This is a genomic window from Ruegeria halocynthiae (assembly GCF_000743705.1).
Lineage (GTDB): Bacteria > Pseudomonadota > Alphaproteobacteria > Rhodobacterales > Rhodobacteraceae > Ruegeria > Ruegeria halocynthiae_B.
Genome location: NZ_JQEZ01000001.1, coordinates 1 through 57,671, shown reverse-complemented (window position 1 = coordinate 57,671; position 57,671 = coordinate 1). Strand labels below are relative to the sequence as shown.

At 56.4% G+C, this 57,671-nt stretch carries 48 protein-coding genes and 1 tRNA gene (1 of these 49 running past the window's edge); 22 read left to right on the top strand and 27 right to left on the bottom strand.

What is annotated here, in order from left to right; translation table 11 throughout:
• The 4 genes from JT51_RS00255 to JT51_RS00240 form a co-directional block, all read right to left on the bottom strand.
• A protein-coding gene (locus tag JT51_RS00255) for an alpha-glucosidase/alpha-galactosidase (RefSeq protein WP_037306657.1) crosses the window boundary here: on the bottom strand, window positions 1-10 show its start. The gene continues 1,331 nt to the left of window position 1, outside the view; only the first 10 of its 1,341 coding nucleotides appear in the window; the start codon lies at window positions 8-10; its stop codon lies off the left edge, out of view.
• 22 nt (window positions 11-32) lie between these two features.
• Window positions 33-881 (bottom strand): carbohydrate ABC transporter permease, encoded by an 849-nt coding sequence (locus JT51_RS00250; RefSeq protein WP_037306655.1) that lies wholly within the window; start codon window positions 879-881, stop codon window positions 33-35.
• 1 nt (window position 882) lies between these two features.
• Window positions 883-1,806: a carbohydrate ABC transporter permease gene (locus JT51_RS00245; RefSeq protein ID WP_037306654.1), complete on the bottom strand. Its 924-nt coding sequence runs from the start codon at window positions 1,804-1,806 to the stop codon at window positions 883-885.
• A gap of 96 nt (window positions 1,807-1,902) precedes the next feature.
• Complete coding sequence (locus JT51_RS00240; protein ID WP_037306652.1) at window positions 1,903-3,162, bottom strand: ABC transporter substrate-binding protein; 1,260 nt, start codon at window positions 3,160-3,162, stop codon at window positions 1,903-1,905.
• A gap of 139 nt (window positions 3,163-3,301) precedes the next feature.
• Between JT51_RS00240 and JT51_RS00235 the strand changes: the two genes are divergently transcribed.
• From JT51_RS00235 to JT51_RS00200, 8 genes are all read left to right on the top strand, one after another.
• Window positions 3,302-4,108, top strand: coding sequence for an IclR family transcriptional regulator (locus JT51_RS00235; RefSeq protein WP_037309131.1), 807 nt, complete (start codon window positions 3,302-3,304; stop codon window positions 4,106-4,108).
• Complete coding sequence (locus tag JT51_RS00230) at window positions 4,105-5,163, top strand: ABC transporter ATP-binding protein (RefSeq protein ID WP_037306650.1); 1,059 nt, start codon at window positions 4,105-4,107, stop codon at window positions 5,161-5,163. Before JT51_RS00235 ends, JT51_RS00230 begins: the two co-directional genes overlap by 4 nt.
• A 159-nt stretch (window positions 5,164-5,322) precedes the next feature.
• A complete protein-coding gene (locus JT51_RS00225; RefSeq protein ID WP_037306647.1) occupies window positions 5,323-6,282 on the top strand; it encodes a dihydrodipicolinate synthase family protein in 960 nt (319 codons plus the stop codon).
• A complete protein-coding gene (locus tag JT51_RS00220; protein WP_037306645.1) occupies window positions 6,273-7,205 on the top strand; it encodes a proline racemase family protein in 933 nt (310 codons plus the stop codon). Before JT51_RS00225 ends, JT51_RS00220 begins: the two co-directional genes overlap by 10 nt.
• Window positions 7,202-8,440, top strand: a complete 1,239-nt coding sequence (locus JT51_RS00215; protein WP_037306643.1) for an NAD(P)/FAD-dependent oxidoreductase — start codon at window positions 7,202-7,204, stop codon at window positions 8,438-8,440. The genes JT51_RS00220 and JT51_RS00215 overlap by 4 nt, the downstream gene beginning before the upstream one ends.
• 9 nt (window positions 8,441-8,449) lie before the next feature.
• Complete coding sequence (locus tag JT51_RS00210) at window positions 8,450-9,475, top strand: trans-3-hydroxy-L-proline dehydratase (RefSeq protein WP_037306641.1); 1,026 nt, start codon at window positions 8,450-8,452, stop codon at window positions 9,473-9,475.
• A 124-nt stretch (window positions 9,476-9,599) separates the two neighbouring features.
• On the top strand, window positions 9,600-10,742 hold the full coding sequence (locus JT51_RS00205; protein WP_037306638.1) for a tetratricopeptide repeat protein: 1,143 nt from the start codon (window positions 9,600-9,602) through the stop codon (window positions 10,740-10,742).
• Between the two features lie 240 nt (window positions 10,743-10,982).
• Window positions 10,983-13,196, top strand: coding sequence for an NADP-dependent isocitrate dehydrogenase (locus JT51_RS00200; RefSeq protein WP_037306636.1), 2,214 nt, complete (start codon window positions 10,983-10,985; stop codon window positions 13,194-13,196).
• 287 nt (window positions 13,197-13,483) lie between these two features.
• Here JT51_RS00200 and JT51_RS00195 read toward each other — a convergent pair whose 3' ends face one another.
• The 12 genes from JT51_RS00195 to JT51_RS00140 all read right to left on the bottom strand — a co-directional run bounded on the left by JT51_RS00195 (window position 13,484) and on the right by JT51_RS00140 (window position 29,227).
• Entirely contained in the window at window positions 13,484-14,590 is a 1,107-nt protein-coding gene (locus JT51_RS00195) for a transporter substrate-binding domain-containing protein (RefSeq protein WP_037306634.1), read from the bottom strand.
• A gap of 44 nt (window positions 14,591-14,634) precedes the next feature.
• Window positions 14,635-15,897: a transporter substrate-binding domain-containing protein gene (locus JT51_RS00190; RefSeq protein WP_037306632.1), complete on the bottom strand. Its 1,263-nt coding sequence runs from the start codon at window positions 15,895-15,897 to the stop codon at window positions 14,635-14,637.
• A 22-nt stretch (window positions 15,898-15,919) separates the two neighbouring features.
• Window positions 15,920-16,705 (bottom strand): PP2C family protein-serine/threonine phosphatase, encoded by a 786-nt coding sequence (locus JT51_RS00185; protein WP_037306630.1) that lies wholly within the window; start codon window positions 16,703-16,705, stop codon window positions 15,920-15,922.
• Window positions 16,706-16,708: 3 nt separating this feature from the next.
• Window positions 16,709-17,683 carry an FHA domain-containing protein gene (locus JT51_RS00180; RefSeq protein WP_037306628.1) on the bottom strand — a complete coding sequence of 325 codons (975 nt, stop codon included), beginning with the start codon at window positions 17,681-17,683 and terminating at the stop codon, window positions 16,709-16,711.
• A 207-nt stretch (window positions 17,684-17,890) separates the two neighbouring features.
• Window positions 17,891-20,017 carry a serine/threonine protein kinase gene (locus tag JT51_RS00175; RefSeq protein WP_037306626.1) on the bottom strand — a complete coding sequence of 709 codons (2,127 nt, stop codon included), beginning with the start codon at window positions 20,015-20,017 and terminating at the stop codon, window positions 17,891-17,893.
• Between the two features lie 338 nt (window positions 20,018-20,355).
• Window positions 20,356-21,642 (bottom strand): dynamin family protein, encoded by a 1,287-nt coding sequence (locus tag JT51_RS00170; protein WP_037306623.1) that lies wholly within the window; start codon window positions 21,640-21,642, stop codon window positions 20,356-20,358.
• Entirely contained in the window at window positions 21,639-23,681 is a 2,043-nt protein-coding gene (locus JT51_RS00165; protein ID WP_037306621.1) for a dynamin family protein, read from the bottom strand. The genes JT51_RS00170 and JT51_RS00165 overlap by 4 nt, the downstream gene beginning before the upstream one ends.
• A 67-nt stretch (window positions 23,682-23,748) precedes the next feature.
• Entirely contained in the window at window positions 23,749-24,600 is an 852-nt protein-coding gene (locus JT51_RS00160) for a hypothetical protein (RefSeq protein WP_037306618.1), read from the bottom strand.
• 26 nt (window positions 24,601-24,626) lie between these two features.
• Entirely contained in the window at window positions 24,627-25,028 is a 402-nt protein-coding gene (locus JT51_RS00155) for a hypothetical protein (RefSeq protein WP_037306617.1), read from the bottom strand.
• Between the two features lie 19 nt (window positions 25,029-25,047).
• A complete protein-coding gene (locus JT51_RS00150) occupies window positions 25,048-26,799 on the bottom strand; it encodes a dynamin family protein (protein WP_037306615.1) in 1,752 nt (583 codons plus the stop codon).
• 8 nt (window positions 26,800-26,807) lie between these two features.
• Window positions 26,808-28,820: a dynamin family protein gene (locus JT51_RS00145; protein ID WP_037306613.1), complete on the bottom strand. Its 2,013-nt coding sequence runs from the start codon at window positions 28,818-28,820 to the stop codon at window positions 26,808-26,810.
• Between the two features lie 2 nt (window positions 28,821-28,822).
• Window positions 28,823-29,227, bottom strand: coding sequence for a hypothetical protein (locus tag JT51_RS00140; RefSeq protein ID WP_235216091.1), 405 nt, complete (start codon window positions 29,225-29,227; stop codon window positions 28,823-28,825).
• Window positions 29,228-30,014: 787 nt separating this feature from the next.
• Here JT51_RS00140 and JT51_RS00135 point away from each other — a divergent pair.
• From JT51_RS00135 to JT51_RS00110, 6 genes are all read left to right on the top strand, one after another.
• Window positions 30,015-30,101: transfer RNA gene (locus JT51_RS00135), tRNA-Leu, on the top strand.
• Window positions 30,102-30,161: 60 nt separating this feature from the next.
• Window positions 30,162-30,692, top strand: coding sequence for an IS5/IS1182 family transposase (locus tag JT51_RS00130; RefSeq protein WP_051927367.1), 531 nt, complete (start codon window positions 30,162-30,164; stop codon window positions 30,690-30,692).
• A gap of 335 nt (window positions 30,693-31,027) precedes the next feature.
• Entirely contained in the window at window positions 31,028-32,533 is a 1,506-nt protein-coding gene (locus tag JT51_RS00125; protein ID WP_037306608.1) for a trimethylamine methyltransferase family protein, read from the top strand.
• Between the two features lie 11 nt (window positions 32,534-32,544).
• Window positions 32,545-32,988 (top strand): SRPBCC family protein, encoded by a 444-nt coding sequence (locus tag JT51_RS00120; protein ID WP_081894565.1) that lies wholly within the window; start codon window positions 32,545-32,547, stop codon window positions 32,986-32,988.
• Entirely contained in the window at window positions 32,981-33,685 is a 705-nt protein-coding gene (locus JT51_RS00115; protein WP_037306606.1) for a hypothetical protein, read from the top strand. The genes JT51_RS00120 and JT51_RS00115 overlap by 8 nt, the downstream gene beginning before the upstream one ends.
• Window positions 33,686-36,103, top strand: a complete 2,418-nt coding sequence (locus JT51_RS00110; RefSeq protein WP_037306604.1) for a GcvT family protein — start codon at window positions 33,686-33,688, stop codon at window positions 36,101-36,103.
• On the opposite strand, the gene JT51_RS00105 is transcribed toward JT51_RS00110, so the two are convergent.
• The gene (locus tag JT51_RS00105) at window positions 36,100-37,020 is read right to left on the bottom strand and encodes a LysR family transcriptional regulator (RefSeq protein ID WP_160175149.1); all 921 of its coding nucleotides are present in this window, start codon (window positions 37,018-37,020) and stop codon (window positions 36,100-36,102) included. The genes JT51_RS00110 and JT51_RS00105 overlap by 4 nt on opposite strands.
• Window positions 37,021-37,169: 149 nt before the next feature.
• Between JT51_RS00105 and JT51_RS00100 the strand changes: the two genes are divergently transcribed.
• Window positions 37,170-37,877 carry an aminotransferase class III-fold pyridoxal phosphate-dependent enzyme gene (locus JT51_RS00100; protein WP_327284086.1) on the top strand — a complete coding sequence of 236 codons (708 nt, stop codon included), beginning with the start codon at window positions 37,170-37,172 and terminating at the stop codon, window positions 37,875-37,877.
• 153 nt (window positions 37,878-38,030) lie between these two features.
• On the opposite strand, the gene JT51_RS00095 is transcribed toward JT51_RS00100, so the two are convergent.
• The gene (locus JT51_RS00095; protein WP_037306603.1) at window positions 38,031-38,975 is read right to left on the bottom strand and encodes a toll/interleukin-1 receptor domain-containing protein; all 945 of its coding nucleotides are present in this window, start codon (window positions 38,973-38,975) and stop codon (window positions 38,031-38,033) included.
• A 200-nt stretch (window positions 38,976-39,175) separates the two neighbouring features.
• A complete protein-coding gene (locus JT51_RS00090; protein WP_037306600.1) occupies window positions 39,176-39,808 on the bottom strand; it encodes a tyrosine-type recombinase/integrase in 633 nt (210 codons plus the stop codon).
• Between the two features lie 177 nt (window positions 39,809-39,985).
• Between JT51_RS00090 and JT51_RS21690 the strand changes: the two genes are divergently transcribed.
• The 3 genes from JT51_RS21690 (at window position 39,986) to JT51_RS00075 (ending at window position 41,903) form a co-directional block, all read left to right on the top strand.
• Window positions 39,986-40,369, top strand: a complete 384-nt coding sequence (locus tag JT51_RS21690; RefSeq protein ID WP_152563269.1) for a hypothetical protein — start codon at window positions 39,986-39,988, stop codon at window positions 40,367-40,369.
• A 131-nt stretch (window positions 40,370-40,500) separates the two neighbouring features.
• Window positions 40,501-41,613, top strand: coding sequence for a hypothetical protein (locus tag JT51_RS00080; protein WP_037306595.1), 1,113 nt, complete (start codon window positions 40,501-40,503; stop codon window positions 41,611-41,613).
• Window positions 41,613-41,903, top strand: a complete 291-nt coding sequence (locus tag JT51_RS00075; RefSeq protein ID WP_037306593.1) for a hypothetical protein — start codon at window positions 41,613-41,615, stop codon at window positions 41,901-41,903. The genes JT51_RS00080 and JT51_RS00075 overlap by 1 nt, the downstream gene beginning before the upstream one ends.
• Before the next feature lie 128 nt (window positions 41,904-42,031).
• On the opposite strand, the gene JT51_RS00070 is transcribed toward JT51_RS00075, so the two are convergent.
• From JT51_RS00070 to JT51_RS00060, 3 genes are all read right to left on the bottom strand, one after another.
• Entirely contained in the window at window positions 42,032-42,664 is a 633-nt protein-coding gene (locus tag JT51_RS00070; RefSeq protein WP_037306591.1) for a tyrosine-type recombinase/integrase, read from the bottom strand.
• A 190-nt stretch (window positions 42,665-42,854) separates the two neighbouring features.
• Window positions 42,855-43,418, bottom strand: coding sequence for a hypothetical protein (locus JT51_RS00065; RefSeq protein ID WP_037306588.1), 564 nt, complete (start codon window positions 43,416-43,418; stop codon window positions 42,855-42,857).
• Window positions 43,419-43,752: 334 nt separating this feature from the next.
• Entirely contained in the window at window positions 43,753-44,787 is a 1,035-nt protein-coding gene (locus tag JT51_RS00060; protein WP_037309117.1) for an IS110 family transposase, read from the bottom strand.
• 147 nt (window positions 44,788-44,934) lie between these two features.
• Between JT51_RS00060 and JT51_RS22135 the strand changes: the two genes are divergently transcribed.
• Window positions 44,935-45,534 carry an ankyrin repeat domain-containing protein gene (locus JT51_RS22135; RefSeq protein ID WP_051927363.1) on the top strand — a complete coding sequence of 200 codons (600 nt, stop codon included), beginning with the start codon at window positions 44,935-44,937 and terminating at the stop codon, window positions 45,532-45,534.
• 457 nt (window positions 45,535-45,991) lie between these two features.
• Here the strand turns inward: JT51_RS22135 and JT51_RS00050 are convergent, their stop codons facing one another.
• The 3 genes from JT51_RS00050 to JT51_RS00035 form a co-directional block, all read right to left on the bottom strand.
• Complete coding sequence (locus JT51_RS00050) at window positions 45,992-47,008, bottom strand: GSU2403 family nucleotidyltransferase fold protein (protein ID WP_037306586.1); 1,017 nt, start codon at window positions 47,006-47,008, stop codon at window positions 45,992-45,994.
• 87 nt (window positions 47,009-47,095) lie between these two features.
• Entirely contained in the window at window positions 47,096-48,877 is a 1,782-nt protein-coding gene (locus JT51_RS21100; protein WP_051927362.1) for an ATP-binding protein, read from the bottom strand.
• Between the two features lie 3 nt (window positions 48,878-48,880).
• Window positions 48,881-49,429, bottom strand: a complete 549-nt coding sequence (locus tag JT51_RS00035) for a hypothetical protein (protein WP_051927361.1) — start codon at window positions 49,427-49,429, stop codon at window positions 48,881-48,883.
• A 116-nt stretch (window positions 49,430-49,545) separates the two neighbouring features.
• Between JT51_RS00035 and JT51_RS00025 the strand changes: the two genes are divergently transcribed.
• A protein-coding gene (locus JT51_RS00025) for an IS3 family transposase (RefSeq protein ID WP_419177295.1) occupies window positions 49,546-50,897 on the top strand; the annotation gives its coding sequence in 2 pieces (ribosomal slippage) (window positions 49,546-49,881 and window positions 49,884-50,897; 1,350 coding nt in all).
• 156 nt (window positions 50,898-51,053) lie between these two features.
• On the opposite strand, the gene JT51_RS00020 is transcribed toward JT51_RS00025, so the two are convergent.
• On the bottom strand, window positions 51,054-56,285 hold the full coding sequence (locus JT51_RS00020) for a calcium-binding protein (RefSeq protein WP_081894564.1): 5,232 nt from the start codon (window positions 56,283-56,285) through the stop codon (window positions 51,054-51,056).
• Window positions 56,286-56,624: a hypothetical protein gene (locus JT51_RS00015; RefSeq protein ID WP_152563267.1), complete on the bottom strand. Its 339-nt coding sequence runs from the start codon at window positions 56,622-56,624 to the stop codon at window positions 56,286-56,288.
• Window positions 56,625-56,762: 138 nt separating this feature from the next.
• Here JT51_RS00015 and JT51_RS00010 point away from each other — a divergent pair, with 138 nt between their 5' ends.
• Together JT51_RS00010 and JT51_RS00005 are read left to right on the top strand one after the other, a co-directional pair.
• Window positions 56,763-57,071, top strand: a complete 309-nt coding sequence (locus JT51_RS00010) for a hypothetical protein (protein WP_152563266.1) — start codon at window positions 56,763-56,765, stop codon at window positions 57,069-57,071.
• A gap of 250 nt (window positions 57,072-57,321) precedes the next feature.
• On the top strand, window positions 57,322-57,671 hold a 350-nt coding region (locus tag JT51_RS00005), incomplete at its 3' end, for a transposase (RefSeq protein WP_037306570.1).

The window sequence follows — 57,671 nt, the reverse complement described above, 5'->3', positions numbered from 1 at the left end:
TCTTGGTCATCAGGCAAACCTTTGGCTTGACGTTATTTTACAGCACCGAGGGTCAGGCCCGCGATGAAATGTTTCTGCATCAGAAAAAACATGGCCACCGGCGGCAGGGCCGCGACGATGGAACCGGCACTCATCAACTGATAGGCGGCCCGGAATTGGGCGTTGAAACTGGTGATACCTGCCGTGACAGGCTGGCTTTCCGCGCCTTGTGTCAGAACAACGGCCCAGAAATAGTCGTTCCAGATGAAGGTGAAGATCAGCACGCTGAGCGCCGCAATCGCAGGTTTCATCAGCGGCAGGACGACATACCAGAAGATGCGCCATTCGCTGATACCTTCGACCCGCGCGGCCTCGATCAGCTCAAAGGGCAGGGCGCGGATAAAGTTGCGCATAAACAGCGTGCAGAACCCGGTCTGAAAGGCGATATGGAACAGGACCAGCCCGGTTTTGGTGTTGTAAAGTCCCAGTTCCAGCGTCAGGTCGCGTACCGGCACCATTAGGATCTGGAAGGGTACGAAGTTGCCCGCAACGAACATGAAGAAGATCCAAATGTTTGAGCGGAACTTGTATATCCCCAGTGCAAACCCGGTCATGCTGCTAAGCGCAACACATCCGATCACTGTGGGAACCGTGATCAGGAACGAGTTTAGCAGATAGCGCGGCATGTCAGAGTTGAAGAAGACCTGTCCATAATTATGCGCGCCCTCAAAACTGGACGGTAGGCCCCAATAGTTGGCACTGGTGAAATCCGCCGCAGGTTTGACCGAGAACAACGCGACCGCCAGCAGAGGACCAAGCCACAGCAGCAAGGCTAAGGGCAACATGGCCTGATAGCTGATCTGCGCTGCGCGGGGTTGTTTTTCAATGGGTTTGGGAAACATCTCAGTATCCCCTTTCTTCGCGGTACATCGACCGCAGGAAATAGGCGATGAAACACAGCATGATCAGGAACAGGATCACCGCGATGGCGGCACCATATCCCATGCGGAAGCCGTATTCGGAGAGAGCAACCTCGAACATGTAATAGGCCAGCACGCGGGACGATCCGAACGGTCCGCCCTGCGTCATGATCGAGATCAGGTCAAAGGATCGCAGCGCGCCGATGATGGTGACGACAAATGCGATGAAGGTTGCGGGGCGCAACTGTGGCAGGATGATGTGCCATAGCATCCGCAGGCCCTTGGCACCGTCTAGACGCCCGGCTTCGATCTGTTCGGGGTCCACGGCGTTCAGGCCGGTCAGGTACAGGATCATACAGTAGGCCGTCTGGGGCCAGAGGCCAGCGAAGATGATGCCGTATGTGACAAAACGTTCGTCGCCCAGCACATTCAAGGGGCCAAGGCCAAAGATACCGAGGAATTCGTTCAGCAAGCCAAAGGTCGGGTCGTAGAACCAGGTGAAGACGAGGCCTACGACGACCTGAGAGATCACGAAAGGAAAGAAGAACAGAGATTTATACAGGCGAATGCCCCAGACCGTCTGATTCAGGAACAGCGCAATGAACAGACCCGCCGGAATGGCTGCTAGATACAGCAGCAGCCAGATCAGATTGTTCTTGAGCGAGATATAGAATGCATCCCGGTCATAGAACTCCCAATACAGGTCTTCATAATTGCGTAGCCCCACATATTCTGCGGCCCCCAGCCCATCCCATTCATACAGCGACAGGTTAAAGGATTGGAACACCGGGACGATCACATAGACCATAAAGAACAGCAGGCCGGGGGCCAGAAACAGCCACGGTGCGATACGCTGTTGGTTTCTGTGGAACCAGCTTTCCTGCTCTGGGACGTCGACGGCTGACATGTGGATACTCGGGGTTAGGTCAAAGGAGTAAGCCGGGTTGGCACCCGCCTTACGCAGGACAAGGTGCAGGCCGGGCGGAGGCCCGGCCCGACCGGTTTAGTTGTCGTAGATACGCTGACGGGCGCGTTCCAGCTTGGCCAGGATGCGGTCAGCGTTGTCTGGTTTGACCATGAATTCCTGAAAGCCCTCCATGGACGCCTTGGCCATTTCCGCAGGCGCGTCACGGTCCCAGAATTGGGCCACGCCGCCGGGGCTGTTCGATGACAGCATTTCAAAGCCCTGTTGCAGGAACTTGTCATCATCGACCGAGGATTGCGCGTTCACCGGCAATTGGCCAAGGTTCGAGCCGTTGTTGATCTGCGTCTGTTCGTCGGGCGACACCACAAAGCGCAGGAATTCACGCGCGGCTTCTTTGTTCGACGCGTTGGCGGGGATGTGGAATGTGTCGGTCGGCGCGTCCTCGGCCAGTTCGACATCAGGGTTGATGGCGACGAATTGATAGAAGTCCAGTTGATCATCAGTCAGACCCGCATCGCGCAGCGGCGCCACGGCGAAGTTCCCCATCAGATAGGCCGCAGCATCGCCTTTGACCATGAAGGGCAGTGCCTCTTGCCAGCTATAGGTTTGGTGGTTGTCGATAAACGCGCCCATGTCGATCAGCTGTTTCCAGTTGGCGAAGGTCTGTTTGACCCGGTCATCTTCCCAGCTGATTTCGCCATTGGCGAGCTGCTGGTGGAAATCGAACCCATTGGTGCGCATGTTCAGGTAGTCGAACCAGCCTCCGGCGGTCCACAGGAATTTGGTGCCGATGGTGTAACAGGCGCGGCCCGAGTCGATGATTTTCTGACAATTGGCCAGTTCTTCTTCCCATGTGGTCGGCTCGCTCAGGCCCAGCTCGTCGAAGATGTCTTTGCGATAATAAACACCCCACTGGTAGTAGGTGTAGGGCACGCCCCATTGCTTGCCGTCGATGGTCATCGCCCCTTTGGTTGAGGCCAGGTTGTCGGCAATCGCAGGTTCGGCCCACAGGTCAGAGACGTCTTCGAACAGACCGGCCTCGACATAGGGTTTCATCCGGTTGGCTGCGTACCAGTTGGCGACATCGGGCGTATCCGCCGTCAGAAAGTTGCGGATCTGGGTCTTGTAAGCCTCGCGGTCGATCACGGTGGTTTCGATTTCCAACCCCGGATGCTGTTCCGCGAACCGTCCGATCATCGCTTCCATCGTCGCGCGGGGCGCCGGGTTCGATGTGTCCAGGAATATTCTCAGCTCGCCGGTCAGCTCTGCCGCGACCGGCGCAGCAAGTGCCACACTGGCCGCTAACGCCGCCGCAGTGCGCTTGAACATGGAATGCATGGTTTCCTCCCTTAAGCTCCCATAAAGTTCCAAATAATGAAACATTGTTTTATATATTGAAAACTACACATCGACTCGGTTAGTCTTGTCAAGACCCTCGTGCCCCGGCCTTGGGTTAATGGAGGGAGAACAAACGCCCGTGGCTGGTGATGGAACGATAGGAAAAGCATGTGATGTGTTGGATCAGGTGGCAGCCTTTGCCCGCCCGGTCCGATTCGCGGAACTGCTGGAATGCAGCACCTTCCCCAAGGCGACGCTGTACCGGTTTCTGCAGACCCTGACCAATCAGGGGATGCTGTCTTATGATCCCGATCGGCAGACATATACACCGGGCCTGCGGCTGGTTCGGTTGGCGCACGCGGCCTGGACGCAAAGCTCGCTGGCCCCCATTGCGCGGCCGTTTCTGGATGCGTTGAGCCGTGAGACCGGCGAGACGGTGCATCTGGCGCAGCTCGATTCCAGCCAGGTTCTGTATGTCGACAAGCGCAACGCGGCCCAACCGGTCGAGATGTATTCGCAGGCGGGCAAGGTCGGCCCGGCCTATTGTACCGGCGTCGGCAAGGCGATGATGGCGTTTCTGGAGGGGGATGCGCTGAACCGCGCCGTGTCGCAGCAAAGCTATCACCGGTTCACGGATAAAACGCTGACCTCTGAAGCCGCCCTGCGTGCCGATCTGGATCTGATCCGCAGCCGGGGATACGCCATCGACGATGAGGAACACGAGCCCGGCATCATCTGCATCGCCTGCCCGATCCTGACCACGGGTGGGCGGCCGCTGGGGGCGATATCCGTGACCGGATCGACCGAGCGTATGAATTTCAATCAGTTGGAAACCTGGATTCCCCGTGTTCGCCGTGTGGCCGAACAGATTGGAACTGAAGCACAGGCCTGGCGGTTCCCCGAGACCCGCCCAAGCGCGGACACAGACAGGATGCAAGCAACATGACGGGTGTAACTCTGAATCAGGCGATCAAGCGATATGGCGAGACGCAGGTTATCCACGGTATTGATCTGGAAATTGAGGACGGTGAATTCTGTGTGTTCGTTGGCCCCTCGGGCTGCGGCAAATCTACCCTGTTGCGGATGATCGCAGGGCTGGAAGAAACCACCGAAGGTCAGGTGCATATTGGCGCACGCGAGGTGACACATCTGGACCCTGCCAAGCGTGGGGTGGCGATGGTGTTTCAGACCTATGCCCTGTATCCGCATATGACCGTGGCCGAGAATATGGGATTTGGCCTGCGCATGAACGGGGTGTCCAAATCCGAGATTGAACAAAAGGTGCAGCAGGCATCGAACATCCTGAAGCTGGACCAATATCTGAAACGCAAGCCCAAGGCCCTGTCGGGGGGGCAGCGTCAGCGGGTCGCCATCGGTCGCGCCATCGTGCGGGGCCCCGAGGTGTTTTTGTTCGATGAACCGTTGTCCAACCTTGATGCGGAACTGCGCGTCGAAATGCGGGTGGAAATCGCGCGGTTGCACAATGAGATCGGCGCCACAATGATCTATGTGACCCATGATCAGGTTGAGGCAATGACCATGGCCGACAAGATTGTGGTGCTGCGTGATGGGCGCATCGAACAGGTCGGTGCACCGATGGACTTGTATCGGGACCCGGACAACCGGTTTGTGGCCGGGTTCATTGGCTCTCCGGCGATGAACTTTCTGGAGTGTGAGATTGCGGACGGCAAGGTCTCGCACCCTGCGCTTGGCGCGCCCTTGGAGGTGGCGGCCAATGTGCCCGCAGGTTTGAGCAAGGTCACCCTGGGCATCCGCCCCGAACATATCGAGGTCGACCGCGCGGGCGACACTTGCACGGTTGACCTGACCGAAGCGCTGGGTGGTGTAAGCTACTCGTACCTGCTGACGCCGAACGGCGACAAACTGATTGTCGAGGAACGTGACGACCAGCGCAGCAGGCAGGGGGACAAGATCGGTATCACCGCCCGGCCTGACCGTGCCATGCTGTTCGATCCTGAGACCGGACAACGATTCCGGTAACCCCAAAGCTTTGACTGAAACGCGGCGCGCCGATCTTCCGATCCGGCGCGTTTTTTCGTTTGCGCCCGTTTTCTGGATTTTGTATCCAATATCCGATGCGACGAGTCGCAAGGGCGTGCTCTGCCCGCTTTCACGATGAATTTTGGAAGGATAGCTTTGATGTCGACCAGTGTTTTCACCGGCACCATGCCTGCGCTGATGACCCCCTGTAAGGTAGACCGGACGCCGGATTTCGACGCGCTGGTGCGCAAGGGTCAGCAGATGATCGACGCGGGTATGTCGGCGGTGGTCTATTGTGGGTCGATGGGTGACTGGCCTCTGTTGACTGATGAACAACGGATGGAAGGTGTCGAACGGTTGGTCGCAGCAGGGCTGCCGGTTGTGGTCGGCACCGGCGCCGTCAATACCAAATCCGCTGTGGCACACGCGGCCCATGCGCAGAAAATGGGGGCTGTGGGCCTGATGGTCATTCCGCGTGTTTTGTCGCGTGGCAGCTCTCCGACCGCGCAAAAGAACCATTTCAGGGCGATCCTGTTCGCCGCGTCGGAGGTGCCCGCGATCATCTACAACAGCCCGTATTACGGGTTTGCCACCCGTGCCGATCTGTTCTTTGCACTGCGGGCTGAACATTCCAATCTGATCGGTTTCAAGGAATTTGGCGGCAAGGATGATTTGCGCTATGCCGCCGAGAACATCACCAGCCAGGATGATCAGGTGACCCTGATGGTTGGGGTGGATACCGAGGTTTACCACGGTTTTGTCAACTGCGGCGCAACCGGGTCGATCACCGGGATCGGAACCGCCCTCCCGCATGAGGCGCTGTTGCTGGCAGCGCTGTCCAAACGGGCGGCGCGGGGCAATGCCGAGGCACGACAACGGGCGCAGGAACTGACCGAGGCTATTCAGGTCTTGTCCAGCTTTGACGAAGGCCCGGATTTGGTGCTGTATTACAAGCATCTTCTGGTGCTGAACGGCGAACATGAATACCGCCTGCACTTTAACGAAACCGATGAGTTGACCGATGCACAGCGCAATTACTGCGAACAGCAATATGAGCTGTTCCGCAACTGGTATGCCGATTGGTCCAAACAGGGCGGGGTGATCGCTGAATGCATGTGATCGACAGCCACACCGGGGGGGAGCCGACGCGAGTCATCCTTGACGGTGCACCTGATCTGGGATCGGGTCCTTTGGCTGATCGTGCCCTGCGTCTGGCGACCGAACATAAGAAATTCTATCGCTCAGTCATGCTGGAGCCGCGCGGTCAGCCCGCGATGGTTGGCGCGCTGCTGGTTGAGCCGGTTGATCCGTCCTGTGTGGCCGGTGTGATCTATTTCGATGTGGACGCGGTGCTGGGCATGTGTGGCCATGGCACGATCGGCCTGACCGTCACCCTGGCGCATCTGGGGCGGATTGATATCGGATGCCATAAGATCGAAACGCCCGCTGGTATCGTGACAGTTGAGCTGCATGACGCCAACACCGTCACTGTCACAAATATCGAAAGCCGCCGGGTCCAGCGTGGTGTGACGCTGGACGTACCGGGGTATGGCGTGGTGACGGGGGATGTGGCCTATGGTGGCAATTGGTTCTTTATTGTCGATCCCAGCCCAATTCCGGTAGAGCCCGGCAATATTCGGCACCTTACCGATATGACAGTCGCCATCCGAAAGGCTTCAGTCACACAGGGGATCGGAGGCGAACAAGGCGAGCTGATTGACCACGTGATCTTTCAGGACACCTCAGCCGATCCGGGGGTACATGGCCGCAATTTTGTGTTGTGTCCCGATGACAACTATGACCGTTCACCCTGTGGCACCGGTTGCTCGGCGCGGCTGGCCTGTCTGGCCGCCGACGGGCAACTGGCGCCCGGTGAAGAGATCGTACAGCACAGCGTCATCGGCAGCGCCTATCGGCTGTCCTATCAGCCGGGGCCGAGCGGAGGGATCATCCCCTCGATCACCGGGCAGGCCCATATCATGGCGGAGTCGAAACTGATCTTCGCCGACAATGATCCGTTTCAGGCAGGGATCGAGTTTTGACCCAGCAGGTCGTTGTCATCGGGGCAGGCGTGATCGGTATCACGACCGCTTTGGAACTACAGCGTCGGGGATATTCCGTTCTGGTGTTGGATCGCGATGGCATCGCCGCGCAGGCCTCGGCCGGGAACGCGGGGGCGTTTGCGTTTTCCGAGGTTGAACCCCTGGCGACGCCTGGCATCATGCGCAAAGCCCCGAAATGGTTGCTGGATCCGCAAGGGCCGCTGAGCATTCCACCGGCCTATGCGTTGCAGATCGCCCCTTGGATGTTTCGGTTCTGGCGCGCCAGCCGCCCCAGACCATATGGCAACCACCTGCGCGCGCAGGCCAGCCTGATGGAATTGTCCAGTGCAGCGCTGAACCGTTTGATTGCCGCCGTAGATGGTGAGCCGATGATGCAGCGCGACGGCCAAATGCAGCTTTATGAAAGCGCAGCCGAATACCGCGCCAGCCTGCCTGCGTGGGAGCTGCGCCGAAAACACGGGATTGAATTCGAATTGCTGGAAAGTCGCGAAGCAATTGCCGAAAAACAGCCCGGCCTCAGCACCCGGTTCACCCATGCGGGTTTTACTCCGAACTGGATGAACTCTGTCGATCCGAAAAAATGGGTCGAACATCTGGCACAGGTGTTCCGCAGGCGGGGTGGAGTGATCGAAATCCGGAACATCCGGGCGATAAGCCCTGCCGATGGCGGCGTGCGGATCTCTCTGACCAACGGCGAAATTAAAGCGGCCAAGGTCATCCTGTGCGCCGGGGCCTGGTCGCATGACCTTGCGCGGACCCTCGGGGACAACATCCCGCTTGAGACCGAGCGGGGCTATAACACGACCCTGCCAGCAGGCGCGTTTGATCTGCGTATGCATCTGACGTTCTCGGGCCACGGATTTGTGGCCAGCCGGATCAACGGCGGTGTGCGGATCGGTGGCGCGGTTGAATTGGGCGGGCTGAAACTGCCTCCGAACTTCAGCCGGGCAGACACGCTGTTGCAGAAGGCGTCGCAGTTTCTGCCCGGGTTGAATACAGACGGGGGTAAGCAGTGGATGGGGTTCCGGCCGTCGCTGCCCGACAGCCTGCCGGTGATTGGCGCTGCGCCGCAGGCGTCGAACGTTATCTATGCTTTCGGCCACGGTCATCTGGGATTGACCCAATCGGCGGGCACGGCTGAACTGGTTGGGGCCTTGGTCGACGGGCAGCCGCCACAAATACCGCTGACCCCGTTTTCCGCGACCCGGTTTTAAGGACAGAACATGCGCAGCGTCAAAACCATCCACGTGATTTCAGCCCATGCCGAAGGCGAGGTGGGCGATGTCATTGTTGGCGGTGTTCAGCCCCCTCCGGGAGAAAGCCTCTGGGATCAGCGCGCATTCATTGCGCAGGACCAGACCCTGCGCAATTTCATGTTGAACGAACCGCGCGGCGGCGTGTTTCGCCATGTCAATCTGCTGGTCCCGCCCAAACACCCCGAGGCCGACGCCGCCTTTATCATTATGGAGCCTGAAGACACGCCGCCCATGTCCGGGTCAAACTCGATCTGTGTTGCCACAGTGTTGCTGGATGGCGGTATCATCCCGATGCAAGAACCGGAGACCCGGATGACGCTTGAGGCGCCGGGCGGGCTGGTGCGCGTGCGTGCCGAATGCCACAATGGCAAGGCCGAGCGTATCCATGTGCAAAACCTGCCCAGCTTTGTCGATAAGATCGCGGTTCCGCTTGAAGTCGCGGGCATCGGTACCCTGACCGTCGATACGGCGTATGGCGGTGACAGCTTTGTGGTGGTCGATGCCGGGGCACTTGGGCTCGACATCGCGCAGGACGAAGCCCGTGATATCGCACGTCTTGGCGTGGCGATTACCAATGCCGCGAACCAGCAGCTTGGCTTTACCCACCCGGAAAACCCCGATTGGAACCACATCTCTTTCTGTGCCTTCTGCGGGCCGCTTGCGGTATCTGAGGCCGGTCTGACCGGTAAATCCGCCGTTGCGATCCAGCCGGGCAAGGTCGATCGGTCACCGACCGGAACAGCGGTTTCTGCGCGGATGGCGTTGATGGCCGCGAAAGGTCAGATGACGGTCGGGCAGACGTTCGAGGCGACCTCGATCATCGGATCGCGGTTCACCGGCCGGATTGTCGGGCACACTTATGTCGCAGACCGCCCGGCGATCATCCCCGAGATCAGCGGCCGCGGCTGGATTACCGGCACTCATCAGCACATGCTGGACCCGGACGACCCCTGGCCCGGCGGCTACCGGCTCAGCGATACGTGGGGCGTTTGATCAATCATTGCGTTTGGGCGTGTGTATTTTCCGCATCACTTGCAAATAGTTGGGGCGGAAATCTCTTGAGTGCTGGCTGCAAGTTACCACTTTAAGGTGAGTAATTTGGTTTTTGAGAGTTTCGATGCACATACGCCTTGCCGCCCTGATTATCGTAATCGCCACGTTGCTGCTGTCGTTCAATTCGCCTTCCAAATCGGCGGTGAACTATTCGGGATTGGCTGCATCATGTCTGGGCAACAAGGGCGGCATGTCCCATGTGGTCTCGTCCTGTAACACGCTGATGAAGGCCGAGGGGATTACCCCGAAACAACGGGGTAAGCTACTGAATGCTCGTGGCTGGGCTTACTATTGCGGGCGGCAATATGATAAAGCGATTTCCGACTATTCCGGTGCTTTGGCATTACAGCCGGATGATGCTACCTCGGTCCTAAGGCGCGCCATGGCGCTGGACGCTCTGGGAGATAGTCAGGCTGCGCAAGCGGACTACCTGAAAAGGCTGCAGTTAGACCCGGATGGTAGGAATTCGTTGTTTTACAAGGCCAAGTTTGACCTCGGTCAGGGGAATTATTCTGCTGCAATTCTGGGGTTTGAGAAGGTTCTGGACATTGACCCGGGTGATTCTGATGCGGGTTCGCGATTGTTTATCGCGCATTTCGGAAAAGACGGAGTTGACGGAGGGGACCGGTTTCTACGGCAAGCCAAAATGCAATGGCCCGATGAACCCTGGGTGTTTGACGCTCAGGTGAGGTTTGATTTGAAATATACCGGCGATCATGAAAGTGCCATGGAGGCTGTGACACATCTTGCGCGGCTGAAACCCGGAATTGAGTATGAAGGGTTAATCCCTGCCTTGGTTCATCTGAAGATCGGTGAAGAGGACGAAGGCATCAAATACGTCAGGCAATACGCTGCACGGCATCTGGAACACGATTTAGCCAATATGGGCTTGTTCAATAGATGGTATCGTAAATCCGCAAATTGGCTTGTCTTGGGGCAAGATGAGGAATGGCTGTATCGGTACCTGGCGTATGCAACGCTTGGACGACCGGATATTGCCAAGACAGAGATAGATAGTTTTCTGCACAAGTCCGGAAAGAACGGTCGTGCACTTGTGTTGAAACTCATCCAAGAGGCAGGCATTCCCGTTACAAAAGAAGCTGTGGCAGGGTCAGTTCCGCATTTGGATGATGCGATCACGCAATACCTGGATCATCTTGCGAAAACGAGCGGGTTCAGAAAGTATGACCCACCAGAAAAGGGTTAAGGTATCCTGTCGGATGGCCCGATCACCCGAAAAACACCTGAAACTGCAGGTTTTCACCAACCCGTGTCAATTTGCACCGCCTCAAGGCGATTGATCCCAGGCCCAACCTGATTTATGGGAGGCCCTGTCAAATCAGAGTCACCATTGGGGCGGTCGGATACGCGTGCCCCATACGCGCCACGGCTAAGTGGCACACTCTTGGATCGCACGCCCCGAAAGGCTTAAAAAAGGTAAAAGAATATGGCAGATAAATCGAACTTTGATATATTGTATACCATTGTAGACGAAGCGCCCGAACTGGCCAGCGCCTCGTTCCTGCCCATCATTCGCAAGTTCGCCAGCGCCGCGGGTGTCAGTGTCGGCACCAAGGATATCTCATTGGCGGGACGTATCCTTGCGACCTTCCCGGAAAACCTGACCGAAGAACAGCGCATCACCGATGATCTGGCCGCCTTGGGTGAACTGGTGAAAACGCCCGACGCCAATGTGATCAAGCTGCCCAATATCTCGGCCTCGGTGCCGCAGCTGGTGGCCGCGATCGAGGAACTGCAGGCGCAGGGGTATGACATTCCGGCCTATCCCGAAGAACCCGCAACTGATGACGAAAAAGCGATCCGTGCGCGGTATGACGCCCTCAAGGGATCGGCCGTGAACCCGGTTCTGCGCGAAGGCAACAGCGACCGTCGTGCTGCGCGGGCGGTCAAGAACTATGCTCAGAAAAACCCGCATTCGATGGGGGAATGGGCGTCTGACAGCAAGACCAAAGTGTCTTCGATGTCGGGCAATGATTTCTACGCAAACGAGAAATCGGCCACCATCACCGCCGCTCAGGCAGGTGATGCCAAGATCGAATTTGTAGGCAAAGATGGCAGCGTCACAGTTCTGAAAGACGCATGGCCGCTGGCCGAAGGCACCGTGGCCGACGCGACCTTTATGTCGGTCAAGGCACTGTCGTCCTTTTTGACCGAGGCCATTGAAGACACCAAGAAAGACGGCACCATGTTCTCGCTTCATTTGAAAGCGACGATGATGAAAGTGTCGGACCCGATCATCTTTGGCTTTGCGGTCAAAGCGTGGCTGGCCCCAGTGTTCGAGAAATTCGGTGCCGAGCTGGATGCGTTGGGTGTGAACCCGAATTCGGGCCTGGGCGACCTTCTGGATCGCGTCAAGGATAACGCTGAAATCGTCGCTGCCATTGACGCCCTGAAGGCGGACCGCCCGTCCATGTATATGGTCGACAGCGACAAGGGCATCACCAACCTGCACGTGCCGTCGGATGTGATCATCGACGCCTCGATGCCGGCTGTGATCCGTGCAGGCGGCAAGGGCTGGGACGAGGCCGGTGCCAAAGGTGACACCAACTGTGTGATCCCCGATCGCTGCTATGCCAGTGTCTATGATGAGACCGTCAATTTCTTCAAAGCCAACGGTGCGCTGAACCCGGCGACCGTCGGTGCCGTGGCCAACGTGGGTCTGATGGCGCAGAAGGCCGAGGAATACGGCTCGCACCCGACCACATTCCAGGCGCCTGCGGATGGCACCATCCGTATCGTTCTGGCCAATGGTGACACACTGCACAGCCACGACGTTGAACAGGGCGACATCTGGCGGGCCTGCACCGTCAAGAAAGCCCCTATCGAGAACTGGATTCAACTGGCGCTGGACCGCCAGCGATTGACCGGGTCCGAGGCGATCTTTTGGCTGGACGCAAACCGCGCCCATGATGCCGAGCTGATCAAATACGTCAAACCGGCGCTTGAGGCGGCGGGCGCGGCTGACAAGTTCCTGATCATGGCCCCGCGCGAAGCGACCCGTCAGTCGTTGGAGACCATTACGGCGGGCAATGACAGCATCGCCATCACTGGCAACGTTTTGCGCGACTATCTGACCGACCTGTTCCCGATCCTGGAACTGGGCACCTCGGCCAAGATGCTGTCCATCGTCAAGCTGATGAATGGCGGCGGTCTGTTTGAAACCGGTGCAGGTGGTTCGGCTCCGAAACACGTGCAGCAACTGGTGGAGGAAAATCACCTGCGTTGGGATTCAATGGGTGAATTCTGTGCGCTGGGTGAATCGCTGAACTTCCTGGCTGACAGCAAGGGCAATGCCAAGGCGGGTGTTCTGGGTGCCGCGGCTGAGGCCGCAACGCAGGGCATTCTGGACAACAACAAGTCGCCCAGCCGCAAGGTTGGTCAGCCCGACAACCGCGATAGCCACTACTGGTTCGCCCGTTACTGGGCCGAGGCATTGGCGGCTCAATCCGACGATGCGGATCTGGCGGCCGAGTTTGCGCCTGTTGCTGCTGAACTGGCAGCAAAGGAAGGTCAAATCCTTGGTGAACTGGCTGCAGCGCAAGGTGCGGCTGCTGATCTGGGTGGTTACTATCACACCGATCCGGCCAAAGCTGCGGCTGTGATGCGCCCCAGCGCCTCGCTGAACGCAATCATCGACTGAAACCTGTAACCCACGTCGCAGGACGTGGGCTGCTTTGTCAGATTGTGAAAATAGAAAAAGGGGCCGACCCCCAAAGTCGGCCCCTTTTTGAGTGAGTGGGGAGACCGAAGCCTCACCGGTGTAGTTGGAATCATAGTATCTGGATTGAAGTTTCCGGGTATTAGGGGATTCCCGTAGCTTTCGCTTTGACGACTATGAGAAGCGGAAAAATCGGGTTCCACTTTGTGGCCAGACAAAAAAAGGGCCGGTCACAAGACCGGCCCAGTTTGTTCAGGTGAACCGAGGGATCAGTTCGACGCTGCCATCAGTTTCTCGTTATGCTCGCGCAGGGTGTCCGAAACGATGGCGTACCATTCGCCGGATTCCCGCATTTCGTTCAGACCTTTGTTCAGCATCGCCAGATATTGCTTGCCGAAGGGGTTGCTGCGGTGTGCGATAAAGCGCAGCGACTGGGTGGTCGAAACGAACGGGTTTTCCACCAGATCGTTTGTTGTCAGACCCATCTCGCCCATGGTGTCGGACATCAGCTGAACCTCAAAAGTGGCGATATCCGCGCTGCCGGTCAGAACGGCGTCAACGCATTCGCGGGCCGTAACCGGTGCCAGACGGGTGTAATCGTCGCCACCCAGACCGGATGCTTCGAGGTCGAACAGGCCCCAACCTGTCATCCGGCAGATCGTTGCGCCTTCGAACTCTTCATAGCCGGTGGCCGAGGCATACTGGCTTTCCGGCAGGGTGTAGACGCCGAACACGGTGTCATAGACCGGAACCGACGAGTCGAACTGCGTGCAGCGGGTCTGGGTCTCGGGCGACCATTCGAAAGTACGGTTCGTACAATCGGGCATCACCCAAGCCAGCGACACGTCAAACGCGCCCAAAGGCAGCAGGGTTTCCAGATGCGAGTTCCAGTCATCCACGAAGCTGACCGAGTAATCGCGCGCGTTGCCGCCACGGTTCAGGGCAGTGGTCCCCAGTCGGGCGATGAAACCGCCGCCATTCAGCGATTCATCCGCGAACGGCGCCCAGCCGTTACCCGTCACCAGCTTGATCGGCGGCTGATAGACGCTCGAACGTTTGACAGTCGCTGCGCGTGCTTCTTCCGCTGCGATGATTTCCTGAGCGGACTGACCGTTCGGCAGGCTGCCATCCTCACAGGGCAGGGCCAGCACCAGGCCCGGATCCAGCGCGTTCGGGTTGTTGATGACGTTGCGGTTCGCGTTGAAGATCGGCTGATAGTTCGATGTTCCATATGCCGCGATGGCAATGGTGGCCATCGTGTCACCGTCTTCAACGGTGTAGTTGGTGCACGCTTCTTGTGCGGCGGCGGCACCGGCGCTCAGGGCGGTGACGGCTGTTGCCGACATCACGACTTTCTTCAGGTTGAAATTATACATGTCCACTTCCTCCAGACTTTATTTTTGTCAGGCCGGTTGGGGCCTTAGCCATTTTCCATTTGATGACGCAGAGCGGTCGACACGATGTCGCGCCACTCTCCGGATTGTTGCATGATCGCCAGACCCTGGTTGAGCGTCTCAAGGATCGCTTCCCCATCCGGATTGTCTTTGTGAGTCATGATGTTAAGCGACTTGATCGCCGCAAGGTTGGGGTTTTCAAGAATACGGTGTTCGTAACCCAGGCGGGTGATCGCTTCGGCGGCCAGATGGGCCTCGATCGCGACGATATCGGCAGAGCCATCCATCAACGCGTGAAAGCAGTCATCCGGTGACACCGGGCGCAACAGGGTGATCGCAGGCGAGTAAAGGCCAACCGAGTCCATATGCGACAGGGACCAACCTTCGGGGCGGCAGATCGTGGTGCCGGCGAAATCGGCATAGGTCAGGGTCTGCTCATAACCGGAACCGTCGCGGGCAAAGAATGTGTCCACTACTTCGTAGAACGGGTTCGAGAAGTTGTAGGTTTCGCAACGCGTGCGGTCTTTTTCCGACAAGGTCGCCGCTTCTTCACAGTTCGGACGCGACCATGGGAAGGTGCCATCGAAGGCCAGTGTTGGCATCAGCAGGTCCAGATGCGAAGACCAGTCGTTGACGAACTGGATTTTATACGCCTGCTCCGGTGCGGCCCGAAACATCGCCGTTTCTACCAGATTGGTGTAAAGACCACGGTTCGGCAGATCCTCGTCCGTAAACGGGGCGTAGTTGCCACCCGTGATCAGCAACAGTTGACGGTCGCGGATCTCGGGGCGCTCGCCGGTATCGGCGTTGCGGATCAGCGCGGCCGCTTCGGCGCGTGCAGCTTCGATTTCGTCTTTTGCCGCTGCCTTTGCGGCGATCACCGCATCCTCGCTGGCTTTTTTGGCCTCTGCCTCTGCATCGGCAACCCGGGCTTCGGCCTCGGCGATGGCTTTAGCCGCGCGATCTTCTGCTGCCTTGACCAGTTCAGATGCCATTTCGACGGCCATTGCCTCGGCTTCGGTTTCAGGAACGATGGCGGCGCGGCCGACGTCTTCCAGACAGGGCATTGTCAGCACGTCACCCACCCGAATGATGTTGGGGTTGGTTCCAATGACATCGCGGTTGGCGTCAAAGATGATGCGGAAATCTTCCGTTGAATACACCGTGATGGCCAGTTCCCGAAGGCTGTCACCGCGCTGAATTTCGTAGGTCGAGCAAGCCTCTTGTGCAGAGGCTGCGCCTGCAGCGGCAGCAAGTGCCAGGCTGGATATGATAAGATTGGGTCTCATGGGTCCTGTTGCTTTGCCTTGGTTAGTTTCTTGTTGGTTTCACGATGGCGATTGACGTGTTGTCCTGATCCGGATCGTCTTTGGCCCGCAGCGCCTGCCACAACGCACCGGCGATGTCCTGTGCCAGGGCGTCTGCGTTGTCCCGCAGGATCGACTGGATTTCGGCATCGCTGAGATATTGCAACCCATCGCTGCCCAGGATCAGCACATCCGAGGGTTCCAGTACAAAGGGGTCCACCGGACAGTCGACTTTGGGGATCGCGGCGCCCATGATGACCGATGTCAGTTGATTGCGGTCGGGATGCGCCTGCGCTTCGGCTTCGGTCAACGTGCCCTCGGCCACGCGTGCGTCAATCTGCGGTGCCATGGAATGGTCTTCGTTGAGCTGGCTCAACGTGCCGTCGCGGAACAGGTACATGGGGCTGTCACCGATGGAAATCCAAAATACCCGCCGTTCAAGTAACAGCACACCCAACAGGGTTGCGCCCATGTTGAAGCCCGCGCCCTGATCTTCGCAATGGTTTGCGATGGCGGCGTTGGCCTGCATGGCGGCCAGGGGAAGGGCGTCCAACAAGGCAGCTTCAGGGGGGGTCTGTTCCTCAAGCTCGGTGTCCAATGTGCCGCGCCATGCAGCAATCACCAGTTCTGATGCAACTTCACCGGCGGCATGTCCGCCCATTCCGTCGGCGACCACGATATAGGCTGCATTCGCGGTGTCGAACACGCGCGACGCAATCGCGTCTTCCTGCGAGTCGCGCCGGCCCTTTTCCAGGATCAGCGCAATATCATATGCCGGGGTCGCCAGCATCAATCAGGAATCCCGCCAATCAAAGCCATCATCACAGAAGGCGGCAAAACGGAGGGAAGTTTCGCTGATCCGGATCAGGTCACCGCTGGCCAGCGCAATAGTGCTGAGCACGGGCTTGCCATTCAGACGTACCAGATTGGCCTTGCCGCCATGGCCCAGATAGCATTTGCGATCTTCGGGGTCATAGGCAATCACCGCGTGGTTGCTGCGGGAAATGCCGGTGTCCCCGAAATCCAGCTGAATCGCCTGATCATCGTTGCGCCCGATCTGCATCAGACCCTCGGTCAGAGTGACACAAGCGCCCCGACCCGGCCCTGACGTGACGACCAGCCAGCCGACTGGGAAAGTTTCGGGCGCGGCTTCGGTCTTAGCGACGGGTTCGGCGGTTTCAATCAGATCCTGAACGTGGGTGTCTGCCCGTTCGAACCCTAAGAACGTGGTTTTGACGCGGCCGCGACGCTCGGCGGCAGGCGCTGCGGGTTGCGGTTCAGGGGTCGGTTCCGGCGCGGGGTCTTCGGTGACAACCTCGACCACGGGATCGGCTTGTGCAGTTTCAACTTCGGGTTCGGCCTGAGTTGTCTCGACCAGAATGATCTCATCCTCTTCGACGTCGACCTCTTCAGTCACGTGAAGTGTCACGACGGGCTCCGGTTCTTCCAGTTCGGGCGTTTCAGCGACGGGTTCTTCCTGAACCTCGGCGATGACTTCGGCCACGACAACCTCGTCGGCGGGCGCGACGCTTGCCTCGTCCCGGGCTTCGGAAAACGCGGGCATCTTGTCTTCCGGGATCAGTTCCTCGGCTTCTTCATAGCTGTCCGAGGTTACGTTGCCGCCAGCCAAGGCTTCGCGCAGCGCGTTGAAATCCGCGATCGGCTCGGGCTTTTCGACCTCGGGCGTCTGGATTTCTTCCGCTTCGGTTTCTTTGGCTTTGCCGGCACCTTCGAGAAGCCGGCTCAGAGGGCTTTTATATTTGAACATGGTGTCGACACCTTTGTTTCTGGGCACAGGTCATTTGACCGGTGGGGCTGCTACTTTCCTTTGCGCTTTGGGGCGCAAGGCTGCTCATGATTGGAAAACCAAATCACTATTTTCTTTCGCGACGGGCCGGTCCCCGTCTGGGTGGCGAATTCTCGGGTGCCACCCTTGGCAAACACGCGCTGGCGGTTTGTACTGGAACCGGTCTGATCACTCCTGCTTCAATGGCATCACGGCAGCTGTCTCGGCCCCGTTGCGCATGACAGTCAGCTGGGCTTCGGGATGATTTTCGGAGACAAGATCGGTCAGAATGGCGTCCAGGCTTTCCGACCCGTCCAGCGCCACGCCGGTCTGCGTCTCTGAGATCAGGACATCGCCCTTTTGAATGCTGCCGGCTGCGTCCGCAGGAACGGTTGTTGCAACCGTCGTCCAGCCCGTGCCGTCTGCGTTCTGGATCGTGAACACATATCCGTTTTCCAGACCAAGCATCCGATTGGCGGGCAGGGCCAGCAATCCATTTTGTGCCCGCGTTTTGCCCAAGGGGCGGTATCGGGCGGTGACGCGGATATAGCCGTCGGGGTCAACGGTCAGGTCGCTCAGAACCTGTGTGGCAAAGCTTGTGTCTGCCTGCACCGGTTTGCCGTTCAGGGTATAGATCGCAGCACCCCGTTTCACCCACTCTCCGATCACGGACATGTCTTGCGCCGGATCGACCCCGGTCACAGCAATCACGCTGCCCGTGGACGCGCGGCGTCGGGATGTCTGAAACGGAATGTCCACGTCCCAATGGGAAAATGCGACCTGTGTCTCGGCAACGTTAACCGGTTTCGCCGGTTCGGACGGGGTCGGCTCTAGCGCTGCGGTTTCGGCTGTCTGGGCTTCGGCCTCTTCTGTGACTGCCGGGTCCGCCTGTGCCTGCTCGACAGGCTGTTGCGCTGGTTCGACCTGCGCTGGTTCTGGTGTGGCTGCGATTTCAATGGGCTGGTCAACCGCTTCCTGCGCCGGGGCCGCCTGATCAACCGTTTCCGCCGGTGCCGGAGTTGCAACAGCGGCGACCTCTGGCTCGGGCGTTTCTTTTTCGCCAGAGACCACGAAATACCCGCCGGCTGCCAAGGCAGCGCAGACGACCGCGATACCGGCAATCATTTTGCCGCTGCCACCCGATCCGCTTTTGACGACGGTATCGACCGCAACGGCGGCTTCGTCCTTGGCGGTGAACGTAGCCAACTCATCGCCATTCTTGTCTTCGTTGCCCAACGCGATGTCGGTGTTACCGGCCAGCAGGGCTGTGACGACCGCCTCGGCGTTTTCGCTTTCAGCTTTGATCCGGGCTTTTTCGGCCTCTTCATCCTTGCGATCCATGCCAACGATGACCGAGACGGGGCGATACGCAAACGTATCGAACATGACCCCGGCCCCACGGAACATGCGCAGCCAGTCCAGCGCGTTCTGAAGGCGATCGGTGGCGTGCACCTCCATCGCCTTGTCAATCGCTTCCAGGAACCCTTCGGGGTAGCCTTTGAAACGCCCGGTCAGCGGGGTGTAGGGATCGTCCTGGCTGTTGTTAAAGGCGTTCAGACGGGTCTGACCATCAATCGGGCGCTCGCCGCTGATTGCGTGATACAGGGTGGCTGCCAGAACATACAGATCACTGCTGGGGCCTTGGTCGGCGCCGCGAACGTAGAATTCATGCGGCGAATACCCGTCCTTGATCACGCGCAAGGTCAACAGAGCTGCCGACTGATTTGCCGCCTGTTCCCGTGCGGCGCCAAAGTCGATCAGGATCGGGTCGCCGTTTTCGTCAATCAGGATGTTGTCGGGCGAGATATCGCGATGCAACATGCCGCTTTGGTGGATGAAGGAAACCGCCGACAGCATCTTTTCGGTGACCTGAACAATGAAATCCGGACCGGTCTTGTTTTCGGGGTTTTCCACATAGTCCAACAGATCGCATCCGCGGATGAGGTCCATCGCGATGTAGGCGGTGTCGTTGTCTTCGAACACCTGATGGACGTCGACAATGTTGGGGTGCACCAACCGTGCGTGATTGCGGGCTTCCTGAATGAACAGGTCGATGATGGAACGCAGATCGTCTTTGTGCTGAGGATCGGCAGGTTCGACCAGATCGCCATTTCGGCGGCACAGCGCGGACGGATAGCATTCTTTGATGACAACGTCGCGTTCCAGGCTATCGCGGGCCAGATAGGTAATCCCGAAGCCACCGTTGCTGAGGAAGCGAAGGATTTCATATTGCCCGCGCAACAGCTTGGCGCCTGGTTGCAGACCTTCAATTTTCGGTTCGTCGTGCGATGCACCGACAGCCTGGTTGTGGCTCATTTCTTTCCGCCCGTTCTGATCGTTTTGCGGTGTCTTTTAACCGGGTAAACAGCCCACGAACTCACAACCAAACACAACCGCAGGACACTTGAGACGGTTAGACGGTTCAATTTTGACTTTATTGGGGCCGCCTGATGGCTTCACTAAGGATCGTGGGTCGCAAAAATCAATATGTAGTATATCGCCTCGTTCAGTATCTATATGTAGATTTACAGCGTATAATATTCGCGGACTGAACGCTTGTTTTTCCCGAATTGGTCGACGGATTCGAAACAATCGCGCAGCGATTCTGAGGGTTTCGAATCGCTGCGCGCTAGCTCAATCTTAACGAGAAATTTTCAGGTGCCGGTTTTCGGCTCTACCGAATCGACCCGGCTGCCTGCCCAAGCGAGGTTGTCGCTGAGCTGTGCCAGAATGCTGATCGCATCCTTCAGCGGGGCATCGCCGCTTTCGAATTGCAACAGCAACAGCAAATCCGTGGCCTTTTCAAACTCGGCAGGAATCCAATCCGCATCAGGGTCGATTTCACCGCCTTGCTCCAGACGTTCAGCGAAATCTTCGACTATCTCCTGACAACTGTTCAGGAACGCGGCGGGTTCGATGTTCGAAGATTCGCGAAGATCCTCGTAGATGCTTGTGATCGCGGCCAGCCAATCTTCGAGGATCGGGTTGTTCAGCGGGGGCAGGGTGGATTCGATCGCATTTTGGATCGACGCCATCTCTGGCTGAGCTGGCTCGGCGTCCGACCCCTGCAATTCTTCGAGATAGGGCAGGAAATCCCGCTTCAGATCAGCCTGCGCGGCCTTGAGATCAACCAACCGGCGGTCGGAGGCAATCTGCAGAACCTGTTCCGCCAAATCCTGCCCGCCGCAGGTTTCCCACAGGGCAAAGTCCGGTTCGGGTTCCTGCGCCATGGCGCGCACCGCAACCGGGGTGCCGATGGGCACAACAGACCTGAAAAAGTCGCCTTTTTCCTTGTTGAGCCGGGCCAGAACACGGTCCAGCGCATCATGTACAGGCGGCAGGTCCGCATGTGTGACGGCCAGCAGGCTGTTGGCGCGCAGTTCTTGGGGGACTTGTGCCCAAAGGTGCCGCTCAGTTTCGCGCCAGGCGTTGGTGCCATTGGTGCACCAGATCGCGCAATCGACAAATTTCAGCAAATCGAGCGTGGGTTTATAGGTATCGTCCAGCGCACCGGACCCCGGCAGATCAAACAGCGAGATTTCCTGCAACGCAGGGGTGTTCAACCCAACCGATATGAAATCGGGATTTTCCGCGGCGGCTTTTTCAAGCGCGATGCCGGAAAACACCTTGGGTTCCTTGCCCCACCAGCCAACCGTGGTTTCGGGGGTGTCGGAATAGGCGACAATCACCAGCGGCAGTTTCAGGTGTTGCGGGCCGGTTGGCAGGATATCTGCCCCGGCCAGCATGTTTGCCAGGCTGGATTTCCCGGCACCAAATTCCCCGGCAAAACCGATGTTGATCGCGTTGGAAAGCCGTTCGGCATGGGCAAGGGCGCGGTCCCGCATCTCATCCAGCGCCGCGTCGGCGGGTTGGGCTTCCGTTGCGTTCAGAAAGCGCTCCAGCTGTCTCACTTCCTGTTCGGTCCCGGGAAATTCAATCATTCCGCTGCCTCTGCTAGTCTTTTATCTACTTGTTCCGGGCTGAAAACCGCGCCCAGTTCTTCGGTCACGCGCTGCGCCTGATCAAAGGCGGTTTGTGCTTTGGCCCGAACATTGGTTTCACTGCTTCCGACCCGATGTTCAAGATGTCCGGCGAGCAGGGCCAGATAATGATCCAGAACAGTGTTCAAACGTTCCATCAGATCGCCGCGCGCGGTATCCACCAGATCGTCGCCGATCAATTCGAATTCCTGCACGATCATCCGTTCGGCGCGCGACACAACGCTTTTGCGTGAAATCAACCGTGACAACCAGTTGATGCGCAATTCGACCGTGATGCCCCGTGTCAGCGCGGTAGTGTCCGGGCGGAACCAGCGCACGGCGCTGGTGTTCATCCTGTTGTCCGTGGGTTCTTGCCAGCCGGGCAGGGCGCGCAATGCGGCGTTGCTTTGCATATCGACGGCATAAAGCTCGCTCAGCATTCTTTGGCGGACGACCTGTGTGGCCCCCTGAACAAGTTCGCGCATACGGTCACGCAGGGGTGTAAAGTTCAGCTCTGTATCGCCGCCCTTGGCCAACAGGGGCGAGTCTCCGTTCGGGCCCCGCACAACGGCCGAGACCGCCTCGGCCACGGTATCGTCCATAACACCGCGCAGATTGGCCAGCACATCATCCATGCCGTTCACGATTTCAGATGTCTTTTCAGCGACAAGCGCGCGCAATTCAGACAGGGTTTTGCCGTTTTCATCCGCACTGTCCGCGGCGGGAGTGCTGTCATCCTCAAGCGCGCGTAGATGCGCCTTGGAACGCTCAAGCTCTCCTTGCGCGAAACTGTTGAGGTGCTGCCACGCCATGCGCAGCTGCTCGTCGCGCGGGCCATTTGTCAATGCGCTGGTGACGTGGCGACGCAGATCGGGCAGGCCCGAAGCGATCATGGCCGCAAATCGCAGAACACCTTCGCGGCTGATCGGGCCGGGGCCCTGCTTGATTTCCTCCACCCCGTCCAGATATTGTTTCATCTGTTCGGGATGTGCGCGCAACCAGGCCAGAACGTTATCGTGGTTGATGCCTGTGTCGTCGCCGGTCAGGGCGTAATGCGCCCATTGCGCGCTGCCCATCAAAACATCAATGTTCGAATTCCCAAGCGCATTTTCCAGGCCGTCCATGACGTCGGCCCGCACTTTGTTGGCGTCTTCCGCCCCACCGCCCAATTCATCCACACGGTTGATGAACACAAGGATCTGACCCAATTCCAAGGCCTGCATCAGGCGGAACAGTTTCAGGTCGGCCCGTGACAGCGCCTGATGTGCTGACAAAACGACAACAAAGAAATCTGATTCCCTGAGATACTGCCGCGAGATTTCCTCGCGGATCAAAAGCGGATCATTGACGCCCGGCGTATCCGTGACGGTCAGCGGAAAGGGGAAGTGGCCAATGTCAAAATAGACCTCGGCCTTGCGAGTGATGTCGCTGTACAGGCCGCGATCCGACCCGGGATCATGTTCGCCTTCTTCGGTCGGGTCATCGCCCGCGCAGACATAGCGGGACAGATCGTCCGAGGTCAGCTGTTCCAGATCGTGGTGCTGGCCCAGCAGGTGCTTATAGCTTTCACCCAAGCGCAGTTTGGCGCGGGTCTTCATCGCCTCGACCTGCTCTTCGATCATTTCGCGCTTATAGCTGTCCTCGTCATCGGGGAACATGTTGCGCAGTTCTTCGCCCTCAGCGATCAACGCCTGCCATTGACGATTGTCAAAGAAATGAAACTCGGCCCCAGCCGTCCGACCCGAAGGGTGACCGAAATGCATGTCGGTAATCACGGTTGTCCACGGATTCACATCCGACGGCAGGTATTCGGCCTGCCCGGTAAACCCGTTGATCAAACGGGACTTGCCCGCCTTGATCTGCCCGACAAATGCGATGGAGGGCTTCAGATTTGTTAGATCGCCAACAATGCGCGAAATGAACTGACGGGTTTCCTCATTGCTGACCCCGTTCATTTCTTCGGCGATGCGAATTAACTCGCGACGGTTACTTTCACTCATAAACTTTACCCTGGTAACTTGTAATCACGGATTGAATTAGTCGAAAAATTGAATGTTTTGGGCGCGATCATCCCCCCGACCCCGAGAGTGCGGTCCACAGGTTCACGACAGCCCCCAGTTTGCGTGCCTCATGAACAGTCAATGTGAATTGATCACCATCGTGAAGGATAGCCACCGCATCCCCTTTTCCGCCCGAAGGACGCATGACAATCAATTGCGGATGGCCAAGCCCAGTGGCCGCGTCATCATCCCAACCCGCAAGATCACGTGCCAATTGGCCCAGCAAATCCTGATCGGGGCACAACGGCTTACCCTGTTGGCATTCCCCATCCAAGCGGGGCGCGTCATTGCCGTCGCAGTGGGTGTGTACGCGTCCAAGGGCGAACTTTTCCGCCCCGTCGAAAAACGTGCTGGCCAGCGTGCTGTCTGGGGTCGTTTCCTCAACAGGGTCCGGGGTGTCCGAAACCACTGAGATGACCGGCTCTGCCAGCAGTTCGATGTTTTCACAGGCGTTTGCGATCTCGTTGAAGGTGACGCCCACGTCATCTGCTTCCAGCCCTGCGTCGGGCTGTAGCGAAATCAGGACCAGCGGTGCCGGTGCGGATGCGATGTCCGACACCAGTTGAGCAAGCTTTTCCGCCAGCACCGCACGGGTTTCGGTTTCAAAATCCGGCGCTACACCCGAGCGAACCCGGAAAACATCCGTCACCCGAGAGCTGTTGACCTCGATCGCAAGGCAATCGCCGTTGGCGGCGGTAAATTCCAACCGGCGTGGCAGAATCGTGCCACGGATGGCGCGCAGAATCTTTTCGCGACGCATTTGGGCAGTATCGCCGGAAATTGTGACCCCCGGGCTAAGCCGGGCAACCGACGAACGCCCGATGTCATCGAGCATATCGAGTATGTTCGTATCCATCATGCCGTGACCCCCCTTTGGTCCCGTTGTCAAACTGCGGCCGCGACCGGCCCCAGGTTGAGATGCGATTTCGCCAGCGCCAACCCGACATTGGCGCTGCTGCGACAGATGTAGCAAACCACATGATCGGGATATTCCCGGGGCCGCAGAAATATGTTCAGCCGATCATTTGAAAACACGGCGATTTCCCCAAACCCCGGATGTTCCGTATCCCCTGTTCCGGCTTTGCGCAGCAATTCCTCAAAGGCTTTGACCCCGCGTCCCTGAAACAGGTTAGCCACGGCTATGGCCAGACTGTCCAGAACATCCGCGTGATCGGGATCGGTGATGTTGGTTCCCAGCAACATCCCCGTTTCCATATCCACATACCCGGCTGCAATGCAGTCAGGTATGGATTCCATCGCGGTGTTCAGCGCTGCTTGAATAGACATTTTCTACCCGAACTTTCTTTTACAACACATGCCGTTCGGCCCCATCATTATCCGGTGCTTTCGGCATCGAACGCATTGGCCCCTTGGGTTGACGCGCGATGTGTTCGGCCGAGATTTGGTCAAACTCGGTCAGGAAGGCCTGAAACACCCGCTTGAGACCATCGGCATCCTGCGGCAGATCCGCGTCTTCGGTGATTTCGCGCCACATGGCTGCTGCACTCAGAGGTGTGCCAGCGGGCACATTCAGCAGATCCTCAAGGGCTTCGCCGTTTTTCTCAGGCTGGGCGGGGGCGCCCGAAGTGGTGCCATTGGCCAACGGAACAACCTGCGTGTTCACCAGACTGCTGGTTTCCGGTTCCGGTTCGAATTCATCCTCGTCAACCTGCGGCTGTTCGGCCAGCAATGCGGTGATCGAAGATACGCTCACTTCTGCAGTCTGTTCTTCGGGCGCGTCAACAGGCAATTCGTCCTGTTCGGGCGTTTCAGCCAGCTTGGATTCCAGGGACGTCAGGAACGTGTTGGTAACGTCCGGGGTCGGGTCTTCTGCCAAGATATTTGTATCAGCGTCTGAGGTCAGGCTTACACCGTCCTCAGATTCCTCATCCTCAAAATCTTCCTCGTCCAGCAGATCGAACGCCTCTTCCTCCGTCGGTGTCTCTGCCAGCTCTGTCAGGTTCAGGGGCTGGCTGGATGACGTGTCGCGGAAAAAGGCGCGAAGATCATCTTCGCCCGTTTCGGTTTCTGCGCTTGGCTCTGTGGGCTCGGTACTTGCGCCCATCTCGGTGCGCAGACGCTCGGCCTCTTCCGGATCAATACGCGAGGTCCGCTCGTTCTCGTCAGCACGAGGTTCGACACGGGCAGGTCGGACCGGGAAATTGGTAACGACCTCATCCTCTGAGGTCTGAACCGGGTTCACCAGCTTGAGGGGGGGTGCCGTCTCGACCTCTTCCGTGACCCCGTTCGGGCGCAGCGGATGCACGCGCGGCCCTTCGGCCAGGCTGTTGTCGATCTGATACCGCGACAGCTGATCCGCGCGGTTGTCCATGATCTGTTCGGTGATCTCAAGGAAACTGTCGACCATCTTGCCGCCGCCACTGCGCGCCCAAAGCTCGGCGTCGCCGCTTTTGTCACGCGCATTGATCGCGTCGCGGGCCGAAAACAGGATCGACCGATTGAAAAGGTGACCCGCTTCGCGATTGACCCGGCGCAAGACCTTTTGACGGTCTTTCGGTCCCAACGCGTCTGCGCGGGTGACCAGCAGCAGTGAATTGTGCTGCAACCGTTCGGGCAGGGATACCCATGTCGCCCGCTCGGTTTCGCGCCAGGCCTGGGTCGCGTGGGTACACCATAACACACCGTTGGCCTGCCCGACGGCGCGGCGCCAGACATCGGTCGAAATCTTGGGGTCGGAAATGCCGGGGGTGTCGATCAGATCCACGGCTTCCAGAATGTCGGATTCCAGAAAGATGCGAATGAACTGCGCGTCGTTGACGCCGACGGTTTCAAGCTGATCCAGACTGATATCTTCGCGGGTGCCATCGTGCCGTTGCACGAAAGCCGATTGTTTGCCCCAACTGAACCAGACCGGTGGCAACTGGGTCGCAGTCACCTGAGTCGGCAGCGCGTGCGAGCGCAGCAGAAAGTTCATCAGCGTCGATTTACCGGCGCTGAATTCCCCCATCAGTGCAAAGACGGGCTTGCGGCGGGACCACTGCTCGATGCGTTCCCATGCCTTAGGTGAGACGAAGCGGGTTTGTGAATCTTTTGCCATATCGCTACTTATGCTGCCTCGTTACTAAGATCTTTCAGGATGTCACCCAGAATATCGTCACGCGATTTCTTGGGCTTCATGCCCTCCATCAGGGCGGCATTGCGGTCCGGATTCTGCTCGGCCGAGGCCGAAATGCTCAACAGAGTCTCGCGCTGTTCGCGCAGGAAATCCGCCAGATTGGCCCGGACATTCTCAAGAACGGCCGCAATCTGGTTTTCCTCGATATCCTTGGTGATCGAGTTCGCCTCGGATGTAATCAGGCGGGTGTAATCGGCCGCGTAAGCCTCGAATCCTTTGCGGCGTTGCCACCAACGACGCCACCAGGTGCTTTGCAAATCCAGCGCAATCGTCCGCCCGATGCCCAATGGCGGCGGCACCCGGGGTACAATGGGTGCTTCGATGCTGAATTCGCCCAGATGGTTGCCCAACAGCTTTTGGTACAGCGCCTCAACATCGGTGGCGGCGGTGCTGTAAAGCGCGCCAGCTTCTTTGCGCATCGACCGTGCAAAGCTGAAATAGGCTGCTTTTTGCAAGGTGCGCAGCCCGGCCGGGTCGTATTGCCAGGTGCCTTGTTCCCCGTTCTGTTCCAGATGCGCGATCAGCGAATCCGTTGCGCGTTTGACAAAGTTGGTCTCGGCGCTTTTCAACCGTTCCAGCACCTTGTCCCGCAGGGATGAGGTCAGCTCGGCCGCTTTCTTTTCATATTGCTGGGCGACCGTCGCGACGGCCTCTTCAGGTGAAACCCCGTCCAGATCCCGCATAACCCCGTCACCGTCCGAGAGGTTCTTGGCCACAGCCGTCGCGCGAATTTGGCTGGCGATGTTGCGGGCGCGGTGCCGCACCTTGTCCAGCAAGCGCCCACCGGCACCTTCGGCGATACGTTCGTTCATCGCCAGCAGCAGGTCGGGCAAACCAGACAACGCCCAGATTTTGTCCAGCGACGGGGCCTGATCCCCGAAACCGGCGGCCAGATAGAAGGTGTTCAATGCCTGGCGCGACTCGTCTGTCAGGATGTCAGGATTGCCAGTCAATGCCGCTTCTGCCCAAAGCGCGCTGCCGAACACAACGCTGGTATTGGCGTCGATGTTGTTCTGTTTCAGCGTGCCCAGAATCCGGTCACGGATTTCGGGAACCTGATTGACCGGGTCCGCCAGCTCGTCAATCCGGTTCACGAACAGGATGATCTGCCGGTTTTCAAACTGCGCAATGATCCGCATCAGCGCCATGTCCATCGTGGTCAGGGCCTGACTTGCAGCCAGAACAACGACGCAGACCTCGGACCCGCGCAGGCTGCGCAGGGTGATCTGTTCGCGGACCATGAAAGTATCGTTCACACCCGGGGTGTCGCAAAGTTTCAGCGAGATCGGGTATTGCGGAATGTCCATGTACAGTTCCGCCGACTTCGTCACATCGGCAAACCGCCCCGTCTTGGGGTTGATATCCGGATCGTCCTGATCGCCCAGGCAGACATAGCGCTGAATCAGCTCGTCATCAAAATAATCATACTGGTGGCTTTGACCCAAAAGCAGGTCGAAATGCTGGCCCAGCCGTTCCTCGGACTTGGCTTTCATCTCGCCGATCTGGCGGCGGATATCGTCCATTTCGTCGTCGGCCCCGGCCCGGTTGGCCAGCTCGCCCAGACGGCCGCCGCCGACCATCAGATTGTCCCATTCTTCCTGCTCGAAAAAGGTGAACTTGGCCCTTTTGTCCCCTTCGGTACGGGTGTTGATGTTCAGCGTAGTCACCACCGAGGTCCACGGGTTAACATCCGATGGCAGCAGGGCAGGGCGCCCGGCCAGAATGTTCACGATCGAGGATTTACCAGCCTTGACCTGTCCAACCAGCGTGACGCTGGCGGTAAAATTCTCCATACGTGTCTTGAGCGTTGCAAGCCGCGCCGAGGATCGCGCATCCGCCACCTCTGTCAGTTGGTCTATCTGTGCAGACAGCGACGCAACGGCGGACGTCATCGGCGCCAGGGCCTCGTTGCCTACGGACAGAAGATGGTCGTTGCGGGCCATGGTCAGCCTCCGGTTCCAGTAGCGGCGATATTGGGTTGGTCGTGGTCGTTCGAGGCACTGGTCAGAGTGTCGATGCGGGCGATCAGATTCAGGGCATTGCCCAGAATGGCAGCCTCGGCCCCGGGTGAGATTTCCTCATACGCTCGGGAATCAGCCAGCACCTCGATTGAGCTGAAGCGATCGCTGTTCTCAAGACGGGCGACGCGTCGTCCGGTTGGGAAACCGGCCGATTTGGTCTCGGGCAGGGGCATCCGGGAATTCGCGAGCAGGTAATGGCCCCCGGAATGTGTGCGCAACGAGACCCCAAATCCGGTATCCGGATGGTGTCGGTTCAGGGCTTTCAGCTCACCAAGAAAGCTTTCGCGGGCAAGTCCAATGGCGTCTTGCTCGGCAACTGCGGAGTTCATCAAATTGGTCACGGTTAAGGCCCTTGTACTGGAGTTGAGCAGAAAAACTCATACGGCGCCCGGGGGGCGAAAAAGACTCATTAACTCCTGCGGCCCATCAACTACTGTTAAGGCGGTGTTATTTTGACGTGAATAAGATTTTTTGGCGTTTGAAATGTGGCGCAATTGTGGTGTGGGCTTTAGGCGCGACACAACTAAAAGGCGTAAATCGCGTCACTCAAGATGGCGACCCTCTAGATACAAGTTTCAGTTGGCCTTGTGGTCTGCCAATTGTACCGGGCAGTCGGATAGTGCCGGATCTAAGAGTCTGCCAACGTAATGTGCTAATTATAAACATTTTCCCCCAATATTGAAAAGCAGGTGGGTTGCATGCAATCTGATTACGCCCATGCGGCAAAGATTTCGCGACCCTCAAAATCCAAGCCCGCAGCGTTCTGATGTGCCAGTGCTTGTCGGTGCCGCTCAACGTAAAGGGGATCGCCGCTCCCTGCAATTGAGCAACGGATGTGTTTGAAATGAGAGCAATTTTGGCCAGATTTTCTGAAAGAAAATTCGAATGAATCTTATGCCTCATTTCTGGGTTTCGGAATGAGCGTGAGGTCACGGGTCAGGAACGCACCTGATTCCCACGGAACAGACGCGGTGTCTCGCGTTGTTGAGGGGGGATGAACGCGCCGTGGCCGCGAGATTGGGTTCAATAATCTTTTGCTGACTCAAATTTTTCCTCTCGCGCTTCGTTTCAAGCTTTGCTATTGAGCGCGCCAATCCGGCACGATGAGCCGGGGATGCGAGCGTGGCGAAATTGGTAGACGCGCTGGATTTAGGTTCCTGTGGATTAACCTCCGTGTCGGTTCGAGTCCGACCGCTCGCACCATACAGACCTGTTGTTACTCGAAAGTCCGGTTTTCATTCTTGAAATGAGTTGCTTGCATGGGTGGCGAAACAACCTTTCGCAGTGCCTTCTAATACGTCTTCCTGGCGCAAGCTGCATATCGGGCTCGATCCGGAAACTGGCGATATTGTAGCCTCGAAGCTGACCTCGGAGCATGTGGGTGATGAAACGGCGCTGCCAGAATTGCTCACTGACGTTGATGCTGATGTGAACCGGTTTCTGGCAGATGGTGCGTATGACGGTCAAGGGGCGGCAGACTGCCTGATAGAGGAGTTCGGGCGCGGGGTTGAGATCATAGTACCGCCTCCGAAGAACGTAGTTCACGGCGCGCATGCACGGCGCAATCACCACATCGATTTCATCGCTGAACATGGTAGAATGAACTGGCAAACTGAGACGGGATACAACCAACGATCACAAGTTGAAGCCCAGATAGGCAGATGGAAACAGGTTATCGGCGGTCGCCTGCAAGCACGTGACTTTGACCGTCAGATAGCCGAAGCGAAGATTGCATCAAAGACACTCAACCGCATGACATCTCTCGGTCGTGCGGCGTATGAGCGCGTCGTCTGAAGTGATGGGGTAAGGGGCATATTCGCCTCAGTCCTGATCCATGCAACACAGTCATACCTGCCGACAGCGTTGCGGTCGCTATGAACTCACGGCCCTTACCACCCAATGTCGGCCTTCCTAACTATGGGACAAGTGCGCTTGGCGATCAAAGCGGTGTTTTCTTTCGAGAATGGGAAACATGTGATCCTATCCGTCTAACTTTTCGCCCGGGTTGGGCATTTGATGCGGCTATCATCCAGTATTGCTATTGGTGAAACCCTCTCACCATATCAGCCGTTTTATTGAATTTTCTACACAAGCCATATGCGCTCTAATACTCTCGATGAGGTGCACAGATGGTAAGACGGGTACGAAAGCAACGCGAGACGGCAGACGGTATTCATCTGGATGCGTCACCTGTATTCCACGTTGGTGGGGATCTGCGCCCGCTGTCGCAGTCCGAATTGTCAGCCATTGTCGCCCATGCTTTTGATATCCTTTCAACAGTGGGCATGGCGGGACTGCCAGAGATGGCAACTCAGCGTGCATTGAAAACAGGGGCGTGGCACCGCGCAGATGGGCGGTTGTGTTTCTCAGAAGACATGATTCGAAACGCGTTGGAACGGGTGCCTCGCCACGTCACATTGCCGGGTTTCACACCTGACAGGGATTTGCAGATCGGAGGTCGCCGTGTTCACATCGGCACCGGCGGAGCGGCGGTTCAGGTGCTCAATGCCGCGACCGGGGACTATCAGGACAGTCAGCTCAGCGACTTGTACAACCTGATGCGTGTGTTGGATGCGTCGTCAAACATCCACTATGGCGTGCGCCCTGTCGTGGCCCGAGATCTGAGCGACCCCCTAGAGCTCGACGTCAACACCGCGTTTGCTTGCCTTAAGGCGACGACAAAGCCGATTGGCATCAGCTTTTGCGCCCCAGACCATATCGATCCGATTGTTGAAATGTTTGACATCGCACTTGGTTGTCCCGGCGCCTTCCGCGACAGACCGTTCTGCATGGCTGTCATTGTCCATGTGGTCCCGCCTCTTACCTATGCAGCTGAAGGCATAGTGATGCTGGAGAAAGCCGTGCGGGCGGGTATGATCCCACAGATATGCTCGGCAGGGCAAGCAGGTGCGACCAGTCCGGTCACTTTGGCGGGGGCATTGGCGCAGGGGTTAGCCGAATGCCTCGCAGGGATGGTGGTGGTTGACAACATTCAAAGAAGTGCGCCCTGCATTTACGCACTGATGCCGTTCATTTCTGATCTGCGTACAGGTGCAATGAGTGGTGGTGGCGGAGAGGCTGCGATTGCAAATGCCGCCGCAGCACAGCTTCTGTCACATGTTGGCCTACCTTCAACGGTCTCGGCGGGAATGACGGATTCCAAACTTGTCGATGCGCAGGCGGGTTATGAAAAAGGCTACACTGTCGCACTGGCCGGACATGGTGGGGCGGATATGATCAACCTCTCTGTAGGGATGCTTGGGTCCATCATGGTGGCCAGCCCCGAGGCGATGGTGATTGATGATGACATGTGTGGTGCCATCCTGCGGTCCATCAGAGGCATCGAAGTGAGTAAGGCTACGCTTGATCTGGAAGCTGTCGAACGAGTGGTCACCCATGACGGGCATTATCTGGGTGAAAGCGAAACGCTGAACCGCATGAAGTCTGACTATCACTACCCCAATCTTGCCGATCGCCAGAGTGTCAGTGACTGGGTTGACGCGGGCAGCCTCTCGATTTGGGAGCAAGCCCGCAACCGCGTAACAGATATCCTCGCCGCACCACCGCCCACGCACCTGAGTGCTGATGCAGAGGCCCGTATCCGCGCAAAATTTCCTATTCGCCTGAAGCCATAACAGGAGCCGCAATGCACGTATTTCGAAGTATGATCATAGATGTTGAAATCCACCGGGTCTGGGCTGCTGTGCGTGCCTTTGACGGTGTGGTGGATTGGAACCCCGGGGTGGCGGCTGCCACGCTGGAAAACGGGGCCGCAACGGCCACCGGCACTATCCGAAGGCTCGACATCCCGGACGGTACGGTCTTTCGCGAAACCCTACTGGCCCATTCTGACGCAGAACATTTTTACACCTACGATATCATCGAATGTCCGCTGCCGGTGAGCGCCTATATCTCAACCCATCGTTTCATTCCCATCACGCACACGGGTCAGACCTTGGGCATTTGGGAAAGCCATTTCGACTGCGCCCCCGACGTCGCGAATGAGATGGAAAGGATCGTCGGGGATGCGATCTACATTGGCGGTATGGCTGGATTGAACGACTTTCTCAAGGAGGCACAAAATGGCTGATACCCTCGCCCCCCGCGCGGTGATTGGCGTCATGACGCCTGCAATGAACACTGTGGTGCAACCAGAATTGGAGTTGTTGCGCCCGGCAGGTGTGACCAATCAGATGCAGCGTTTTCGATTGGGCGGCGATGCAGTGTCAGACGATTTGCCGGATGAAGCCGAAAAATTGATGGACTGCGCGCCTTTGGCAATTGCGGTTGGGTTGACCACAGATGCAGGCCCCGGCGGGCCGGACAAGCTGGTGAAGCGCTGTGCAGAAGTTTCACGGCAGGTTGGGGTTCCGGTGCTTGGGGCCTCTCAAGCGAACTACGAGGGCTTGCGCGCGCTGGGGGCAAAACGTCTTGGAATTGTCACACCGTTTAACGCCGAAGTGGATGCAGTAGTGAAAGCAAACACAGAAAGCGCCGGGTTCGAAGTGGTTTCCATCAAAGGTACTGAGGCACCGTCACTGCCCGCAATCTGCGAAACCCCCTTAGACGACATTCGCGCGGTCTTCGCTGCTGTCGCTGCGTCCGAGTGTGACGTCATTTTGCAAGTCGGGACCGCATTGCCGGTGGTGGCCATGATCGCCGAACTTGAAGCGGAGCATCGCAAACCTATCGTGGCCTGCAATGCAGCTGTCTACTGGCAGACGCTGCGCGCGGTCGGAATCACTGATCCGATCCGTGGCTTTGGAAGACTGCTGGAGGCGCACTGAATGCGGAACCATGCGCAGGTTGTCGTCATTGGTGGAGGCGCAGTTGGTGCAGCCATCCTCTATCATCTGGCCAAGGCGGGCATTACCGATACCGTGCTGCTGGAAAAGAACGAACTGACTGCCGGATCAACCTGGCATGCTGCTGGCAATATCCCAACCTATGCCAATTCATGGCTTGGCATGCGCGCGGGAAATTATGCGTGGCGGCTTTACAAAGAGCTTGCCAAAGACCCTGACGCGCCAATCACCTATCGCCACACCTCGGCAATCTGGCCCGCGCACACGCCGGAACGCATGCAGCTTTTTCAGCATCTTTGCGGTGTTTCGCGGTCCGCAGGCTTTGATCTTGCGATGCTCGATCCTACTGAGATTGAGCAGATGCATCCCTATTGGAAAGCAGACGATACTGTCCTTGGCGGTATTCTTGACCCGTACGAGGGCGACATCGACCCAAGCCAGTTGACCCAGGCCTTGGCGAAACATGCCCGCGCCATGGGAGCAGAGGTGAGGCGGTTCACGCCCGTCACGGCGTTGCATCAGCGTCCATCTGGCGAATGGGAGGTCGAGATACCATCTGGCACACTTATTGCGGGCACAGTCATCAATGCTGCGGGCTCAAACGGCGCAAGGATTGCGGCGATGGCAGGGCTGCACGTGCCTGTGATCACGCTGGAACACCAATACATGGTGACAAGCCCGCTGGCTGCATTAGACGAAGACACGGCCGTCTTCCCCCTTATCCGGGACCCTGACATTCGCTTTTATCTGCGTCGCGAACGCAATGCCTTGCTGCTCGGCTCTTACGCGCACGAAGGTCGCCCGGTCTGGCAAGACGGCGTGCCGCAAGACTTTGACCACCAGCTCTTTGCCGATGACATCGACGGGATGATGGCCGTGTTCGAGGCGGCGGCGTCTCATGTGCCGCTGCTTGCCGAAGCGGGGGCCCAGCACTTCGTCAATGGCCCGATCCCTTATGCGCCTGATGCGTTGCCCCTGGTTGGCCCAGCGGCGGGTGCGCGCAATTTTTATCACGCGACAGGTGTGCAGATCGGCATCACTCATTCCGCCGCGATTGGCAAAGCCATGGCCGAATGGCTGACGGCAGGCGAGACCGAATGGGATCTGTCTGCTTGGGACCCACGCCGGTTTGGTTCTTGGGCTACACAAGACTACGCTTCTGCGCGCGCGTCAGAGCACTATGACTTGCAATACGCGATCCCTTATCCGCACCGGATTATGGATTCCGGTCGCCCCGTCAACCAAACCCCACTTTATGAACTTCTGGCTCAGCAGGGTGCTGTCTTTGGCCAGATAGGCGGCTGGGAGCGCGCCTTTTGGTTCAATCACGATCAGGCAAGCGATGCCCACGCCCTGAGTTTCGGCCATGAACCCTGGCAGGATGCGGTAAGGGTCGAATGTGAGACCGTGCGCGACCATGTCGGCGTTATGGACCACGGCGGTTTCACCAAGTTTACCCTAGAAGGGCCAGAAGCAGCCAAGGCCCTGGACAGGGTGGTTTGCGGCACGCTGCCCCCCGTTGGTCGCGTGCGCCTGTCTTATATGTTGACCCCGCAGGGCCATATCTGGTCCGAAGCAACAATTGCCCGGCTGGCTGAGGACAAACTCCTGTTGTGCGGCCCGACTTTGGCCGTTGACCGCGACTTTGACTGGCTATCAGCCGCGCTCGGTCATGCCGATGCCACATTGACCAAGGGTTATTCTTATGACGGCGCATTGCTGGTGATGGGACCAAAGTCACGCGATCTGTTGCAATCGCTGACGTCGGCCGACCTGAGTGCGACCAGCGCGCCATGGATGAGTATCGCCGAAATCGAAATTGCGGGCGTTCCCGTCACGGCAATGCGTGTGAGCTATGTTGGGGAATTGGGCTGGGAGCTGCATGTCGCCTCAACCAATTTGACACTTCTCTATCATGCGATTTGGCAGGCAGGTACCGCGCACGGCATCTGCAACTTTGGCTCTTATGCGCTGAATGCGATGCGGATCGAAAAGGGGTATCATGGCTGGGGCGCGGATTTTGGAACTGAATACACGCTGTTTGATGCAGGCTTATCCAGGTTCGCCAAAATTGCCAAATCGGATTTCACTGGCCGCGCTGCTGTCGTGCAACAAGCAAAGCAACAGGCCGACTGGGCCTTCATAGGGTTGGAAATCAACGATCCGGGACCTGAGCCGCTGCCCTCCGACCCCATCATCCTAGAGGATCGGGTCATTGGTTACCTTACTTCCGTCTCGATGGGATATCGAACGGGGAAGCTTTTGGCGCTTGGGTACGTGGAAAACGGCACGCTGGAAATGGGAGGGACTTGTTTCGTTCAGGCGTTCGCAGAGATGCGTGCTGCCACGCGCCACTTGTACCATGTCTACGATCCGGGCAACGACAGATTGCGATCCTAGCCAAAACCACCATTGATCGATGACCATTGGGCAAGGGCTTCGGCCACATCCAGAATGGGCCCTGTGTGCTTATCTTCTGAGCGCATTAGCGCACCCCAGGGCACTTCAATACCGTCTTTGCCGACCCGCGCGCCGATGATGCGCCCCGCTTTAATTGCAGGGCGCACAGCCCAACCTGCCAGGACACTGCTACCCTGACCGGCAGCGACCAGCTCAACGATGGCTTCAGGCATCTCCACCATCGCCGTCCACCGCGGATACCTGTCTGACGGGCGAAAGAGGCGGGCAAATTCGCGGTCAGGTTCTGGCGTTAGCGTGTAAGTGATAAAGTCCTCACCTTCGATGTCGTCCCCTTCAACATAGGACTTTCCGGCAAGCGGGTGATAGGGCGGAAAGATGAACATCAGCTCGTCCCGGAACAGTGAAATCCGATGCGTGCCGATCGGGGTCGCACCCCCTGATGTCACCACTATGTCCGCGTGTCGGTTGGTCAGTGCGCGAACCGGTTCGCGGGTGACACTTGCCATAACCTGAAGCTCGACACCGGGCAGGTGGGTTTGCAGATACTTGGTAAATCCGGGCAGCCAGTGATACGAGCTGTAAGCCTCAACCGCGATGCGAACGACGTGTTCAACTCCGCGGTCCATCCGTCGCACATCGCGTTCCGCACGATCCATTTCGGACAATACCCGATCCGCCACATCGGCCAGATATTCTGCCGCCGGGGTCATGCGCAATCGCTTGTGTATGCGCGTAAACAGCACCAGATCAAGACGCCGTTCGGCCTCTTTGATACGATGCGAAAGTGCCGATGGGGTGACCCCTAAGGCTTCTGCTGCATCGCTGACTCGCCCATGTTCCGCAATCGCACGGATCATCTTGAGGTGACGTAAATCAAGAAAAGGACCTTCAGACATCATTTAACCTGAGAGAAATTCACCAAACTACCTGATTTTCTTCATTGCTTTTCATCTCTGGTCAAGCCGAAACTTTGACCAAAGACGCACTGCATGAGAACCACATGACACAGCCAAGTCAGCAAGAGTGGCGCGCAAGGGCACAAAAGGTGCTGCCCGCCGGTGGGTTTGGGAACTATGATCCCAAAGTTATTCTCAAAAAGGGACGTGGATCACGTGTTTGGGACGAGGACGGAAATGAGTTTATCGATTTCCTGATCGGTTCGGGTCCGATGTTGGTGGGGCATAATCATCCCGAAGTCATGGAGGCTGTGCAGGCCCAACTGGCTGACGGCGCGACATTTTTTACTTCAAACGCCGTGGGTATCGAATTGGCGGAAGTCATCTGCGATGCGGTGCCCTGTGCAGATCAATTGCGCTATGTTTCAACTGGATCAGAGGCTGACATGTACGCCATGCGCCTGGCACGCGCGCATACGGGTCGCGATCTGATCCTGAAGTTTGAGGGTGGATATCACGGCATGTCGGGCGAGGCATTGATGAGTATGGCTCCCCAGAGTCTCGCCAACTTTCCGATGCCCGTGCCAGATTCAGCAGGCATCCCGCAGAGTACACGCGATGGCGTAATCGTGGCACCCTTCAATGACATCACCTTTGCTCGGCAAATCATTGCAGAATATGCCGACAAATTGGCGGGTGTCATTGTCGAGCCACTGCAGCGACTGATCCCGCCTGTCCCGGAGTTCCTGAACGCACTGCGCGAGGAGACGACCCGTCATGGGATTGTCTTGATCTTTGATGAGGTTGTTACCGGGTGTGAGCGGTCCCAGAGTTCCTGTGTTCGACGATTCCGCTAATCCCAACCCCGTCGAATGTCGGTGCGGTGGCACTCGGGACAATGCACAGCTCTGGTCGATCGATTCTCGCGGCGAGCCTCGTGTTTCTCGTCGTTGGTGAGCACTTCGGTTTCGAAGCGGTGACCGCAATTGTTGCAGCGAAAGCGAGCACGTTCAGGCATGGCTAATACCCGCTTGCTCAATAAACTGGTTCCACAAGTACTCTGCAGCTTGCTCAGGGTTTAGGCGGTCAGGATCATTGCCGAACATGGACATGGTCGCGACAAGGAATTGTTCGTATTCGTCCGGCGAGACGTTGAAGCCGCCGTTCGCCGTATTGTCCGCTGCGTTCTCATTGAAAGAAAAGTAAATGTCTCCCAACGCGAATCCCGCGTTTCGGCAGTGCACTGTGATATGCTCCGTTCCATGCTGACGGCCACGATTAACAACGGTGCTGCCAAAAGAATTCGCGCCTCGGTCTACAAATCGGCCCCGCAGCCCATCGACCGCATCTATCTCGCCAATCGCCCGTTTGAAATAGTCCCTGATCGTAGCGAATGCCGCGTCGCGATATTCGCTGCGATCGATTTCGTCGAAGTCGCGTTGAACGCGGTAGTGGGGGGAGATTAGTTGTGGTGACTTTGGCGCCGCTTCATCGACGATTGCATCGATTTTTCTCGATACACCTGCATCGACTATCCGTCGAATTTCCTGAACGACATCTAAATATGCCGTATTCGCGTTCGTCCATTCCGAGATCGGCAGGCCGTCTTTCGGCACCGCTTTCAACCGTCGGAGCTGAGGCATTGCAGCCCAGTCGCATGGTTCCACAATGATCGTGATAACTCTTGCCTCACCCGCCTCATGCCGCTCCAAGGCGCGTTGCATCTCTCGTTCTACACAATAGTTGGATGCGATGAAGTCGGGGCTGACCAATAGTAGGAAGAGGTCAGCCGCCTCAAACTCATCACTGATTTCATCGTCTAAAACCTCTCCCGCCAAAATATCGCGATCGTACCATGTTTCGATCCGACTTTCCCGCTGAAGGTTCGCAAGATGAACATGCAGGCGGTCAAGCGCGTCTGCATCTCGGTGGGAGTAAGATATGAAAGCTCTCATGTGTCTGCTCGAAATGCTTGTATTTTGTTCCAAAATATCTAGCCAGGGTCGAGTCGGCTACTTAGTTTCGGGAGGTGCTGCGCAATTCGCAAGTGGGGTATCACTTCGCAACCAACGTCAACTTTTGCAAAGCTGCAGCGCAGCGCGACTTATCAAGACAAAAGGCAACTCTGGGCCGTCCTTACGAACGGCCCAAAAGTTTAGATTTCAATAGCTTCAGCGATAGCCAAAGCATCTTCGAGCTCGACACCCAGATATCGGACGGTGCTGTCCATCTTGGTATGACCCAGCAAAAGCTGAACAGCACGCAGGTTGCCAGTCTTCTTGTATATCTGCGTCACTTTGGTCCGCCGCATCGAATGGGTGCCGTATGCAGTCGCCTCAAGGCCAATCGACGTCACCCAGTCTCGAACTATCCGCGCGTATTGACGGGTGGAGATGTGCAGACGTTCATGAAAGCGACCTGGCCATAGGTACTCTGAGCCAACCATGAGCTCATCCTCCATCCATTTCTCGACAGAGGCGCGTGTTCCTTCGGAAATCTCAAAGCGCACAGGTTTCTGCGTCTTGCTCTGCAGCACGGAAGCGCGTTCTTTGATCTGACCAGACGCCATGACATCAACAACTTTCATTTTCACTAGGTCGCAGCCTCGAAGTTTGCTGTCGATTGCCATATTGAACAGGGCGAGATCGCGATGGTTTTCGGCCAGTTCAAGCCGAACTCGGATCGCCCAGACGTGCTTTGGCTTGAGCGGTCGCTTCTGCCCGACTATCCGTCCCTTGTTCCAAGCCGGACGAAGTGCGCGAATTGCCGGTAGGTTTGGTGTTTCCATGACTATTCCTCCGATCCGCCATGCCCTCCCAAGACGACAACCCAACGCTGACACTGCAACTTACCATCAAAAGCTCATTTCCTTAGAATTGCTACTTTAGGCCGCACTGTTCGGTCCATTTCCAAAAAATTAATAGTAAATTGGAAGGATCGAGCCAACTTCGTTGGGAGGCTGGCCATGGCGCTTGATACACCTTTTGTCCGCTTCCTTCGGTCTGGCGGCAAATCAGAATTTACGGTCAGTCTACATCGACTGAACCGAGCGCCTGAGCGGAAGGATGCATCCTTCAATCTGGAACCGCATTTCCAGAGATTTCTGGAGTTGTTGGAAGGCGCCGATGCGGACAATGCTGCATTTCTGGATGACCGTCTCGGCGACGCCGACGACTATAATTCCGGGCCTTTGAAGCAGCGTTTCTATGATGAATTTGAGGCTCGCCTTTTTGGGACGCTTGCCATCTATGAACGTGAAGGCCGTGACAGAACCGAAAAGCATCTCTCATTGAGGTGGACATCGCAGCGACACGAGCCTGGCTTCTGCGACGCTTTGAGAACGAACTGAACGAAGCGCGACAAAGGGCAGCGGGCGTCACGCATTACATCTGGCGATCTGCTGACGATTCAAAGGTCCGGTCTAGCCATGCCGAGCGGGATGACCGTGTATTTCCATGAGATCACGGCTTTCCGGATGGGTTGCCGGGTGAAGCGCACAACTGTCGGTGCTATGCGGAACCGGCCATTCTCAATGGACAGACCATTCTGACAGGTCGCCCGGTTTCGCCGGACCTGGCGGATCGCATATCGGATGCACAAGGCAGAGGTCTCGCACGCGCCGGTGAGGATGCGCTGGTTGGCACGGTCACTGGCATCTACGATGTGCTCCGTTTTTCCTATCTCGGATATCGGCGTCTGTTCGGTGTCATCACGGATGAGGAAGAACAGGAACGGCTGACCGCGCGCCAGAATATCCTTGATGCGCTGGAGCGATTGGTAGAGCTGGATCGTGAAACGGCTGAGCAGATCGCCGCGGAAGCGGTTGCCTATTTCGAGGCGCAGCACGCAGAGCTTCGTTTGCTTGACCTTGAATACCGCCTCGACCTGACCAGTGAAGAAGCCTTGCTGCGCGCCTATGAAGACGTGGCTTACCTCGATGCGTCGGTTTTACTGGGTGGGACGGCCTTCACGGCGGGTGCTGCAAAGCTCGGGATCAATCTCACTCGTCTGCGGCCAACAGCGGCTCTGAACGCCCTGCGGGCTGGTCGCACTCGGTTGGACGGTATGATCGACACGCGCCGCCGCGAAGTCGATGCGCTGGTTGCGAGCCGCTTTGCAGAGCTGGAGACTCAAGGGCACGGGCCGCAACGGCATGAAGGCGCAGTGACGCGCCAGATGCTGGAGGATCGGGTAATGCGTGGCTTCGACCCGATGACAGGAAGCAGGGCAGATGGTGTGACCGGCGGCATTCACCCCCTGAGCCGCAGAGCGACAAGAATAACCAGCGAAGCAGATTTCGTTGCTGCTGAAGCGTTTATTCGTAGATCGTCAGAGTATCGGTTTTCAAGAGATGCGGCATTCTCTCTGGTCGGGCGTAGTCAACCGAGATTTGAAGTTGTCTTGCCTATCGAGGATGTCCTTGGCCCTGACTATGCGAGCGCAGTCGAAGGGGTAAGAAGGTTAGGGAGTTTCAACAACCCGCAGGGAGTCGTTCCGATTGATTTTAATGGTGGGCAGGTAAAAGCTGTCTATGAGCTTACGCCAGATGGGGAGCCCGTTCTGGTCACTTTATTTCCGATTGGGGGAACCTGATGACCCGCATAGATCTTAGAACCGAGGCGTGGCTGTCTGACATCGGGCTGTATTGCGGAGGCAACACATATGATCCAGTCAAACTACGACAGATCACCACAGAAAAATCCGAGTGGTCTGAGCGCTTGAAGCGCAACTTTAGGCACGTCCTTATCTCACGACAGTTAAGTGTTTTAGATTATGAAGAAAAGGTCGATATTGAGTTTGGAAGTGACGACGAACTTTACGCTTACCTTCAGCGGCTGTACGCCTACCTTTTTCAGGATGGTCCGTTCCCGGAATGGAGTTGATGGTATCGGGCCGCGAAGAGAGCGTGGCTCTAGCCTAAGCGAATGTCCGCATTGCGGGCTGCGACTGCAGCATCCGGCATTGGCCCTAAGAGTCCGGATTGGGCCGCCTCTGAAGGCGGCCCGTCTCGCTAGATTTCAATCGCCTCGGCGATAGCGAGTGCATCCTCGAGTTCAACGCCAAGATATCGGACCGTGCTGTCCATCTTAGTATGCCCAAGCAGGAGCTGAACGGCACGCAGGTTGCCGGTCTTCTTGTATATTTGGGTTACCTTGGTCCGTCTCATGGAATGGGTGCCATAGGCGGTTGCTTCCAGCCCGATCGAAGTGACCCAATCCCGAACGATCCGAGCATACTGCCGTGTTGAGATATGGAGGCGTTCGTGAAATCGGCCGGGCCAAAGAAACTCAGATCCGACCATCAGCGGGTCTTCCATCCATTTCGCGACCGACGCCCGAGTACCTTCAGAAATCTCGAAGCGAACAGGTTTTTGCGTTTTGCTCTGCAGAACTGAGGCGCGTTCTTTGTTCTGACCGGACGCCATGACATCCACAACCTGCATCCGGACGAGGTCACAACCGCGAAGCTTGCTGTCGATCGCCATGTTGAAGAGCGCCAGGTCTCGGTGATTTTCGGCTAACTCCAAGCGAACCCTGATCGCCCAGACATGTTTTGGTTTCAGTGGACGCTTCTGGCCGACGATACGGCCCTTGTTCCAAGCAGGCCGAAGCGCACGAATGGCAGGTAAGTTTGGTGTTTCCATCACTGATCCTCCGATCCGCCACGCCCTCCCACAACGACAACCCGACGTTGACGGATTGTCATATCATGAAATGCTGCGGCGCACTCGAGGTCGGCTCTGAGCCCATTTTGACAGATACTTTGGCTCACATGAATGTCAGCTTTTCAGCATGAAACCGCTCTGCCTCTTAGGAAAACCGTTGTGACAAGTGTCAGGTGTACTTTGAAACATCCGTGTAACGCGCAAGCAGGCGGCTTGATGGATCGGCTCTTGCGAGCCTTAATCGTTCTCGTTCGAGAGTGAACAGGCGTCGCCGAAGCTTCAGACCGGAGACAAACCCTGCGTGTCTGAGTTCTCTTAGGAGAACTTGCCGTCGCGAAGGGAAGTGTCCAAGTCGGGCAGAGTGTTTGACAGCATTCATCCACTTGTCGGCTCGCTCTTTGTCCTTCGAGTAGTAATGAATTAGACGCCACGCCAAGTAGCCTAAACCCGGATCACAATTTTCCCCAAGCCTACGGATGGCCAAGTCCCACGCTTTTCGATCCTCCATTGCGGCGCTAACCAAGGCAAAGCATTCAATTGGTGTGGATATTTCGGTATCTAAACGGCCCAAAATCATTCGCCGACGGTGCAATTCATCGTGATTAGCGAGATGATATTGGAAAGCGTCGGCAGTGTACTTCTTCATGGCATCGACGTCACCAACTTCGATCCTTTTCTCCAAAGTTTGCACTGTTTCGGAACTAGGTTTCTCTGTGAAGGGTATTGCCGTCATGGTCCCAACCTACCGTCCCTTTTTGCTTGGGCAAAGCAGACATTGTCGCACCCGCCGCGAAAGTTAACTTCTCTAATCGGGCGTTTGGGTCAAGTTCATTTCATCGTTTTGTTTCCGCGCTTTGGGATCGCTGCCTCTCATCCGGGTCACACTTCTCTACGCAGTCATTGATGGCCCGGTTCGGTTGGACCGCTGCATGCATGTGTCGGATTGGACGTGGAGCGCCCCGCTTAGTCTCGCGCTTCAAGTTGCGCAGTGAGCTTTTTCGGCGTCATCCACAGACTTCGTCCGGTGAGGGACGATCCCGTCTTTGGCTTCTGGAAGGGGTATCAGGTCATGCAATTCCCTCCATTTTCCCATGACGGAACTCGGTGTTGTCAGCCCACATGCGGTGCATGATGACGGCCAGCTTTCTGGCAACGGCGACCAGGGCACGGCGGCGGCCCTTGCGGCGCATCAGGCGCAGGCCCCAGCTCTTGATTTCGGAACTTGCAACAGAGCGCATCATCATCGCATTGGCCGCAGCATAGAGCGTCGCACGTACATCTCTGTCGCCTGCCTTCGAGATGCGGCCTGGGTTATCCATCTCCCCGGATTGATATCGTCGCGGGGTTAGGCCGAAGTGAGCGGCAACGGTGCGAGAGCTGGTAAACCGGGCTGGATCATCGACAGCCGCACGGAACGTCAGGGCCGCAATCGGGCCAACACCAGGAATCGCCATGAAGCGCAGACAGATCTCGTCATGACTTGCCGCCTGCTTCACACGGCGGTTCAACTCGCGATATGTTTTGTAAAGCACAGCCCGCGCATCTAGCAGTGGCAAAAGTGCATGAGACAAATCCGGGTCTGCCTCGATCAATGGACGAACCCGCTCATCGAATGACCCCTGATCGACACGGGGTGGCAAGCGCAAGCCAAAGACCCGGAACAAGCCACGAACTTCATTGGCCAGGTCGATGCATTTCTTCTGAACCGCCTTGCGACTGCTCAGGAGCGCTCTTAACGCGTGTGCTTCGCGGCTCTTGATAAAGACTTTGCCGTACCATCCAGACCGCAGCACCTGTGCAATCCCACGCGCATCCGTTTTGTCGGTCTTATTGCGCATAGCTGACAGGGCCGCGTTCACTCGTCTTGCTTCCATGCAGACAACATCAAAGCCAGCTGCCCGCAGGCCAAAGTAAAGATGCTGGCTCATTGCACCGGACTCAAATCCAACCCGACACTGACCAGCAGGTACATCACGCAGACAGGCCGAGATATCCTCAACCTCACATGCCATGGAGCGCTCGAAGATATGTTTGCCGTCAGCGTCAATCACGCAGACAGCCACCGACCGCAACGACACATCCAAACCCACATAGTAATCCATTTTGTTCTCCTCAAATTGCAGAAACATCCTGCAACTCTATCAAGAACCTGACCCTTCAACCCGGCCAGCCCGATTACCCATGCTTCGTCCGCTTCGAGCCCATAGCTACGGATGCTGCGTTTCTGCTGAAGGTCTGCTATTGCTTACATGGAAGTCTTCGTTTCTGAAAAATCGAGCGGATTTAATAGCGTGGCTAGAAAAGATTGGATCGATCACGGGTGCAAGCTGTCCGAGAACCCTGCCCACAAGGAGCTGTGTGAAATTCAGGAATGGCTTGCTAATGGCGACCTAGATCAACTGGAATTCGCTGCGCAATTAGTGGACAGTTTCCCGTACGAGAATGATGGGTGCTTCGGCTCTCCTTGGATCGTGCATGCTGTCGAATATGGGTGCCTGAAGTCAGTTAACTGGATGATCGAAAAAGGAGTTAATTTGCAACCTTGTACTACTGACGGGTATCCTCCGGTGCTTGCCTGTATCGAACATGAAGGCAGAGAAAAGTATCAAATCCTCGAAGCATTGATCGCTGCTGGCGTTGATATCAATCAGCGAGGTATCAATGGCTGGACCCCGTTACACATGGCGGCGATAAGAGACGATGAAAGGTCGATGGATATTCTACTCACGGCGGGTGCGGATCGTTCGGTCACGACTCTGATCGATGACAACACAACCGCAGAGGAAGAAGCTCGCTATCTGGGCCATCTGAAGTCCGCCGAATTTATTGCTAGTTTCCGGTCGGACTGACAGCGGCCATTGGTGTACTCGCCTTGTTTGACAGCTTCGTCCGCTGGACTCCCAGTTCGTCGCGTTCCTGATTTTGCGCTTGCAGCGAAAGTCGGCTCTGACGGGCCGCACCGCAGCGCTCGAATGGACAAGTGAATGGCGCCTTTGGGCCGTTTTTCAAAATTAAGATCCGAACTAGCAGCAAGTCAGACTGCTAGAGGCAACTTTAGTTGGCGGAAAGGTAAGTTAACTGGTCAAAAGGCAAAATATCTCTGCATTTGACAATTGAAATTATTGGTCGGAGTGGCGAGATTCGAACTCACGACCCCTGCCTCCCGAAGATCGGTGCAGGTGGCCAAGTTATTGATTTTTGGTCAAAGGAGCCCTGTTTTTCAGGCTGCTTTGCCAAGCAATCCAACAAAGACACGGTTCGACAGGTTCATTGAACCTGAGAGCACTGTCTACATGCACGTTAATCCTACAGTTCCCGTAACAGCCGCTGCGTTTTCGGCATGCGGTCCAGGCTGGCCTCAATCCTAGAACGCCACTTGGGGCCACGAGAGAGTGCGTCTTCGTAGGCGTCAACCAATTCATCCGGCCGATCCTGAGCAAGCACCTCCATTAGAAACGCGGCTTGTCGTCTGTCCTTTTCTGCTTTGAGGGCATTTTCACCGGGACGGCGACGGTCCGCGACGATCAACTTGTGGATGGCATAGCGTTCTGGCTGCGGGATCTGCACCAAAACGCCACTCCGGTAGGTTACAGCAGCGTTGATTGGCTCCGCGATGAGGTAGTTCAGATGGTGCAGCCCTTGCGCATCCACTCCCAAAGCGGGCAGTTCGCGCACATCCTCATCCTCACCAAATGATGGAGTGAGGAATTCTATAAGCGTGTCGCCTCGTGTCTGTTTCCAACGCCAGGTGCGTCCGGCCGTGAGACTGGGCTGCGCCATGAAGTCGAAATCGCGGAACACATCTTCCAGCGGTGGTGATGCAGTGTCCTCCAGCACCAGCGACAACCTGGAAAAGCTGGCGATGTCGATGTCATCCGTGTGAGCGGTCATATCCATGTCGAAACGCACACCCAATTCACCTTCGTAGAGGCGGAAGGCGTGCGTCCCCACTATGGTGCCGCCTAGACGAAATACGCCGGACGTTGCCATCGCAGAGAGCAGGCTGCCCGTGGCAGCGTCCAGACCCAGGAAACCTTCTGCTCTTAGTAGCCGCACGAGGCGCCCCCGGTTGCGGCGGCGGTCTTCCTGCTGGGCTTTCAAAACTTTGTGCTGTTCCAGCCTGCCGCGCAGTTCCTCACAATCCTCTCCCAAGTAGTGCTTTTTGACATCGGAACCGACCCGGTAGGTGTCATACCAGTAGGTCCTGTTGTTGCGTTCGACTCGTGTGGGGGTGCCCCGGATGTCCGAAACGGAATCGTCCCGCAGTGAACGCAGGAGATCGTGATAAGCGGCATGTGCTATGGATGAATGGCGCTTGAACATCTTGGCTTCCACTGTGCTCAACGGATTTTAATTTTGTTGAACATGGCGTATGTTCAACAAAAAGTAAAGATGTTGAACACCACGCATTTAGCCCTGTAATTCGTGAATACACACAGAGGGGCATGTATTTCTAGCGATGTCGCAAAGATGCGCGTGATGAGTCAGGTAGATCACCTGGCCGCTTTTGCTCATCTCAGCTAGCAGGCCGAAGGCCTCGGCGGTGCGGTCGTCGTCGAAGCTTTCCATGATGTCATCGGCAATGAACGGCACTGGGCCGTTGTTACGAGCAAACTCGTGGTAGCCTGCAATGCGTAGCGCAAGGTAGAGCTGTGCGCGGGTGCCGTCTGAGAGTTGGTCAGCCTGTTTCGAGCCACCCCCAGCGGCCAGCGCCACCAATACTTCGCGGGAACCATCCGGCTGTGCGGCGAGGCCGGAATAGCGGACCCGCGACATGATGCGGAAAGCTTCTGATGCGCGTTCGAGCATACCGCTGCGGTGAGTGTCACGATAGCTCCTGAGAGCAGCGTCGACTGCCAAGAGCCCCAAACGCTGCCGTAGGTGGCGCCGGGCGCCGTCCTCAATCTCAAGCAACAATGTCTGGCGTTGTTCTTCCAGACGGGCAACTGCGTCATCGCCACCGACCGCTTCGACGGCGTCTTCCGCCTTGCGGAAGTCTTCTTGTGCTTCTTCCTGTGCTGTGCGCAGAGTTTTCAAGTCGGTCCGCAGGCTGTCGGCGCGCGCGGCGAGCGCGTCGGCATCTAGTTCACGCAGTTGCGCACGTGCTTCTTCGACTGTATCGCATTGCATCCCCGCACAGAGGTCTTCGGTCAGTTCGCGCTGAGTTTCACGCAGGTTTGTCAGTTCCCCTGCTCGCGTGAGCGCATCGCGCGCGTCAGCCCAAACTTCGACTCCAAAGTGACGGGAAAATTCGACGGTCCGATTGCGATGAATCTCGGCTTCCTCTTCCAACTCCGAGAGGGTTTGTGTGGCCGTCGTCAAACGATCTGAAAGGTTGGCTCGCTGATCTTCGCGGCTCTCCGCTGAGCGCTGTCGCCGGGTGATGTCACGCCACAGATCGGTCACTGGCAGACCGGCAGGCATGTCGAGGCAACCCGCCAAATCGCAAGCCGCTTGTTCAAATCTCTCGCGGTTGGATTGCATGGTCGTTATCCGGTGGGTCAGTTCGACAATGCGCCCCTGATGTTCACGTAGCTGGTCGAGCTCTTCAAGGATCGCACGCATCTCGTCGACAGCGGGCGGCGCACCGACCATCCAGGTGTCGGCACAGACGGCCTCCCACTCTGCCTGCCATGCTGCGCGCGCGTCGTCAGCTTTGAGCTTGCTGCGCTCGCGCCTAGTTAGGTTCTGGCGGGCCTCGGCCTCGGCCTCGCACAAAGCCTCGACCTTGGATACTTGGTCCAACAGAGATTGAGCGGTTTCAAGAGCGAGGGCTAGGCTCGTATCTTCGGGTATTTCGCGGCCCGCCAGTGCCAACGCGTTCAAAAGATCCAAACGCGCCTTGGCAACGGCCTGCACACGCCGGGCAAGATCTCGCGCCTTGTCATCACGCCTGACCAAGACATCGTGTGCCGCGTCGAGCTTGGCGAGCCAAGCGCGGAAGGTTGGCAGGTCGATGTCCAGCACGGCCCCCAACTGCATCGATTGATAGGGATGAATGAAGTCCATGCTGCTTCGCGCGGGGATCTGGAACAGCATGTCCAGCCAGCCTTCAAGCAGGGTGGATTTCCCAGCCTCGTTTGCGCCGTAGATCACGTGCAGGTCGGGGCTTCCGGGTGTTGGGACGGGAAACGACAGGCTCAGATCAGTGAACTTGCCAAAACGCGTGAGGTCGAGCCGGTTCAGTCGCATTGTTCAACTACCGGTCTCTTCGAGGCGCGCAAGCACATCCATTGCACCCTGTTGCATCGCATCGACAATGGTTTCGGTGGTCTTTTCCTCACTATCACCAAGAAGCCCTCGCAACTCGCGTGGAAGATGCTTCAGCAGTCGTTCCACGTCTTCCAGAACGGTCGGATCATCCGGGGGAAGACTTTTCTGCATGATGATCCGAGCCAGTTCTTCCACTGCGCCTCCAGTGGGCGCATTTCTGACGGCGGATAACGCAACCTCGACCTTGTCGACCCAAAGCGTGCCGATCTGCTCGGCGACGTTCTGTGCCTCGGCGTGTAGCAAGTCGAGGTCACGTCCTACTCGCCAGGCCAGTGGCGTCGCTCCGGTCAGCACAGGCCGGACGATCAGATGTTCGCCAGCATGTTCCCGCCGTGCCGTGCGTAGAGAATGTTTCAATGCCTCGACAAGGTCAGGCCAGTCAGACAATTGGCGGCAGTCCACCTCGTGCCGTTCGAACTGAGCCATCGCAATGTGACGCTCCTCCAGTTCGACCGAACCGTCATCGGCCACAGAAACCAGCGTTACCGACTTGTTCCCTGCCTGTTTGACGTCAGCACCTGTGGGACAGATTTGAGGATTTGAACAACGGAGGATTTCTGGTTCATCGTAACCGTCAAGGAGTGAAGATGAACAAGAAATCCGGAACCAGCAAAGCTTCGGCTACCAAGTTGGTCAAAACCATCCGCCGCAAGACGCGGCAAACCTATTCGGCGGAGGAGAAGATCCGCATTGTTTTGGCGGGTCTTCGTGGTGAGGAAAGCATCTCGGCACTGTGTCGGCGCGAGGGCATTTCTGAGAGCCTGTATTACAGCTGGTCAAAGGAGTTCCTCGAAGCCGGGAAACGCCGTCTGTCTGGCGATACAGCCCGGCAAGCGACGTCGCCTGAAGTGAAGGAGCTTCGATCCGAGGCGACGGCACTGAAGGAATGCGTCGCCGATCTGACCCTTGAAAACCGCCTGCTCAAAAAAAGCATGACAGGGGCTGGGGAGTTCGAGGAATGAGATACCCTGCCTCTGAGAAACTGGAGATCATCCGCACCGTTGAGGGGTCCCATCTGCCCACCAAGCAGACCCTGGACATGCTGGGCATCCCCCGCACGACATTTTATCGTTGGTATGATCGCTATGTCGAAGGCGGCTTTGATGCCCTGGCGGATCGCTCACCTTGCCCAAAGTCTGTCTGGAACCGCATTCCACAAGCTAGGCGGGATGATCTGATCGAGTTTGCGYTGGARCATGAGGTGTTAACGACACGGGAGCTGGCGGTCAAATACACCGACGAAAAGCGGTATTTTATTTCTGAATCATCTGCTTATCGATTTTTGAAGGAAGCTGATCTGATTACCGCACCAGACTACGTCGTGATCAAAGCAGCCGACGAGTTCACGGATAAAACCACCGCCATCAACGAGATGTGGCAGACCGACTTCACTTACTTCAAGATCATCGGCTGGGGCTGGTTTTATCTCAGCACGATCCTGGACGATTTCAGCCGCTATATCGTTGCCTGGAAGCTCTGCACAAACATGCGGGCCGAAGACGTGACTGACACAATCGAACTGGCTCTGGCGGCATCTGGATGCGACCAGGCCATCGTTCGGCACAAGCCACGCCTGCTGAGTGACAATGGGTCCTGTTACATCTCCGGCGATTTGGCCGAATGGCTGGAAGACCAAAAGATGGGCCATGTTCGCGGCGCTCCGTTCCACCCGCAAACCCAGGGCAAGATCGAGCGTTGGCATCAAACCATGAAGAACCGGGTTCTGCTGGAAAACTACTACCTGCCCGGCGATCTGGAACGTCAGATCGAGGCTTTCGTCGATTACTACAATAACGAGCGATACCACGAGAGCCTGAACAACGTCACACCGGCAGACGTCTACTTCGGGCGTGACAAAGCCATCATCAGAGAAAGGGCAAAGATCAAGAAGCTGACAATCCAACAGCGCCGCTTGCAACATCAAAAACAAGCCGCATAATCAATCACGTTAACGAACCAGAGCCTCCAATAATCAAGCCGCTCTGATGTCCCATTTTATATGACGACGGACACAACTCAGATACCCTGCGAAGGCGGTGGTAAGGGCGCTGTGTAGCGCCCTTAAAGTCAAACAAGGAATTCAGATTCAGCCCGATCAAACAAACACCAGACTGTCATCCACGATCGGCGCATCGAGCAGGTCGCTTCTCGTCCACTCAACTCCATCGGCAAATTCGATGGTTTCAACACCATGGCGATTGTTTGAAACCAACTGATCTAGGAAAGTGATTTGATCACCATTTGAGAGTGTCAGAACCACGTCGTTTGGATCGGACTGCAATCTCGCGACAGTCACATCTGTCGAATCGGCATCCACAAATACGAATTCGTCATTGCCCTGATAGTAATCATAGTCGGTGATCGAATAAGACCCGTCGCCCGAATTGTGAACATAGGTCTCGTCCCGATCCGTGCCGACAACCGTGCCGGTCGCCTTCATGTCGGAGACCATCTGGTTGCGGAATGCAGTGTGATCCCAGGTCGTGCCATCTGCAAACTCGATGGTCTCAATGGAATATCGCAAGTTCTCGTCCAGGTACCGCACGAGGGTRATGGTCTCGCCATTGGAAAACGACAGCACCGCATCGTTACCAGACCGCGACAGTGTCACATCCGACGGATTCAGATCATTGAAGACCAAGCGGTCATTGCCCCGATAGTAATCATAGTCGGTGATCGAATAAGACCCGTCGCCCGAATTGTGAACATAGGTCTCGTCCCGATCCGTGCCGACAACCGTTCCGGTCGCTTTCATCTCCGACACCAGCTGGTTGCGGAATGCAGTGTGATCCCAGGTCGTGCCATCTGCAAACTCGATGGTCTCAATGGAATATCGCAAGTTCTCGTCCAGGTACCGCACGAGGGTGATGGTCTCGCCATTGGAAAACGACAGCACCGCATCGTTACCAGACCGCGACAGTGTCACATCCGACGGATTCAGATCATTGAAGACCARGCGRTCATTGCCCCGATAGTAATCATAGTCGGTGATCGAATAAGACCCGTCGCCCGAATTGTGAACATAGGTCTCGTCCCGATCCGTGCCGACAACCGTGCCGGTCGCCTTCATGTCGGAGACCATCTGGTTGCGGAAYGYAGTGTGATCCCAGGTCGTGCCATCTGCAAACTCGATGGTCTCAATGGAATATCGCAAGTTCTCGTCCAGGTACCGCACGAGGGTGATGGTCTCGCCATTGGAAAACGACAGCACCGCATCGTTACCAGACCGCGACAGTGTCACATCCGACGGATTCAGATCATTGAAGACCAGGCGATCATTGCCCCGATAGTAATCATAGTCGGTGATCGAATAAGACCCGTCGCCCGAATTGTGAACATAGGTCTCGTCCCGATCCGTGCCGACAACCGTGCCGGTCGCCTTCATGTCGGAGACCATCTGGTTGCGGAATGCAGTGTGATCCCAGGTCGTTCCATCTGCAAATTCGATGGTCTCAATGGAATATCGCAGGTTCTCGTCCAGGTACCGCACGAGGGTAATGGTCTCGCCATTGGAAAACGACAGCACCGCATCGTTACCAGACCGCGACAGTGTCACATCCGACGGATTCAGATCATTGAAGACCAAGCGGTCATTGCCCCGATAGTAATCATAGTCGGTGATCGAATAAGACCCGTCGCCCGAATTGTGAACATAGGTCTCGTCCCGATCCGTGCCGACAACCGTGCCGGTCGCCTTCATGTCGGAGACCATCTGGTTGCGGAACGTAGTGTGATCCCAGGTCGTGCCATCTGCAAACTCGATGGTCTCAATGGAATATCGCAAGTTCTCGTCCAGGTACCGCACGAGGGTGATGGTCTCGCCATTGGCAAACGACAGCACCGCATCGTTACCAGACCGCGACAGCGTGACATCCGACGGATTCAGATCGGTGAAGACCAGGCGGTCATCGCCCCGATAATAATCATAGTCGGTGATTGTGTAGGATCCGTTTCCGATGGTGTGGTAAAACACATCGGCGTTCGTCGCGCCCACCTGATCTCCAAGAGGAGCTGAAACAGGGTTCACTGTGATTGTAACGGTTGCGGTATCTGTACCGCCGTATCCGTCAGAGACCGTGTAAACCAGTGTTTCTTGTCCACTAAAACCAACATCCGGAGTATAGCGAATCTGTCCATTTTCTATGGTCACCGTACCGTTTGACACACCTTCAACCAAGCTCAGAACCAGTGTGTCACCGTCCCCATCAGTGTCGTTGGACAAGACATCCAACAGGATTGTGCTGTTTTGCGACAATATCGCAGTGTCATCTGCGGCAATGGGATCAATATTGGATGCCAGCCTGTCGGCGTCCACCTTATCTTGGATACCTTGAGTATTGAGCACCGTTCCATCCGCGAACTCAACAAGTTCCACCCGATTGGTCGAGCCATTGAAGTGATCGATGATGGTGATGGTCTCGCCATTGCTCAGCGTGATCACCAAATCCTTGCCCGCGCTCTGAGAGAACGTCACATCATCCGCATTCACATCGGTGAAGGTCAGCTTGTCATTCTCGCCAGCGTAGTTGCCGGTTTCCGTGATCGTATAAGACCCGTCACCCAGGCTGTGCACGTATCCGTCTGCATAGCTCGATCCAACGACCGTGCCCGAAGCTTTCTGATCCGCAACGGCTTTGTCCCGAATGCCCTGATTACCCAGAACTGTCCCATCCGCGAACTCAACAAGTTCCACCCGATTGGTCGAGCCATTGAAGTGATCGATGATGGTGATGGTCTCGCCATTGCTCAGCGTGATCACCARATCCTTGYCCGCGYTCTGAGAGAACGTCACATCATCCGCATTCACATCGGTGAAGGTCAGCTTGTCATTCTCGCCAGCGTAGTTGCCGGTTTCCGTGATCGTATAAGACCCGTCACCCAGGCTGTGCACGTATCCGTCTGCATAGCTCGATCCAACGACCGTGCCCGAAGCTTTCTGATCCGCAACGGCTTTGTCCCGAATGCCCTGATTACCCAGAACTGTCCCATCCGCGAACTCAACAAGTTCCACCCGATTGGTCGAGCCATTGAAGTGATCGATGATGGTGATGGTCTCGCCATTGCTCAGCGTGATCACCAGATCCTTGTCCGCGCTCTGAGAGAACGTCACATCACCCGCATTCACATCGGTGAACGTCAGCTTGTCATTCTCGCCAGCATAGCCGCTGATATCGGTGATCGTGTCAGAACCGTCACCCAGGCTGTAAACGTACGTATCGGCCCGAAGGCCGCCGTTGATAGCATCATTACCGGTCCCGCCATTTAGGAAGTTTCCAGCATCGTCACCATTGATGATGTCGTTTCCGCCATAGCCATATAGGAAATGTGGTCCGTCAGTAGCCGATGAAAGATCGTCCGCTGCATCTGTTCCAGCGACGAACTCATGTGTTTCACCATGCAAGATTCCTGCGAAAAACTCGTCTTGAAGGGTCAATCCCAATTCTTGCCCTGCGCTTATAACATTCGCCTCAAACTCTGCGGCCGTTGGCCCAAAATCATAAACCATCAAAAGTCCGATGGAACGAGCGTTTGTGGCCGTCAGAAGATCGCTTTCCACCGATTGTTTCAGTGCCGCCAGAACATCGGACAGGCTGCCAGAAAGACCATTGCTGTCTTCCGTGTAGAACGAAATCAAAAACGACAAATTGCCTGTGGGGTGGTCTTCGAGTGCCTGAACGACGTCGGCGAAATCTGCGTCTTCCGGGGTATTCAGGTAAATGTCTGAGATTGGGGCTTGAGCCAGGAATCTAATGGACAACCAATCTCGATAAGTCTCGTACAGAGCTTCCAACTCCGCCCCTGCAGCAGCGTCCGGCGTGTGGGTAACTGACAGAATCTCACCAAAGAGCCCAGTTCGCGTGAAAGTGTACTGCTGTCCCAAAAACGCTTCTACAGTCGCCAGCTTTTGACCATCAATGTACGGTCCCCGACCGTCGGCGTCAGCTTCGTTGGCACCGGTCCAATCCAGCAAAAACGCATCAAACGCCTCATGGTAACCCGCAATATCACCCGCTTTCAGCAAATCCATCATGTTCATGACTTGCGCTTTCAGGCTTGGATCAAGCGTCAGGGCTACGTCAGTTGACGATACCATGCCGGTGCCAAACAAACGTGGAAGGATTTGTGCTTCCGGATCGTACTCAAAATCGGGGTCCAAAACCGGAGTTGACACAAATGGATCGGTCGCAAAGAAAACGTCGGCGATAGTTGTTTCGCTGCCATCTGCAAACTCGATAGTTGATGTCTTGGGAACCGAGTTTCCTTCGATGACCTGCGAAGACGTTGCTGTTTCCAGATTGATAGACGAAATGCCAAGCTCTTCCAGAGTGAAGACTTCGCCCGCATCAGCAGCGCCATCCTGGTCCAGGTCTCGCCAGACGTTCAGTTCGGCGAAAACAGCGTCGTTAGAGTCAATTTTACCGTCGCCGTTGTCGTCAAGGCTAGCTAGGTTTTCGAAACCATCTGCGAACCCGTCGGAGTCACCAAACAACTCAGAAACATCCTGAATTACTCCGTCCTGGTTAACATCGCGAATAAGAATGCCATCATCTGGATCGACCCAGCCGGTCAGTTGGGCAAAACCGTCCCCATTCATGTCAAACTGAACACCTGAATCTTCGACTGAGGAGAGTTCTATCCCGTCGCCGTCGAGGTCGATAACCAAGGGGTCATATTGCACATAAGAAAGTACGGCATTGATCATCGGGTTATTGGAAACCGCATCTGCGATGTCTTCCACAATACTCGCAATCGCATCATTTGCCACATCGGATACTTTAGAGATGGCATCGCCTATAGCTTCTGTGATTTTTTGCGCTACCTCACTCACGGAATTAACAATGTCATTTGCTATGCTGGATGCTCTATCCGCAATTTGGCTAATTGTATCCGACACTGCGTCGATCACGCTACTTGCAATATCAGTTGCAGCATCAATAACCGAGGAAACAGAATCGACTGCCGTTTCAATTATGCTGGGTAGCTGGTTCTTAAAAAAGTTATCGACATTATCATATATGTTGCCCACTGAATCAGCAATTGAATTCAATCCATCTGCAATAACTCGTGCCACACCTGAGGCGAAGTCGTATACAGCGCTGACGGTCTTTATAACGCCAGCCGCTGCCCCCAGGGCAAGAACAGAACTTGCTGCTACGGGGATGTTAAGTACACTTCCAGCACTCCGAACAACGGAAACCGCCGAGATTATTTCTTCCCCAAGACCTCCTAGCATTCCGTCTAATGCATCGGCGGAGGCCTCCCATTGATCGCCAACGGCATCTAAATTATCAGCCCACCCTTGCACATCCGCACTTGAAACCATCATTTAACCCCTGTCTCTTGTTGCACAAAAAATAGCCCCTATCAGTTGAGTCATGTAGAAGGGGATTGTAAAATCGTATTGGTTGTCATTTCCCAATGACATAACCCAACCCATCGCTACCAAAAGCGGCACAACTGGAAGGATTCTGGTAATTCTTTTTGATGGATAAACTAAGAACAGCATAACAGCTGAAATCGAACCAAAAATTGTCGATGTCATTAATGCGCTGCTATCAGAAATCTCAATTATAAAGGCGTATATTTCCTCTCTAAAAGCTAAAGAGAAAATAATAAAAGAAGCGTAGATGATAAAAAATGACAATTTCATAATGCGTTCAGTCACGAAGTATTAATCCCGCTCTGGTAATTTTTACATTTGGTGATGCACCTTAAACACCTTTGAGGTCATCCTGACATCCTATGTTATATTTAAGGCGAATATATAGACTCCAACTTCAATTTTTTAATCCAAACAAAAAACGTGCTGACGAAAGAAAATCTAATACACCCTATGGGAGATTCGCCGCACCCCTTGCAGTTACCAACCTTAACCAGACGTGAGCAGAGACAGGCGCTCGTGTCAAGATTGTTTGTTGTGGCGACAACATTATTTAAGGCTGAGCAAATCACTTTTGCAAAAGGCGGACGGCACAATCAGACCAATGTGAATTCTAGAGCTTTATCCGAGTTCTTCTATGCACCACACCCATGCCAGAGGATACTGGGCGGAGAAAAAATCCAGGGGCTTGGCAAAAACTTCAAACTTGAAATCATGGCTCAGACCGCCTGAAAAATACAGTTGCTAGTATCCATCCCGTGTCTGATGATTACGCCTCGAAAGTACTATGTTGCATCCCTTTTTCTCCGCCACAGTGCGAACTGCACAAGGTAGGCAATCTGCAGGGGCATGAGCAGTGTGGAAAAGCCGAATGATAATAGTATGGCCCAATCAACGTGTTTGACGTCAGCACCTGTGGGACAGATTTGAGGATTTGAACAACGGAGGATTTCTGGTTCATCGTAACCGTCAAGGAGTGGAGATGAACAAGAAATCCGGAACCAGCAAAGCTTCGGCTACCAAGTTGGTCAAAACCATCCGCCGCAAGACGCGGCAAACCTATTCGGCGGAGGAGAAGATCCGCATTGTTTTGGCGGGTCTTCGTGGTGAGGAAAGCATCTCGGCACTGTGTCGGCGCGAGGGCATTTCTGAGAGCCTGTATTACAGCTGGTCAAAGGAGTTCCTCGAAGCCGGGAAACGCCGTCTGTCTGGCGATACAGCCCGGCAAGCGACGTCGCCTGAAGTGAAGGAGCTTCGATCCGAGGCGACGGCACTGAAGGAATGCGTCGCCGATCTGACCCTTGAAAACCGCCTGCTCAAAAAAAGCATGAC

What these genes read in the sequence shown, in the direction of transcription:
- JT51_RS00250 (WP_037306655.1), bottom strand. Translation starts at nt 881, where the DNA reads ATGTTTCCCAAACCCATTGAAAAACAACCCCGCGCAGCGCAGATCAGC.
- JT51_RS00245 (WP_037306654.1), bottom strand. Translation starts at nt 1,806, where the DNA reads ATGTCAGCCGTCGACGTCCCAGAGCAGGAAAGCTGGTTCCACAGAAAC.
- JT51_RS00240 (WP_037306652.1), bottom strand. Translation starts at nt 3,162, where the DNA reads ATGCATTCCATGTTCAAGCGCACTGCGGCGGCGTTAGCGGCCAGTGTG.
- JT51_RS00230 (WP_037306650.1), top strand. Translation starts at nt 4,105, where the DNA reads ATGACGGGTGTAACTCTGAATCAGGCGATCAAGCGATATGGCGAGACG.
- JT51_RS00225 (WP_037306647.1), top strand. Translation starts at nt 5,323, where the DNA reads ATGTCGACCAGTGTTTTCACCGGCACCATGCCTGCGCTGATGACCCCC.
- JT51_RS00220 (WP_037306645.1), top strand. Translation starts at nt 6,273, where the DNA reads ATGCATGTGATCGACAGCCACACCGGGGGGGAGCCGACGCGAGTCATC.
- JT51_RS00210 (WP_037306641.1), top strand. Translation starts at nt 8,450, where the DNA reads ATGCGCAGCGTCAAAACCATCCACGTGATTTCAGCCCATGCCGAAGGC.
- JT51_RS00205 (WP_037306638.1), top strand. Translation starts at nt 9,600, where the DNA reads ATGCACATACGCCTTGCCGCCCTGATTATCGTAATCGCCACGTTGCTG.
- JT51_RS00200 (WP_037306636.1), top strand. Translation starts at nt 10,983, where the DNA reads ATGGCAGATAAATCGAACTTTGATATATTGTATACCATTGTAGACGAA.
- JT51_RS00195 (WP_037306634.1), bottom strand. Translation starts at nt 14,590, where the DNA reads ATGTATAATTTCAACCTGAAGAAAGTCGTGATGTCGGCAACAGCCGTC.
- JT51_RS00190 (WP_037306632.1), bottom strand. Translation starts at nt 15,897, where the DNA reads ATGAGACCCAATCTTATCATATCCAGCCTGGCACTTGCTGCCGCTGCA.
- JT51_RS00185 (WP_037306630.1), bottom strand. Translation starts at nt 16,705, where the DNA reads ATGCTGGCGACCCCGGCATATGATATTGCGCTGATCCTGGAAAAGGGC.
- JT51_RS00180 (WP_037306628.1), bottom strand. Translation starts at nt 17,683, where the DNA reads ATGTTCAAATATAAAAGCCCTCTGAGCCGGCTTCTCGAAGGTGCCGGC.
- JT51_RS00175 (WP_037306626.1), bottom strand. Translation starts at nt 20,017, where the DNA reads ATGAGCCACAACCAGGCTGTCGGTGCATCGCACGACGAACCGAAAATT.
- JT51_RS00170 (WP_037306623.1), bottom strand. Translation starts at nt 21,642, where the DNA reads ATGATTGAATTTCCCGGGACCGAACAGGAAGTGAGACAGCTGGAGCGC.
- JT51_RS00165 (WP_037306621.1), bottom strand. Translation starts at nt 23,681, where the DNA reads ATGAGTGAAAGTAACCGTCGCGAGTTAATTCGCATCGCCGAAGAAATG.
- JT51_RS00160 (WP_037306618.1), bottom strand. Translation starts at nt 24,600, where the DNA reads ATGATGGATACGAACATACTCGATATGCTCGATGACATCGGGCGTTCG.
- JT51_RS00155 (WP_037306617.1), bottom strand. Translation starts at nt 25,028, where the DNA reads ATGTCTATTCAAGCAGCGCTGAACACCGCGATGGAATCCATACCTGAC.
- JT51_RS00150 (WP_037306615.1), bottom strand. Translation starts at nt 26,799, where the DNA reads ATGGCAAAAGATTCACAAACCCGCTTCGTCTCACCTAAGGCATGGGAA.
- JT51_RS00145 (WP_037306613.1), bottom strand. Translation starts at nt 28,820, where the DNA reads ATGGCCCGCAACGACCATCTTCTGTCCGTAGGCAACGAGGCCCTGGCG.
- JT51_RS00140 (WP_235216091.1), bottom strand. Translation starts at nt 29,227, where the DNA reads ATGAACTCCGCAGTTGCCGAGCAAGACGCCATTGGACTTGCCCGCGAA.
- JT51_RS00125 (WP_037306608.1), top strand. Translation starts at nt 31,028, where the DNA reads ATGGTAAGACGGGTACGAAAGCAACGCGAGACGGCAGACGGTATTCAT.
- JT51_RS00120 (WP_081894565.1), top strand. Translation starts at nt 32,545, where the DNA reads ATGCACGTATTTCGAAGTATGATCATAGATGTTGAAATCCACCGGGTC.
- JT51_RS00115 (WP_037306606.1), top strand. Translation starts at nt 32,981, where the DNA reads ATGGCTGATACCCTCGCCCCCCGCGCGGTGATTGGCGTCATGACGCCT.
- JT51_RS00110 (WP_037306604.1), top strand. Translation starts at nt 33,686, where the DNA reads ATGCGGAACCATGCGCAGGTTGTCGTCATTGGTGGAGGCGCAGTTGGT.
- JT51_RS00105 (WP_160175149.1), bottom strand. Translation starts at nt 37,020, where the DNA reads ATGTCTGAAGGTCCTTTTCTTGATTTACGTCACCTCAAGATGATCCGT.
- JT51_RS00095 (WP_037306603.1), bottom strand. Translation starts at nt 38,975, where the DNA reads ATGAGAGCTTTCATATCTTACTCCCACCGAGATGCAGACGCGCTTGAC.
- JT51_RS00090 (WP_037306600.1), bottom strand. Translation starts at nt 39,808, where the DNA reads ATGGAAACACCAAACCTACCGGCAATTCGCGCACTTCGTCCGGCTTGG.
- JT51_RS21690 (WP_152563269.1), top strand. Translation starts at nt 39,986, where the DNA reads ATGGCGCTTGATACACCTTTTGTCCGCTTCCTTCGGTCTGGCGGCAAA.
- JT51_RS00075 (WP_037306593.1), top strand. Translation starts at nt 41,613, where the DNA reads ATGACCCGCATAGATCTTAGAACCGAGGCGTGGCTGTCTGACATCGGG.
- JT51_RS00070 (WP_037306591.1), bottom strand. Translation starts at nt 42,664, where the DNA reads ATGGAAACACCAAACTTACCTGCCATTCGTGCGCTTCGGCCTGCTTGG.
- JT51_RS00065 (WP_037306588.1), bottom strand. Translation starts at nt 43,418, where the DNA reads ATGACGGCAATACCCTTCACAGAGAAACCTAGTTCCGAAACAGTGCAA.
- JT51_RS00060 (WP_037309117.1), bottom strand. Translation starts at nt 44,787, where the DNA reads ATGGATTACTATGTGGGTTTGGATGTGTCGTTGCGGTCGGTGGCTGTC.
- JT51_RS22135 (WP_051927363.1), top strand. Translation starts at nt 44,935, where the DNA reads ATGGAAGTCTTCGTTTCTGAAAAATCGAGCGGATTTAATAGCGTGGCT.
- JT51_RS00050 (WP_037306586.1), bottom strand. Translation starts at nt 47,008, where the DNA reads ATGTTCAAGCGCCATTCATCCATAGCACATGCCGCTTATCACGATCTC.
- JT51_RS21100 (WP_051927362.1), bottom strand. Translation starts at nt 48,877, where the DNA reads ATGCGACTGAACCGGCTCGACCTCACGCGTTTTGGCAAGTTCACTGAT.